Raw genomic sequence first — 56,914 nt, forward strand, 5'->3', positions numbered from 1 at the left:
TACAATACGTTTAAATTCCCTCAAAGTATACCGCCTTTAAAGAAGTGGGTCTGAAAAAGCTTGGATGCACCAAAAACATTCGTTATTAAAAGGCCTATTCCTCAATTGGGATAGGCCAGTTTTATTTTCATTTTCCCAAAATCATTCCGCTTGCTGAGCTTGTACTGCACTGTAAACCTGATTTACGGAAGACTGGGCTTGCGCGATTTCTTGAGCAGCTTGTTTAATGGCTTCTTGTGCCAAGGTTGGATCAGAGGAAGATTTTTCAATTGCTTGTGAAAGTAAGGTTTGTGTTAGGGTAACGTTTGCTTTTGCTTGGTTTAATTGATTGATATCAATTTGTTGTTGAGGCATGTAGCTTCTCTCCTTATGTCATTATTGGAATTACTCCATTAGGATGACCTTTCTTTTCTTTTTTATAAGGAGAAAAATATATGATGTAGACAGGATGGGTAAATTGGAAAAATTATGAAATTAGCAAAAAAGTCCATTTAAATACGATGCAAAATTTATGGACAATCCAAATTCGTGTAAAAGGTACACCCTTAAGATTGAAAAACGGGCAGAAAAAGAAAGGAATCATTAGGGTTATTTACTTTAGAATCCTTAAATTTTCAGCATAAATAGTATTACGTTCCTTGAATACAATGTAATATCTGTGATCTTTCTTCACGAAGTCCCTACAAAGTATAGAAGGAACCGGATGAGCTCTGCTCTTCCGGTTCTTTGTATATCAGTTAGCTGCTGGAATCAATCCTTTATGAATGGAGACTTCCTTAATGGCACGGTAGGCGGTTTCGACCATGAAATCGAGTTCCTTTTCTGACATGGAAAGGATCGGCATCATCGTGATGACTGGACCAAGTTCCCGAATGATCAGGCCATTTTCCCGTGCTGTATGGATGATTCCGGAAACGACATTCTCTTGGAGGGTGAACGTTTCTTTTGTTTGGCGGTCTTTGACGATTTCCACTCCAATCATGAAGCCGCGCTGGCGGATATCGCCGACTATCGGGAGTTCGTATAGCGCTTGCAGTCTTTGTGATAGATATTTAGATTTTTTCTGGATGTCTTTAATTAAATTGCGGCTTTCCATCAGCTCGATATTCTTCAGTGCCAGTGCACAGGCAAGCTGATTTCCTGTATAGGTGTGACCGTGATAGAAGGTTTTATGTTCTTCCCGTTCCCCCAGGAAGGATTGAAAGATCTGCTCGTTCATGATAGTGGCGGCGAGTGGCATATATCCCCCAGTGATCCCTTTGCCCATACACATGATATCGGGTACGGCATCTTCCTGTTCGCAGGCAAACATTGTACCGGTTCGACCGAATCCTACAGCCACTTCGTCACAAATTAAGAGGATATTGTACTTTTTGCATAATTGCTCGACCTCTTTCAAAAAGCCATGGGGATGGGTTATGATGCCTGCTGCTCCCTGCACAAGCGGCTCGATGATCAATCCTGCAATTTCCTCTGATTGTTTCTGCAGTAACTTCTCCAGTTCCTTCAAGCAATGGTTTTTCACGGCTTCTTGATCTCCATACTCAGTCATGTGATAGGCATATGGTGAAGGGGCGGAAATCCGTTGAAATAAGAGGGGCTTAAAGATTCTATGGTATAGATCCATTCCGCCCACACTTACAGCTCCGACAGTATCGCCGTGATATGCCTCGTCAAGTGAGACAAATTTGTTTTTATTCTGATGCTTGACGGGATCGATATTCTGCCAATATTGATAAGCAACTTTAAGGGCGATTTCCACTGCGGCTGATCCCGTGTCGGAGTAGAAGACTTTCGATAAAGAACCAGGAGTGATCTCGGCTAGTTTTTTTGCCAGTAAGATCGATGGTACATTCGCAGATCCCAGCAGTGTGGAGTGTGCGACTTTATTCACTTGTTCAATTAGGGCGCCGTTTAATTCCGGCTCGTTATGTCCGTGCACGTTCACCCATAATGAAGCATAGCCGTCGAGGTAGCGTTTACCCTCCACATCAATCAGGTAGCTGCCTTCGCCGCGTTCGATGATCAGCGGTTTGCTTTCCCGATACGTTTTCATTTGTGTGAACGGATGCCATACATATTCCTTATCCCATTGTTCTAAATCCTGACTGTTCATGCCTTGAACACCTCTTTCAGTTGTTGGGTATAATCTTGATCACTAAGTAAATCAAGGATGCAGATCCTCAAGTCTTTTCTAACATCGGCCAGTGTTGGGATGCAGGCGAGGCCATTCAGCCCAGTCAGCTTTTCAATGGTTTCGATATTGTCTTGATGAATCCGATCTTCCGGCCGGTAATGATTATACAAAATGGTTTTCACGTTTATATCGTGGACTTGGGCATAAGAATGGGTCGTCACGACATCATGAATCGCCCCTAAACCGCTTGTGGATACGAAGAGGACAGGCATGCCGCAATCCTTTATGAAATCCGCCGTCATATAGAAACCTTCCGTTCGTTCAATAAGCGGCACAGCCAATCCGCCAGCGCCCTCGACTAATACGATGTCATACATTTCCTCAAGTTCATGAACCCTTTCCACGACTTTCTTCTCATCGATAAGACTGCCGGTTAATTTAATCGCCAAATGTGGGGAGGTTTCCGGTTTCAGTGTGTAAAACCCTGAATCCTTTACACCGAGTTCCTGCTCAAACCAAGATATATCCGGGTATGTATGATTTTCCTCATTGATTCCAGTTTGGAATGGCTTGAATATCGTGACGCTTTTTCCCAATGTTTGAAGAGACAGATAGAGTGCACTCGTGACGATGGTCTTTCCAATATCCGTGCCAGTTCCAGTTATAAAGTAGGCTTGGCCCATGGATGATTCAGCTCCTTTACGTTTATATATCTTGCAATGCGCGGACGTACTTGTTGAATGATGACAGCACATAGAATGCATAGCATTAAATCACCGGGTACAGGTAACAAGAAGCCGTAAAGAACCGTCTGGTTGATGGAAAACGGCGTTTCAACAATCCACTTCATCGCACCATACAGCCAGATGCAGCCGAAAAGGTAAACTGTCAGCAAAGAGGCGGCATTAGCAAAGAATATGGAACGAATCGTGGAGAGGGAAAACCGGTTGATCAGCCATCCATTTACATAGGCTCCCAGTATATATCCGAGCAAATAGCCGAATGTAGGTTTGAATATATAGCCGAATCCCCCGCCTTCAGCAAACACGGGCACCCCGATAAGTCCGATCAAGACGTAGCATAACTGACTGAGCATCCCAAGCCGGGGCCCCAATAATGCGCCTGCCAAATAGACTGCCAGAATTTGCAGTGTGAATGGTATGTAAGGGATAGGTATCTTAATAAAGGCGCCAATGGCAGTTAACGCGGTAAAAAGGGCCACATAGGAAATCGTCCTTGCTTTCAAGTTTTTAACCTCCTTTTTCAAAAGTGCTGGCAAAATGCCCACTATTAGTTTGCCTGATTCTTATTTTATATGTCAACTAATTTATTATTTAGTTAACATATAAAAGGCCAGCTTTATCGGGATTTAAAGGACAGACTAGGAAAATATTGAAAAAAGACCATTGAATAATAATTTGTTAGTATGTTATTATTCTATCGATATGTTAACTTAAAATATTATAGGTTAACAAATTTATTTACATTGCAGGCAGTATTGATACTGCTAAATGTTAAGTGCTCCCCAATGTGGTTGATGGTGCACATGCGGTTGGAAGAGAAAGTGGATTGGAGATGGAGACACTCGCGGTTGGAGCATCAGGTGGATATATTGCAGACAGCTGGTCTTTATTTACCAGACCGGGTTATGCTCCTTTTCTAGGAATTGCATAGTCAAGGAATCCATAAACCAGCGATTCGGCACACAATAAAGAAAAGAGGGATAGTTTTGGAAACATTGGTAAGGGATTGGAAGATGTTAGCGGAGAACGTTATCAAAGGATATAAAGTGACGGAGGAAGAGGCATTATCCATCGTACAAGCCCCAGACGAAGAGGTTTTGGAAATTTTGAATGCAGCCTACTTGATACGCAAGCATCATTATGGGAACAAAGTTAAATTGAATATGATCATCAATACGAAATCAGGATTATGTCCCGAAGATTGCGGCTACTGCTCGCAGTCGATCGTGTCGGAAGCCCCGATCGATAAATATGCTTGGCTGACGAAAGAAAAGATTGTCGAGGGAGCGCAGGAATCAATTCGTCGCAAAGCGGGTACTTATTGCATCGTTGCGTCTGGCCGTCGTCCGACCAACAGAGAAATAGATCATGTCATTGAAGCGGTAAAAGAAATCCGCGAAACGACGGATCTTAAAATCTGCTGCTGTTTAGGTTTCCTGAATGAGGAACATGCGGGCAAGCTAGCGGAAGCAGGCGTTCATCGCTACAACCACAATTTGAATACATCACAGGAAAACTACAGTAAAATTACATCGACGCATACATATGAAGACCGGGTAGATACAGTCGAAGCTGTGAAAGATGCCGGAATGTCCCCATGTTCTGGTGCCATTTTCGGTATGGGGGAATCTGAGGCGGAAGCGGTGGAAATCGCCCTATCCTTACGCAGCCTTGATGCAGATTCCATTCCTTGTAATTTTCTCAATGCAATTGACGGAACGCCGCTTGAGGGAACTTCCGAGTTGACCCCCACTAAATGCCTGAAATTGATATCGATGATGAGGTTCGTTAATCCGAGTAAAGAAATCCGTCTGGCCGGCGGTCGTGAGGTCAATCTCCGTTCCATGCAGCCCATGGCACTTTATGCAGCCAATTCCATCTTCGTCGGCGATTATTTAACGACAGCTGGTCAAGAACCCACAGCGGATTGGGGGATCATCGAAGACCTGGGATTCGAAATTGAAGAGTGTGCCCTTTGATAAAGAAGATAATGGAAAACAATATGAATTTAAAAAAACACCCTTAGGGTGTTTTTTTTTCAGTTTGTCGAAAAAAGTGCATGGAGGGTCGAAAAAAGTGCGTTTTAGGTCGAATAAAGAGTATGGAAGGTCAACATCATGTTTTTTTACAGTAATCCATATTGGATTGAAGAAATTGGCGACACTCCTGCCGAATAACTGGCTAGCCAAGACCCCGCAGCCGCTTGCGGTGAGGAGGCTTGGCAGACAGTCGGCGGAAAGGGAGCGGATTTCTGAAATCAACTCAAACGGTTTTAAAAGAAAAAAACTGCAGGCAAACTCGATTCTTCTTGGAATTTGTCTAAAAACAAGACTAGAGTACCCTTCATGTTTTTTTACAGTAACCCTTATTGGATTGAAGAAATTGGCGACACTCCTGCCGAATAACTGGCTAGTCAAGACCCCACAGCCGCTTGCGGTGAGGAGGCTTGGCAGACAGTCGGCGGAAAGGGAGCGGATTTCTGAAATCAACTTAAACGGTTTTTTTAAAAAAACTGCAGGCAAACCGCTCTAGTTCAAATATGTCTTCTGGGTGTTTTATTAATTTGCTGTAATAGAACTAATGTCCTTCAACCTTTACAAAAATAAAAAAATGATAGATAAGTGAAAATAATGAAAAAAAAATGCTAAATTGTAAGAAGAGGTTTTATAATGAATTACCTGAATACAATAAAATTTGCTGCATTGTGGTAAATGAATATGATATAGGGAAAGAATCAGTATTGGTAATATCAATAATGAGAGGATAGTTTTGTGTGATGCATATATGGCTGATTAGTTTTATTATTTTATTATTGCTATTAATATTTTATACTATTATCCCAACGGTGCTTATTCGTGTATGCAGTCTGGGAATAACCAAAAAAATCAATTCGAATAATGGGATAGCGCTAACTTTCGATGATGGCCCAAACCCTGAATATACAATAAAATTGCTTGATCTTTTAAAAGAGTATGAGATAAAGGCCACATTTTTTGTTGTTGGCAGTAAAGTGAAAAGTAATCCTGAGATTATTAAAAGAATGCATGAAGAGGGACATACTATAGGGATCCACCATTATCATCATGTTTCAAGCTGGGTCCTATCACCCATCCATTTACGGAAACAGTTGGAAATGACTGAAAAGGCGATAAATGAAGTTACGAATGAAAAGGTTGTTTTTTATAGACCGCCATGGGGCCATTTCAATATGTTCACCCCACTTTTCAGTAAGAAATATAGAGTGGTGATGTGGTCAGGCATCTTCGGGGATTGGAAAGTTGAAAATTGCAAAAATACTTTGCTTGATCAACTGCGAAGCACTTCGACAGAAGGTTCCATCCTGTTGCTTCATGACTGTGGTGAAACATGGGGAGCGGATAAAGAAGCACCAGGCTATATGATTGAAATGTTGAAAATTTACCTACAGGAAAGTAAGGAAAAAGGAATACACTTTATTACTTTAAAAGACTTATAACTAATTCTGGGGGTATTATGAATATAGATACGCTTTTACATTTTATTGATTCATATGGATACCTGATCATTTTTCTTTTTTTATTCTTCGGCATTGTGGGAGTGCCTGCTCCAGAAGAATCACTTCTATTTCTGATTGGGGTATTGGTAGCACAAGGTAAGCTCTCACTGGGTTTGGCCATGCTGTGTGCAATTCTCGGCGCCTTTATCGGAATGCTTGCAGCTTATGCATGCGGAAAATATGTAGGGTATCCATTTATAAATAAATTTGGAAGATTCATTGGGATTACGACTGAACGCTGGGAGAAAGCGAAGAAAAACTATACGGATAATGCACAAAAAACCTTAGTATTAGGATTTTATATTCCGGGAATAAGACAAATTAGTCCATATTTCGCAGGAATCTCATCTATACCCTTTCGGAAATACTTCCTATTTTCCCTAATAGGCACTATACTTTGGACCGTCCCTTTTATAGTGGCTGGTTATTATGTCGGGGATGCTTTTAATGTTAATCCCAAATATGTTCCATATTTAGGGCTTGTATTTTTAGTTATTTTTGTACTATATGTTACTATCAAATACATTAAAAAGAGAAAACAAATGTCCAAAAGTTGAGTCTGCTCCTTTTTATAAAAGTTGGAAATTTATTGTAAGAGGAAGATATCAGAACTATATATTTTGTATTTTCAGAATGATTTCTTAGGAGATGACACATATATGAAGAAGATTTTGTTTTTACCTCTCTTTCGAATGCAGTCGGGACATCATCAAGTTGCAGAGGCATTGATGGATATGTTAAAAAAGCATTCAAAAGGGATTACTTATAAAAAAATCGATCTAATCAGTTATACCAATACTTCTCTAGAAAAATTCATCGCAAATAGTTATCTGACATGGATCCGTTATGCGCCGGAAACCTATAATCTTGCCTATAAGAATCTGTTTTATGTTCACTCGCCAAAGGAAAGTGTATGTAAATGGTATCAGCAATTATTCATGAATAAGATGGAACGATTGATAGCAGAAGAGAAGCCTGATTTAATTGTGTGTACACACGGTTTCCCTTCATATCTTTTGAGTCAGTTAAAGATGAAAGGGAAGTGCAGCACACCGGTAATAAACGTGTACACGGACTTTTTTATTAATAATGTGTGGGGAAGCGAAGGGATAGATGCCCATTTTCTTCCTAGTCAAGAAGTGAAAGAAAAGCTGATGAGTAAGCGTCAAATACCAAAACAAACGATGATGGTCACTGGCATTCCTGTGCACGAGGAAATCACAAAAAATGCCCGTGTCCAAAGAAACACAGCACGGCCAAAAGTTTTGATATCCGGAGGAAATAGCGGTCTGGGAGGGATTTTGAACTTAGGTGATGAGTTAAAGAATTCAACCGACTTTGATTATTTAGTTCTTTGCGGAAATAACAACAAGCTTTATGAAGAAATCGATACATGGAACTTACCTCATATCAAACCATTGCCTTATATCTCATCAAGGTCTGAAATGAATAAGCTTTATGAAGAAGTTGACGCAATCGTTACGAAACCGGGCGGTGTCACGATCAGTGAATCATTACGAAAAAGGCTTCCGATTTTTGTTCATTCCAGGCTTCCGGGGCAGGAGGAAATTAATCTGCAGTATCTAAAACAACAAGGCCTTGTATTTAAACTTAATCAGAAAACGCCTTTTGAAAAACAATTGCTGAGTATATTGAAGGATCAGAAAAAAATGAAAAAATGGAACACATCCATAGAGTCTTATCATAAGGAAATAGAGTTGGAGAAACCTGAGGGAATAGTGGAGGTCATGAAATTGATCCTTAATCTTAATCAAAATGGTACACCTTCCTATCTAGCCCGACAGCCCAAACTTCTTTATAGCTGAGATGCATGGTGTTCTCACTGGTGAACCTAAATGAAAGAATGAATACGGAAGGCTGCTGAATTAGCAGCCATCTAAAATGAAAGGTCGGAAGAAGAGTGACTTTGAAAAAAACATACCTTATGATTTTTTCGATTATGCTGCTTGCGGCAGCGGTCGCAGGGTGTTCAAGTGATGAAACGGAAAAAACGGAAATGAAGGCGCAAGCCGGAGGTAAAGTGGAATTGACGGTTTCCGCAGCTGTAAGTTTGCAAGATGCCTTAAATGATATAAAGAAGTCTTTTGAAAAAGAGAATGCAAATGTGGAAGTTCATTATAACTTTGGAGCCTCTGGAGCTCTTCAGCAGCAGATATCCCAAGGCGCACCTGTTGACCTGTTTTTCTCAGCTGCAGAAGATAAATTTGATAAATTAGTAGAGGAAGATCTAATTGAAGAGAAAAACGGAATCGATTTAGTCGGCAATGACCTGGTGCTGGTGGTGCAAAAGGATTCCAAAAAGGAAATCGGATCGTTGGAAGACCTCACGAAGGCCGAAAAAATTTCGATTGGCACTCCAGAGTCTGTACCGGCTGGGCAATATGCGAAACAAACCTTGGAAAACATGAACCTCTTTAAAGAGGTTGAAGATCGATTGGTATATGCAAAGGATGTCCGGCAAGTTCTTACATATGTGGAAACGGGAAACGTGGACGCAGGCCTCGTCTATAAAACGGATGCGCTCAACTCATCGAAAGTTGAAATCATTGCAGCAGCCGAGGCGGATTTACACGATCCGATCATATATCCCGTCGGAATGATCAATGACCTGGATCATGCTAAGGAAGCCAAGCTATTCTATGACTATCTCCAAACGGAAGACTCCATGAAAATTTTTGAAAAATACGGATTTAAAAATTTGAAATAACCACCAATCTGGTGGTCTTTTTTTATACATCTACAGTAATATTAGGTATATTTTCCTTTATATTGAAACCTTATCTCACTTTTATACGTAAGAATAAGAACATGCATGTATTCATCTTTCAACATAAGTGGATAATTCGACCCACACGCGAATTAATTCGACCTAAAGCAAGAATAATCGACCCACACGCAAATAATTCGACCCCCAAGCGAATAATTCGGCCGCTTGAGTAAAAAGAACCTTGTGACAAAGGAAGGACAGCAAATTACTGTCCTTTGGCTTGACGTGAATGGTTCCATTCTTTTTGAAAACTGTGTAAAACAGCTTAATCGGCAGGTATCCTATAATCCCACCTAGAGTATTCAGGATCATATCATCGGTATCAAAACTTCCTAATTCAAATAAAAGCTGAATAACCTCATAGGTGAAGCTAATACAGAATGTTGCAATCAAGATCGATCTGGGTAGGGAAAACCTTGTTGATAATAATGGAAGCATGAAGCCAAATGGTACAAAACCGATGATATTCCCCACTATATTTTCGATCCGGATGGATGTATTTACATCCGCTAAGAAGAGGTAATGGAAAATGGTTTTAAAAGGGATGAAGTTATGGGAACCCCAATAGCGGTCATTGAAGGAAAAACTAATATGATCATTCATTTCGGTTATCGAGAAGGTTTTAAATAAAATGAGCTTTGTAAGGATTAATAGATAAAGAACCATAAATAACGATAATACAATTTTCACAAAAATTTTCATGATACAACACCAATATTAAAGTAGGAAATATTTATTATTTTATTATAAATGGTATATGATGAGTTTAATGTAATATTTTACAAGTTTTTTAGGGCAAGGAGGGGTAAAAGTGGAGGAAGCAATAATTGATTTTCTCATTGCAGTTATGTTAATTATTGGTTTCACATACGGCCTCATTAGGCAATTTAGACATTGTGTCAGTATCAGGAACGGAAATAAGTCGGAGTATGTACATTACAAGAGGGTATTGATTGGAAACTACCTGATTTGCCTGTCCTATTCGGGTTTTCTTTTTTCTTATATTTTGAATTCATTACTATCATCTCGTATTATACCGGCTTCATTTATTACTAGTGATAATACTAGTTTTTGCTGTTTTGGTTTTCTTGCCATTCTATTAATCGCTAAATTTGGGATTATTCCAAAGGAAAATGAACAAGTTGAATTACAAGAATACATAGTTGAGAAAGAGGAAATATGAAGAAAATTTCGCTTACCTTATTAATCGTATGTATATCGATCACCTTTCTATTGAATTTTGCCATGCCTGAATTTGCTGGCAAAATGAAAGACAATATAAGTTCCATGAATATCCTGTATTCATACAGTGTCACAAAATCATTCTCGGAACAAGTCCAAGAAACGAACGAAATGGCATCCGTGCCTTCAGGGAAAACTGAGACCAGGAGCGCCGATTTCCGAAGTGATGTTAAGCTTGAGGGAACTCCGCTGAATATTAGAAGTGTAGTGAAAGAGAGCTTGAACAAGCCACAGGCGTATAAAACTAAAGAGAAATTAACCGGTCCTGAAAAAGGGTTTTCATACCGGAAATATTATCTTACCAATAATTATGATAAAGGAAGATATACAGTCATCCGAACGAATAAAATAACCGGAAAAGAAAAGGTGTATGTCGGAACTTATTATGAGCCGAGTACGCAAGACCCAATCGTCAAATGGTCACGTGATGAGAATTAATGGCTGATAATATCTTCTACATGAAAAGTTGAGTGAATATATGGAAAAAATAGTGAAGATCGAGGGTTATAACCCTGATTGGGTTTATGAATTTCAACAGGAAAAAGCGAGGATAATGGGGGTTTTAAAGAACTATTCCCTTTGTGTTGAGCATATTGGAAGTACATCCGTCATAGGGTTGGGGGCAAAGCCGATTTTGGACATAATGGCTGGCGTACAGCATTTAGATGAAGCTGACACGTTCATTGAACCATTGAAATCGATTGGGTATGAATTTGTCCTGCATAAGGAGTTTCCCGAAAGGCGTTTTTTTAGAAAAGGCCAATGGAGAGCGGGGACACATCATTTGCATATCTATAGATTCGGAAGTGAACAATGGAAGAATCAACTTTCATTCAGGGACTATCTAAGAAGCCATCCTGACGTACGTAAACAATATCAGGAATTAAAATTATCCTTAGCTCAAAAGCATCCTGGGGATATAGTGGAGTACACGAAAGCGAAAGCTCCATTTATATTAAATGTCATGAAGAAAGCGAAATGTCTAAAGGAAGGTACATGAAAGGGATGCTTATATGAGAAAGGTCGAGGTCGTACCATATAAGAAAGAATGGTCCAAGCTATTCCATGATGAATGCCATAAATTAAGGGATATTTTCGGGCCTGAAATGATGAATTTATATCATATTGGCAGTACGGCCATCCCGGCCATCCATGCCAAGCCAGTAATAGATATTTTGGCAGTGGTTAAAGATCTGGAATGTGTCGCTGATTTTAATAAAGAGATGGAAGAGATAGGGTATGATGCCATGGGCGAGAACGGAATCGGCGGACGACGTTTTTTTCGTAAAGGCGGGGATGAGAGGACGCACCATATTCACATGTTTCAAAAAGGACATGAGGAAATAGCCAGACACATCGCTTTTCGGGATTATTTGCTATCACACCGTGATGAAGCACAAAAATATAGTAGGCTGAAGCAGCGCTTGGCAGCGGAATTCCCAGATGATATTAAAGGATATGTTAACGGGAAAAATGATTTTATCAAAAAGGTTGATGAAAAAGCGAAACATTGGGCGAAGCGTGGTGATCATCATGTTAATGAAGTGGATTAAATGCCAAGTGAATGAGGAAAACAAGCGTTCATTTTCAAAAGCACAAGAGGGATGGGGAGAATTGCGCAAGTGTGCTGGTTTCATGGGTCAAATCGGAGGGTGGAATAGATATGAACCCTTTGAAGCAGGCGTTCTCTCCGTTTGGAAAGATCTCCATGCCTATCAAAGTTTCATGCAGCATCCGCATGATGAAATATTCGCCAAGAGTGACCAGGGAAGTACTTATACAAATATTTCTGTCGATATATTCGAGAGTATATTCAATATAGGAACAACAGACATTACAGCTTTTTTTTGCAAGGGGAAATTACTGCGAGTGGCTGACTGTTTTGTTGAAGAGGATAAACATGCCCGTTTTGAGCAGGTGCTAAAAGAAGCAGGGAGCAAGGGCATGCTGTCTGGCGCATTCTGTAGTAAAAGGCAAAACGGCAGATACCTTGTCGCCTCAATATGGGACAGTAAACATTTACATCAAAGGTATGCGGATAAGGAATTGCCTGCCCTAATAAACGAATCGGGAGTGAACGTTTCAACCCATCGCATTACAGGAAGTTTAATTGAATTGCATCCAAAGTGGGTGGTCATTTAGAATCGAACATTATCAATCTATCAATTGGAGCTATGGCGTCTTTGATTGGAATGTTAAGGACATATCAGAGCTCTAAATATATTCTACAGAAGGTGATTACAAATGAAACTAGATTATGATTCACAGTACATCAGGGGCATCTACCTGAATAGAGATCGAATATCTTCATATGATCATTTCCCTCTTGGTCTGCCGGTTATCAGGCATCTTCAAGAAGTTGCTTTTCATCCCAGTGTTACCTATGTTATCGGGGAAAATGGAATGGGGAAGTCCACCTTGCTTGAAGGTATTGCGATTGCGTATGGCTTCAATCCGGAAGGAGGAACGTTGAATTTCAATTTTTCCAATTATGATTCACATTCCAATTTGGACGAATACCTCCGTTTGAAAAAAGGTGTGTACAAACCGACGGATAATTTTTTCTTTAGGGCGGAAACCTTTTATAATTTAGCTACGAATATAGAGGAATTGGACAGGGAGGCATCGTTTGGGTCGAAAATCATTGATTCCTTCGGTGGAAAATCACTTCACCAGCAATCTCATGGTGAATCGTTTTTTTCTGCTTTTGTAGAACGATTTCAAGGCAATGGATTGTATATCCTCGATGAGCCTGAAGCCGCTTTGTCGCCATTGAGACAAATATCGATGCTGGCCAGGATAAATGAGCTTGCCAAACAAGGTTCCCAATTCATCATTTCCACCCATTCCCCGATCATCATGGCCTACCCTGATGCTAAAATCCTCCAAATTTCAGATGAGGGAATGAGTGAGGTGACTTTAGAGGAGTCCAATCACTATTTGTTAATGAAACAGTTTTTTGAAGATAAAGATCGTCTGCTTCATCATCTATTTCAGTAATTTTCATGACGCTATTTACAGATACTAATATTCATCTTCAGTATTGGGAAGGGTGTAAATCATGATATTAATTACTGGTGCGACAGGCAACGTAGGAAGGGAAGTCGTGAGGCAATTAAAAAACGAAGGGGTTTTGTTTGAAACAGCAAGCCACCGGAAAGGCCAAGGTGACCGTTATTTGAACTTTGAGGATGTTTCATCTATTTCCGGAGCTTTAGAAGGGGTGGACTCCATCTTTTTAATGAGGCCTCCGCAGCTTGCTGATGCAAATAAGTATTTTCGTCCGTTCATTGAAGAAGCGATAAAGCAAAAGGTGAATCATATCGTTTTTCTTTCCGTACTGGGGGCGGATAAAAACAAGATCGTCCCTCATGCCAAAATTGAAAAACTTATTATCGAATCGAACATTCCTTATACGTTTCTGCGCCCCAGTTTCTTTATGCAAAACCTACTTACACAGCATGGTGAAGAATTAAGGAAGAAACATGATATATATGTCCCGGCAGGTAAAGGAAAAACAAGCTTCATCGATGTGCGTGATATTGGTGTCGCTGCAATGAAGACCTTGTTAAATAAACAGCATATATGGAAAGCTTATGACTTAACAGGAAATGAAGCATTGTCTTATCAAGAGGTAGCTGAAATCTTCAGTAATAAAACAGGGGAAACCTTCACCTATTCCAATCCAAGCATTTATGAATTTTGGAAAACATATAGAAAAAAGGGGATAAGTACAGACAAAATAGTCGTAATGATCGGGATTTACACGACTGCAAAAATCGGCTTGGCGAAACGGGTAACAAGTGACTTACATGATATTTTGGGCCGTGCCCCCATTTCCTTTGCCCAATTTGTACAGGATAGTATGAGCTTATTGAAAAATTAAAGAAAACCCCCGACTGCACCGCACATTCGGGGTTTTCATTTTTCTGGAATTCATTGTTGACAGCTAAGGTGTATTACGGGTATAGTACATCTATAAGGTGTATGAACCACTTAGTACATACACGCATATCAGACTTTTTTAAATAAATAGGGGGTGGTTTTAATGAACGTAAATACCCGGGAACCGGTATATCTGCAAGTCGTTAGGCATTTTAAAGAACAAATAGCCATAGGCAAATTCGTAGCTGGACAGGAAATTCCCTCGCGAAGGGAACTGGCGGCTTCACTCAATATAAATCCCAATACCGCTCAAAAAGCGTATAAAGAAATGGAGGAACAGGGCTTGATTCATACTGAACGAAATTTCCCAAGTCAAATCACGACGAATGAAACGATTTTACAGGCTGTAAGGCAGGAATTGATTCTGGCAGCCGTTGATTCGTTTGTCGATGCGATTCGTCCGATTAATGTACCAGTTGATGAACTGCTTCGTGTGGTTAAAGAAAAATATTCGGAAGAAATAAGGGAGGAGGAAGAAAAATGATAGAAGTAAAACGGATTTCCAAGAATTACGGCCGGAAAAAAATCTTGGATAGTGTTTCTTTTACAGCTAATAAAGGGGAAGTCACGTGTCTGATCGGGATAAATGGTGTCGGTAAAACAACTACACTCAAAGCGATCATGGGATTGACGCCATATAAAGGTGAAATCCTGATCGATGATCAAAAGATGACAAAGGACAGTTATGAAAAAATCACCTTCATACCGGACGCACCGACCATGCTTCCGCAAATGACCGTTAAACAGGCAATGGTTTTCATGGAGGATTTCTATACCTCCTGGAATCCGGAAAGAGCTAACCAACTAATGGGGTTTTTCAAGCTTAAAGAGGAGAATCGCATTTCGGAATTGTCAAAAGGGAATACAGCTAAGCTCAACCTGATGCTTGGTTTGTCCCTTGACGTGGATTATGTATTGATGGACGAACCATTTTCAGGCATCGATATGTTTAGCCGCGAGCAAATCGCCGATGTCTTTGCGAGCCACCTTATTGAAGATAGGGGAGTCATCATCACGACCCATGAAATCGGTGATATTGAACATATAATCGATAAGGTCATTTTATTGGATAACGGTACAGTGCTTAAAGAGTTCAATACCGAAGAAATGCGTGAAGAGGAAGGAAAATCGGTAGTCGATGTAATGAGAGAGGTGTATCAATCATGATGCGATATATAAAACTAGTGAACTTTGAAATCAACCGTTTCAGTAAAATCTATATTAGCTTATTGTTGATAACCTTGGTTTCGCAATTTGCTGGAGTGATCATGGGAATAAAGAGTTATCTTAATCAAGCACATGAAATCATGTCGGAAGAAAAAATATCAGAAGCTGTCTATGTTACTAACTATAATGGAATTGATTTTACCCATATCGCCAATACCCTCTGGTTTCAAGGACCAATCGCGTTGAGTGCAGTTGCCCTGATTTTTTACATTTTTCTTATTTGGTACCGTGATTGGTTTGGAAAGAATACATTCATTTACCGCCTATTGATGTTACCGACATCCAGATTATCGATCTACCTTTCCAAAGCCACGGCCATCTTCCTGATGGTGTTAGGATTGATTGCTTTCCAGATCATCATTTTACCAATGGAAAATGCCCTATTTAATTCAAACGTGCCCGAAGCGTTCTTGAACATGGAAATGTCTTCTTCAACTATCACGAAAACCAGTCCGATTCTGGCATTGGTCATGCCAAGCACGTTCACGCAATTCCTGCTTTCCTATGGCATCGGTCTTATGATCATGTCGATATTATTCACGGCGATCATGTTTGAAAGGAGTTTCCGCATAAAAGGAATCATTTTGGGCTTGATCTATTGCGGAATCGCTGCAGCGTTATTTTTAGCTCCCGTTTTCGTAATGGGGCTTGGTAATATCTATTTTTACCCAAATGAATTACTTGGTCTACAGCTCGCATTCGGAATCATCGTGACAGGACTATCGATTTGGCTTGGTTCTTGGTTATTGAAAAACCGTGTTACCGTATAACAACTATTAAAGGAGAGTGAACAAGGTGAAACGTTATTTATGCAGCATCATTATTGGAGTGGTTGTCATCTTAAGCATCGGGACCTATTATGTCAAAGTAGCTTCCTCTGCCTCCAGCCTTCCAAAGTATACGTTCAAGACACTGGAAGGCAGTGATAAAGAGCTTGATCCGGTAATCATAAATGCTTCGCTTGATAATGGTCCTTATTATGAATCATTAACATTTGAATCCAATACAACAACATATGATATTGAAAAGTCTTACTTGGAGAGCTTTTCTGGAAGACAAGATTATCGAATTGAAAGATTAATAAAAGAACATCGTTCGTTTATGCGTGGCAAGGATTCCATCAGTTCTTTATATGAAGACGATGATTTTCTGGCTTACGCTTGGGTGAATAGCGAAATTACGAATAACGGGAAAACGGAAGCGGAATTTGATATCGGTTTACTGGAGAAGAAGGACGAAGAAGAAACTTCATTCCAAATTGAACTTCCGAATCAAGAGAGAATCATGAATGCTGATGTCAGGGATGTGCAGTTGGTCCATTCAAAACTACAGGTTTTAACGATGAATGATGTGAAATCAAACAATGAGAAACAAACGAAAGAGGTTCATCTGTATACGATCGATTTAGCCAATAAAAAAGTTTTGAGCGATAAAACCCTTGTATCTGAAACCTTTACTTACCCTAATCAAGTTGATTTTGAGATGCCGACGGATGTTGCTCCCATCCAGCCAAACAACATGGTTTTAATTTCGTTAATTAAAGGGGTAAATCATGAGGACGGTTCCTATAAGGAAAAGCCAAGCAAACTGTTATCATATAATTATGAAACGGAAAAAATAGAAACGGTTAAATTGACCAAAAATGAATCGCTTAGCCTGGGCATGGCAAGATCAGGATATACGGACGGAAAAACACTTTACCTAATTGATAAGAAATCCGATAATTATCGCATTAAAACGTTTGACCTAAGCAGTCGAACGTTAACGAATGACAAGGAACTGGATGTAGCTGTTAATAAAGAGGAACAATACTTCGCTGCGATTAAGAACGGGCGTGTGTACTTTCTGATAGGCAACGGAGTGGATCAAATGGGCTCATTAACATACAAGCCTGCCCAACTTCTAATTGCTGATTTAAAGACTGGAAAGACTTTATATAAAGGTGAAACGGTCATGCAAGCAACAAATAAAAAGAACGGCAAAAAATCTGGCTTTATTATCGAAGAATTGGAAGTAAAATAAGGATCACTATAATAGAAGCTGTTTCAAAAAGTATAAACTTTTTTGGCAGCTTCTTTTGGTGTAGGTTGAATTATCGGTTGCTAAGGTCGAATTATTTCTATGTAGGTCGAATTATCGGTCGCTAAGGTCGAATAATTACATTGTAGGTCGAATTATCGGTCGTAAAGGCCGAATTATTTGCATGAAAGCTGAATTATCCCCATTGACGGAAGAATTTCAGTAGGCAAGAGGGGTCTATCTAAATTAAAACATAGTTGATTGGAGCGGGTGTGCGAGACTCCTGCTTAGAAAAGCGCGTCCAGGGCGGACCGCCCGCGGAAATCGAGTGCCTGGATCGGAAATCAACGCTAAATTGTACTAGCAAAAAAAACTGCAGGCAAACTTGATGAAAATCGAGTTTTCCTACAGTTTGGGGATATCCGCCAATGGGATATCCCTTTTTATTTAAATGGAAGCCAAGTTCGTTCTGGCTGTACGTTCCTTCTTGCCGTGCAAGAAGTAGTAAAGGACGGAGGTTGCGATGACCAAAACGCCCAAGATTACATAAAGTGTGCTGTAACCTGTTACCGGAATGATGAATCCCAGAATATAAGGGCCAAAGCCAAGTCCTGCATCAAGCATGATAAAGAAGGTGGACGTTGCCATCCCCATCCGGTGAGGCGGTGTCAGTTTAACGGCAATCGCCTGCGAGCTTGATTGCATATTACCGAATCCAAGGCCAATAAGGAAACCTGCTGCCAGTAAAGTGAAACTATTTGTTGTCATACTTAGAAGGAGCAAACCGATTCCGAAAATCATGAAAGCCGGATACATAATGAAGTTCGATCCTTTCCGGTCCATCAATGGTCCTGAGAAAGGACGTGATAACAATACGGCTACTGCGTAAACTACAAAGAAGAAGCTTGCCGTATTGACCAGATCGATTTCAATGGCATAGAAACTGATGAAAGAAAGGACACTGGAATAACAGAATGCCAATAACAGGGTGATGATTGAGATGGGCAGTGCCTTAGGTTCAATGAAATTGGAAAGCTTGAATCCTTTGCTTTCCGTAACTTTGGCCGTCACTAACAATGCCGGGACATACAAGAAGAATGCTGTAATCAGGCTGATTACCCCTAAAGCCAGGCAGAAACTGAAAATGACTTGGAAGCTTGTATGTTGAGCCATATATAGACCGATAAAAGGACCGATTGCCGTCGCAAGTGTTGCGCTCATGCTGTAATAGCCGATGCCTTCTCCCTTTCGTGTTGGCGGGATGATCTGGGCGACGATCGTTCCTGTCGCAGTACTCGCCATCCCCATCGCCATCCCGTGGATCAGGCGGTTAACAAGCAGGAAGCCGATCCCAAGGTCCACAAAATATAGAAGAGTTGTCAAAGTGAAAAAGATCAAACCTATGAATAATGTTTTCTTACGGCCGATTGAATCAATGAAACGGCCAATGAACAGACGTCCGATCAACGTCCCGATAATAAAAATACCAGATATGAGTCCGGCTTCACTTGTAGAAGCATCCAATTCATTAACAGCATAGATGGCAAGTGTCACCATCAGTAAATAAAAGATTAATGTTATGAAAAAATTGATGGACGAAACGATGACAAAGTCCTTCGTCCACAGTCTGGTTCTGGATTGGTCCATGTTTATTATCTCCTTACTTTATAATGTTATTTCTTATTTCGCCCATGATGCGTATGGCTGCGAGTTGTTCCTCTTCAGTGATCCCTTTCAAGATCTCCTGTTCGTATTGATCGATTGTCACACGGACTTCACTGTAGATTTTTTTGCCAAGCTCCGTAAGCCGCATTCTTTTCTCGCGTCTATCTTTGCTTGGCACATGCTCGACATACCCCAGCTCTTCCAAGCGGGCAATGGTCCTCGTAATCGTTGGTTTTTCCACACTTTGATAATTGGCAAGCTCTACAAGCGTCGCCGAACCATAATTGATTAAGTAATACAAAATGGACCACTGCGCCCTGTGTAAATCATGCTTGTTCAGCTGGATATTAAGATTATTTTCAAACGGCCGGTACAGCAATAATAATTGCTGAAAGAACTTTTGGTAAGTCTCTATCAGAATCACCCCTTATATCAATATATAGTTACCGTGAGTAATTGTTACCCTGAGTAACTATAATAACAAAACAAATCCATTCTGTCTACTCGGATTTGTTTTGTTTAGTTAAATCAGGTTTTTAGTTAATATGAATGGGAATATAGGAATAGGAGATGATGTGAAGCATGTATAAATCTATGATCGCGTTGATTGCCGCAGCAGCAATGCTAACTGCTTGCAATAATGACATAGCGGATGAAAACGGGGAAAAATCTGTGCAAACAACAGATGAAAATGAAACCCAAACTGAAAATGGACAACAAAAACAACCCTCGCAAACAAAAACTCAAACAAGTCCTAAACATGAGAAGTGGTCTTCTTTGCCCGAATATGACAAAATCATCGAGCAAATCGGCAACGAAGACTATACCTTCAATAAGGAAACGGATAACGATGGTAAGCGAGTATTCCTTATTGAACTGAACGGTGAAAAACAATATAAAACCGTCTTCGTCAAAAATACCAATCGCCTGAAAATTATCAATATAAATGGCGGCGGTGAGGTTTATGACAAGATCTTAAAATAAGTGGACCTGCGTAAGTGTTGTATAGAATGTTTTTGATAAAGGGGCTGGGGAGAAAAGGGCTGTAATGCAACCGCCCTTTTTTGTTTTGTAAACCTTGACTAAGGTTATCGCAATAATATTTTGTAATGGTATAATATCCCTGATTAAGATGTTCGGTAAATGCCGATGCCCCCAGAGCACTTGAAAAAATTTGAATAGCGGGGACATTTATGAGGAGAGGATGATAAGTTGTCAAAAGGATATCTTCATCATATTGAGCTGAATGTTACAAATTTAAAGAGGAGCATTGATTTTTGGGCCTGGTTTTTGGACGAGATGGGCTATGAGCCATTTCAGGAGTGGGTAAGCGGGAAGAGTTGGAGATTGGGTGATATGTACATTGTTTTTGTACAAGCGGAAACAAGGTTTCTTGACATTCCCTATCATAGGGGACGAGTGGGTCTTAACCATTTAGCCTTTCACGCCACTTGCCGGCAACAGGTTGATGAGATCGCAAGAAAGTTAAGGGGCAGAGGAGTTACCATCCTTTATGCCGACAAGCATCCATTTGCCGGCGGGAAGGATCATTATGCCGTATATTTCGAAGATCCCGATCGGATGAAGGTCGAACTCGTGGCCCCTTAATCTACGTAATAGTTGGCATAGCTATAATGTCCTTTCTCAGGTTGTTCGGGTTCTGGTCCAAGTGAAAAGGCCTCGATCAATATAATTGCACCGAAAACTTGGGTCCAGCTGCCTAGTAAAAGAATTTGTTCTCCCATCCGTACTTTTTCATTTAAAATGAATATATTTCCGACCGATTCCAAAAAAGAACCGGCTGCAATGAGTCCATTTCCCTTGACTTCAAAAGAGCGTGAAATGGACTCCTCCGTCAATGATGCCCCGAAGGCTTCAAAAGCGGCACCAAGGCCTTGGATTCCACTGCCGATTGCATCGGTTCTGGTGCCCTCCTCCACTGAACCACTCAACTGCATATCTATTCCAACTGCATTTGCAATATTGCCAATAGCCTCAAGCCAAGCACCGAATATGAAATAGGTTTCCGAACGTTCATTTTCCGGGTTCAGCATTTTCGAACGGCCGATTGCTTGCAGCGAATTTCCAACGGCTTCAATACCATTCCCTTTGAGGACGAGATCTTTTCCAAGATTAGTGCTCGTTAAAGTTTGCCGGGTTTGCCCGATTGCACCTACAAGTGTGCCGATGCCGAGTAACCATGCTCCTGAAATAAGGAGGTCATCTCCATGAGTGATCATATCTCAAACGCTCCTTAAAAGTGGTTAGATTATATTATTCAGGAAACAGTGTTTGTTTACATATTGCTTTATCACTTTGGGCTCCGGTTGAAAATTACCCACTTATTGGTATAATGACAGCTGGAGGAGATGATATTGACTTTTAATAATTTTTTACAAATGATTATCACTGCACTTTTCTTTATGGTTTTTACGTTTTGTACCTGGTATGAAGGCAGTGAAATTCTGGATAGACCTTCGGAATGGAAGTATTCCACGCCTTTCACACAAGTAAATGATGATCAGGCAATGGATGCAGATGATATTTCGAATTTTGATTATTTCGTGTATGCCGCAAAATTCAAACCGTTATTTCCATTTCTTATGGTCCTAGCCTCATCGTACTTAATCATACTTACGGGATATATCCTGTTCAAAAGAAGGATTAAAAAAATGGCTCTATTCTTGTTGGGATTTGGTGTCCTTTTTCTGTTTTCAAGTGGTTTTGTATCCAATTCCCCGACTGTTGGAGGAAATATCTTTACAGCATTTTTTCTGATAGGCGGAATGATAGCGATAATAGGTGCAGCTCTATATTATTTCCGGATGCCAACAGGATTCAATACGATCATGAAGTAAGCAAGGCTGCCGATGAGGCAGCTTTTTTTGTGCAAAATGTTGACACAAAATAACGAAAAATAATAGTCATTTTCGCAAAATTCTTAGATTGAACTTCACTGAAATGTAGTTTATAGTTAAGTCGAAATTTAGTGGACCAGTTGCTATATTACCGGCGATGAACCCTATCGATTGGATAAATCAGTGATTGAAGAATAAAGCGAAAAGGTGATAATATGTCAGGCAAAATCAAAATTGAACAGCCAAAGATCCCTCAAGACTTAACACAAGCGAACTTTCAGGAAATATATTATCAGGATGAGCCTTATCTTGAGTCCTGTATCATAACCAATTGCACGATCGATAGAGAAAAGATGGATAAAATCGTATTATCACAGGTTGTTTTTAAAAATGTGACATTCAGCGATGTATCATTCAGGAATATCGAGCTGACGGATGTCATTTTTGATCATTGCGATTTAACGAATGCCGATTTCATGGGCGGCTCGATTCATCGTGTGGAATTCAAAGAGTCCAAACTTTTAGGCATTAACCTGTCTGACGCAAGTTTAGGGAATGTCTTCTTTGAGAATTGCAACTTGAATTTAAGTGCCTTTGGTTATTCCAGTTTAAAGCAAGTGAGGTTCGATCATTGCTCATTGGAAAGTGCTGATTATTATGAGTGTAAATTCATTAAAGTGAAGTTCGAAACATGTAGATTAAATGAAGTGAACTTTTCCCGGACACCGCTCAAAGGAATTGATATTAGCAGTTCTACATTTCAAAGGATTACCGTATCCCCGGAAGATCTGAAAGGATGCGAAGTTTCCCCGGACCAAGCGATAGTTTTTGCAGCCATGCTTGGACTGAAAATTAAAGAGTGAACCTTTCAATAAGGCTGAAACGAGGGACCACCGAATTCGGCGGTCCTTTTTGAGTTGGCCTGTCGTTAATTCATTGGATATTTGTGGTAAAAATAGAAAGGGTGAATAGAATTATATAGTTTTTGAATAGTACGGAATGTTTGCATAAATGGAGGATATCTTTACAATATTTGTTAAGCGGAAGGGGGATTGGATGTTGATTATCAATAAGGTCACTTTGTATAGTCATGCCTGGAATGAAATGCGGAGTTTTTATGTTGATGTATTAGGATTTGAGTTACTATCGCAAACTGATGATGGTTTTGAAATTAAGGCTGGGGAAAGTGTACTTGAAATTAAAAAATATCATCACAAGGAAAAGCCTTTTTACCATTTTGCCATGAACATACCGACCAATTTATTTACTTCGGCAAAAGCATGGGCGAAATCAAAAGTGGAATTGACTAGAGAAGATGATGATGACGAAGTTTATTTCAGCTTTTCAGACGCACATTCTTTTTATTTTTTAGACCCTTCAGGCAACATTGTCGAATTCATATCGAGATATTCCGTATCACCCGAATCCGAGGCTGAGTCTTTTTCAACTCAAAACGTCCTGTGCATCAGTGAAATAAACATTACGACAGATGAAGTCAGGGCTTTGGGAAATCAGTTAATAAGTAATGGTGTACCTGTAAGGAAGGGTGAAGCGATAAGTGAAGATGGGTTGAATTTCATGGGGGAACATGAAGCAGGTTCGTTTTTACTTTTAGGTCCAAGGAAACGGCGTTGGATTTTCTCGGATAAAGAGTCGGAAATCTTTCCGCTTTCGCTAGTCATAAATCAGCAACTGGATATTTCATTGGATGGCGAAGGATTTATGGAACTGAAAAAGGTGGAATGATGTAGATTTATATTTTGGTAATAAACTTCAAGCGACCGATTGGAATCATGAAAGCTAGCACAGAAGCAGGGCTTCCTGCCATTGATATATCTCCAAACCACCATTTAATCTCATTACTGATGCGAGTCTTACGATTATAAGCTTGTTACTCCTAATATATAATTAGGAGTTTCACTTTTTTTAAATAAGGCTATGTTAAAATTTTGAATAAATCGTAATCATTTATGGTAATCTGATTTATTTTTGAAAACAAAAGGTACAATTCGGATACTATGGCAACGATATTAGCTGAGCTTGTTAACTCACCCTTTACTCCTTCTGCTCACAAACGTCGGTTAGCTGTATATATTTATATTTTTACTTAATAAATTCTCTAAACTCATCAATATAGAAAGCTACATAACCACAATTTGGGCATACAGATGCTTTAGGGTTTGCAGAAACACTACTGAAAAGTCCTTTCTTTTGACTAATCTTTATCCCATACATTCCGCCCTGAACATTTACTTTGCAATTATCTATCATTTCAGTTTGGCACTGATTACAAATTCGATTCATGAAAACACTCCTTTTTCATTTAAAAAACTACTTAAGTAGAAACACTCAGAATCCAATGTTAATTTTAACATAAATATCCAAAAGAGCTTGTGACATTTTGGAATTACATAAGAAAAGTCATGTTTAATAGAGGAAAAGTTGATAACATATGACAAGTTTAGCAGTCTAAAAGAATTTAACAACACCATTGAAATGTTCCTTGCCGAACATAAAAATGAAGTGAATACTGCACCATAACCGAAGGAGCAAAGCCATGAAAAAAAGAAGTTTATTGATAGCGATGGGCGTGATCATTTTCGGGATCATTGCCTCGATAGCATTGGTATCTCAAATCAAAAAGAAAGAGATCGCCGGTAAAAGGGCATTTCCACAGCATACAGTCTATCAAGCGGGTACGATAAAACCTGACAATCTGTCACAGGAGGAAATGGATGCTGCCGTAGCGAATTTTTATGAAACCTGGAGAAAGGAATATCTTAAGCAGCCTATCGATAAAAATGATCAATATTATATTTTTTACAATGATAAAGGTTATGCAGAGCCCAAGAATGCAGTGACCGTTTCTGAAGCCCATGGTTACGGGATGATGATAACGGCGATCATGGCAGGCAGCCAGGACAAGCAGTACTTCGATGGGCTTTATCGTTTTTATAAAGCGCATGGAAGTGATAATGACCCTTCATTAATGGCGTGGCAGCAAGTAAAGGATAAATCGGGTAAAATCATCACTACGCCAGGGGATGCCGATTCAGCAACTGATGGCGATATGGATATCGCCTATTCGTTATTACTGGCACATCGCCAGTGGGGAAGTGAAGGGGAAATTGACTATCTTGCCAGTGCAAAGGACATCTTGGATGCGATCATGTCGAATGAGATAAATCGGTCGCAGTACCTTGTTAAACTAGGGGACTGGGCGGAAGATGAAGATGACGTATATGGACAATCGACTCGTTCATCTGACCTTCTTCTCAATCATTTTAAGTCATTTGAGGCGGCAACTGGGAATGATGAATGGAAAGGTGTAACGGATAAGGCCTATAGGATCATTCATTCGATTTTTAAGGAGGAAAGCGGCAATACTGGCCTCATGCCGGACTTCATTATACAATCCAAGGAAGAATATCAGCCGGCAGAAGCGGGCTTTTTAGAAGGGGAGAATGACGGCAATTATAGCTGGAACAGCAGCAGGACCCCTTGGCGCTATACGCTCGATTACTTACTGACTGGTGATGAAAGAGCCCTGCCGCAATTAAAGAAGATGAATGATTGGATTAAAGCGGAAACGGATGGCAACCCAGAAAATATCCAATCCGGTTATACGCTAAGCGGAAAAACCGTGGAAGAAGGGAATAGTACAAGCTTCGTTGCTCCATTCATGGTGAGTGCCATGGTTGATTCCTCCAATCAGCAATGGATTAACATGTTATGGAATCGGACGGTACAGGACCAAGATGATGATGATTATTTTGCCAATACGATAAAATTACAGACAATGATCGTGGTTTCAGGTAACTGGTGGGCGCCATGATTCAATGCAAGAAACTAATTAAAGATGAAAAGGAGTTTGATGAGAATGATGAAGGTCACACCTTTCTTGATGTTCGAAGGTAATGCGGAGGAAGCGATGAATTATTACACATCTTTAATCGAAGGATCGAAAATAACGAGCATTGTTCGGTATGGTGCAAATGAATCAGGTACAGAGGGAAGCGTCATGCAGGCTACCTTTACCTTGAAAGATCAGGAATTTATGTGCATCGATAGCAATGTTAAGCATCAATTTACGTTTACACCATCGTTTTCAATATTCCTTACATGTGATAGTGAAGAGGAAATTGACAGCCTTTATTCGAGTTTAACTGATGGCGGACAAGTGATGATGCCATTGGGTGACTATTTCTTTAGTAAGAAGTTCGGCTGGGTATCTGATAAGTTTGGTGTTTCCTGGCAGCTTACTCTACCAATATGAATGAAGTGAAAACGCCACTGGATAGTGGCTTTTTTCAGTTTGGTGGCCAAAGGGGTTCGTAAGTGTCTCACCCCGAACCATGATTTTAAAAGAAGACTTTGTGAGGCTTTTTCCCGAAGCATAGAAAAGGTACATAAACGGATCAAGGATAAACCGTTTGTGCTGTGAAGGAATTAATTATATATTAATCCTTGAGTACATTAATTCATGGATTAAAGTATGATGATAAGAAAAGCCCGGAGGAGACAATCATGAAAAATATCAATACAGAACAAGAATATCGTGAACAAATCAACCAAGAGGGACTGACAGTCGGGATTTTTACGACTACATGGTGTCCGGACTGCAAACGTTTAGACATGTTCATCGATGAGATCACTCAAGAACATCAAGACAAACAGTGGTTTACGATCGATCGTGACGAGTTCCCTGAGATTTCTGAAGAGCAAACGGTAATGGGAATTCCATCACTATTAGTATTTAAAAATGGGGAAAAGGTTGCGCACCTCCACAGTGCAAATGCTAAAACTCCAGAAGCGGTCAATGAATTTCTAAATGACCTATAAAAGATCTTGAAAAGGTGAACCCCTTATTGTGCTGTAATGAGGGGTTCATCTTTTTTTAGAAATTTTTTCTAGAAATGACTTGATTTCTAAGGTGAAACGGGTTTTAATTATAGATACCGAATATCCATTATGGATATATGATATCTACATACATATTAAAAGAGGTGAACTGATTTGCAATTAACAAAAGGGGTCGAGCAAGCCATATGCATCATCGTTATACTCTCTACCCAGGATAAAAATGTCCCGCTTTCGTCTAATGAGATCAGCAGGCGATTAGAGGTGTCTCCTTCTTATTTGAAAAAAATCATAAGGAAATTGGTCGTAAAGCAGATAATCACTTCCGTTCCTGGTAATAACGGCGGCCTTACTCTTGCCAAAAGTGTAGATAAGATTAAAAACCTTGAAATTATTGAGGCGATGGAAGGTCCCATTTCGATGTTTCCGGATACAGGACTTATAGAAAAAGCGTTTAAAGATGGAGAGTATGCAGAGAAGGGAATGGACGTCCTTCGTCGGATGTTTTCTCGGGCGGATCAACTTTTAATAGAGTTCTTTTCCAGCCAAACAGTGGTAGATTTGCTTAAAGAAAGCTTTGGCACCACGGACATACCGACTCTTAATTGGAATACCGCGTCATTGAGTGATGTACTGCGTGAAAAGAAAGGTGAAAAGAAGTGAACATGCTTAAACAAGAATGGAAGCTTTTCCTTACAAATCGAAAACTGGTCGGTGTCGCAATCGTTTTACTGTTCGTCCCGATTATTTATGGGGGGTTATTCCTTAGTTCTGCTTGGAATCCATACGGAAATACAGGCAAATTGCCTGTTGCAGTCGTGAATAAGGATGTGAAGGCGGAATATGAGGGAAAAACCTTAACAGTCGGTAATGAGCTAGTCGAGCAATTAAAGGACAATGATGATTTAGAATGGCATTTCGTAACGGAAAAAGCGGCGAAAAAAGGGTTTGATGATGGTACATATTATATGGTCGTTACCATTCCGGAGGATTTTTCAAAAAATGCATCTACCGTCATGGATGATAAGCCCAAAAAAATGAATCTGACGTATGATGTGAATCCAGGACGCAGTTTCGTTTCTGAAACGGTCGGGAAACAGGCAACGAATAATTTGAAAACGGAAATTGCCGAAAGTGTCACAAAAGAATATGCGGAAGCGATCTTCTCCCAACTGGATGAAATCGGAGAAGGATTCGGCGATGCGGCAGATGGGGCATCAAAATTGGATGACGGTGCAAAAAAACTGCATGATGGAAACAAAGAAGTGACGGAAAATCTGAATAAGTTAGCTTCGAGCACATTAACTTTTAAAGATGGAGCGAATAAACTTCAAATTGGCGTTGGCGAGTTTTTGGAAGGAGCCAACAAGCTTGAAAGTGGCGCATCGGATCTAAATAAGGGAATTTCACAATATACTTCCGGTGTCGGTCAGTTGCAAAAGGGTGCGGATGAACTAGCATCAGGCACAGGGGAATTAGCTAGTAATAGTGAAGCACTTATACAAGGTTCTTCCCAACTTTCCACTGGTTTGGCCAAAGTGGTTCCAGGAGCGCAAACTTTAAATACTGGATTGGCACAAGCGCAAACAGGCAGTGCGAATTTGAATGATGGGTTGAATCAATTATCACAAAATGCAAGCCAGCTGACGGACCAATCGACAGGAATTCCAAAATTGGCAGCAGGTCAGCAGAGTTTAAATCAGGGAATCAATAAACTGGCAGAAGGTAGCCAGGCATTAAATGACGGCCTGAAAAAAATGGATGGCCAATTGCCCGCAGAAGAACAGCTGAATCAGCTTAAGCAAGGACTGACAAGCATTCAAAGCGGTGTAAATCAATTGCAAGAAGCGGTTCCAGCAGGAAGCAGCACGTCCGGTACCGTATCCGGCATTACCGAAGATCTCAATAACAGTCAAGCGGCTTTAACGGAACTTCAATCAACGATTGCGAATAATGGTCAGAGCACGATCAATGCCGTTCAAAACACGGAAGCCTTCAAAAGCATGACCAGTGAACAGCAATCCGAATTAATCGGAGCGGTTCAAAATGAACTTCAAAGCCAGGCGGAAGCACAAAAACGAATCGCATCGACTCTTGCTGCAAGTGTATCCGACTTATCAACGCAATTAACGGATAAAGTAATGCCTGTATTGAATGGATTAGGCCAGCTTCCGGAACAAGTGGCCAATTTAAATAATGCGGTGAATAAAGTCAATCCAAACGCTGTTTCAGCGTTAAACGGATATACGGCAATAAGGAACGCACTGGAAGAACAATTAATTCCTGGTGCGACCCAATTAAATGGCGGCTTGAATGAAGCTGTCGAAGGAAGCAATCAATTAACGGCGGCAACACAAAGTTTAAATGAACGGACACCAGAATTAGTGAAGGGGATCAACCAGTTAGCACAAGGCGGTTCCTCGTTAAATAATGGCCTTTCAAAACTAACTGAGGGATCTGGTCAGTTGGTTGATGGAGTTTCACAACTGCAATCAGGGTCATCCTCCTTTGGGAATGGTCTTGAGAAGTACGCATTTGGTGTTAGCCAAGTCGGCGAAGGGGCAAGCAAACTGGCTAATGGGGCCAATCAACTGAATGCCAACTCAGCGGCCTTGAATGAGGGCTCATCAGCACTTGTTAAAGGCACTGAACAATTGGCAAGCAATCTGCCTACTTTGAGCAATGGAGTCATCCAGCTTGCTGATGGCGCAGGTAAGATCAATGAAGGTTCATCAGCACTTGCTGAAGGTTCCGGTAAATTGGGTGATGGAATCACCTCACTTGAAGATGGAACTGTCGAGCTTTCGGAAAAACTCAGTGATGGTGCAGAAGAAATAAGTGAAAATAAAACAAACGATGATAATTACAGCATGATTGCTGAACCGACACAGGTCAAAGAACAAAAAAGCAGTGACGTGCCGAATTATGGTCATGCACTGGCTCCTTATGTATTGTCTCTAGGGTTATTTGTTGGAGCTATTGCCTTCAATATGGGATTCCCGACAGGATTGCCTTCTACAAGGCCTACATCAGGAGTGGCATGGTGGTTCAGTAAATTTACGGTCCTATTTATCCAAGCGACGCTTTCTGCATTAGTGTTGGATGCGATCATGGTTTGGGGAATGGATTTACAGGTCGAGAACATGGGGCAATTCATTGGGGTTTCCATACTGACTTCACTTACGTTCATGTTCATCGTTACTTTCTTGACCGTAGGGTTTGGAAATCCAGGTCGTTTATTGGCGATGATATTCCTTGTATTACAGTTAGGTGCAAGCGGAGGAATGTTCCCTGTGGAGCTGACCAATAACTTCTTCAGTCATGTTCACCCGTTCATACCGATGACATACTCTGTCATGGGCTTCCGTCAGGCGATGAGTACGAGCCTTGGAGCGGATGCATTGACAACGAGTATAGTGTTCCTTACTGGATGCATCATTGTCTTTAATCTGCTGCTATTGCTAACGATGGTCATCAAGAAGCGCAAAGCACACAATATTGAGATGGATGCATAAACTAATGAAGAAAAACCCCGGTGCAATGCGCCGGGGTTTTTCTTCATTATGATGGTTCATTCGTGTCCTTTTCTTTTTCGATGACTTTCAATCCATTTTCCCCTGAATTTTCAATCGCATGTTTAAGGATGGATAATTTGTTATCCCAGAATCGATCGTAAAAAGAAAGCCACTGTTTCAATTCAGCTAAAGGTTCCGGCTGAAGCCGAAAGCGTTTCTCTCTTCCTACCTTCCGGCCACTGACCAATTCAGCTTCAGAAAGGATATGAAGGTGCTTGGCAATCGCTGTACGGCTCATGGAAAAGTGAGAAGTAATTTCTGAAATGGGTAAATCCCCTTCAGCAAGCAATTGCAGGACCTTTCGGCGGGTCGGGTCGGCGATAGCCTGAAATACATCATGTTTTTCTGCTGCAGACACTTAGCCCTCAACAGCCTTTTTAAGACCTTGATTAACGATTTGTTCCCAGCCATGATTCATTCTATCGCGAATCACTGAGCTTTTTTCGTTCGGTTTCGGAAGAATCGTATCAGGCTCTTTCCAACCGCCATGAATAAGGGTGAACTCCGTTTTGCCATCCACTTCTTTTAAAATGAAGGAAATGAACCAACCGTCCGTATCCCAACTGAATGAAAGGCGATGAGGAGCATCTAACTCCATTACCTTACAAGGAGATGGACCGAAGGGGGATTGCACATGGAACTCATGTCCCACTTTCGGTTGAAAATCATTTGGCATGAACCATGAAGCTATGCCCTCTGCAGTGGAAACTGTATCCCAAACTTTTTGGATAGGTGCTTCAAGAATAACCGTCTTCTTGATATCCTGTAATGTATTTTCCATAATGATTCTCCTTTTTAAGTGAAAATGTGAAACCAATTGGTTTTGCTTTGTTGATTATATAAAACCTTTTGGTTTCATGTCAATAATTTGTTTCAGGCGAATCCTTTTTATTCATTGCATGATGCTTAATTTCCCAACTCTTCAATTTGTTTTGCCAATCCCGTTATATTATCGATTGATTTCATTATCTCTGAATCTTCCAATGCCTTAGGATCAATTTGGCCCTTTTCAATATTATTCAGATATAATTCAATTCCATCTGAAAGCTGTTGATTTGAGCTGACGATCTTCTCATGGATGCCTTCAGCGATTTGGGGTGGTTCAGTTGCATTGAATTCTTCAATTTCCGTTTTAATCAATTCCAGTTCCTTTTCAAGATTTGCTCTTACTTCGGCATTCGTGACGGCGTCCTGTGACATTGCGGGAACCTCATTGGAAAAATCCTTAACGGTATTTACATACTCCGTCGCATTATCTGCATACTCCAATGATGAATTGACTTCTTCTAAAGCTGAGCATCCGCTTAATGTAAGGATGGACAGCAGAGCAATGGTCATTATTTTTTTCATATGTGCCTCCAATGTGATTTTTTTATAGTAAGGATCAGATGGGCAGAAATCTCTTTTTATAAATCGCTGCAATGGAATTCAGTATGAAGCTTGGAATCTTCTTTGGAAAAAATGACTTCGAATAGAAAAGGTGAAAGGCACTTTTCAAGTCGTGCCACTGATTGCAGGATTTCACTTGCTTAAACCTTGCAACGTCAATGATCTTCACCTTTTTTTCGGAAGTGATGAAGATGTTTCGTAAATGGATATCCGAAGGGTTCAATCCCTCTTTCCTTGCCAATTGCAGGGCATGGTCTATCTCCGCAATGTTTTCTTCCGTTATCGGGATTCCCAATGTTAAACATTCAAAAAGAGTGTTGCCTTCAATGTGATCTATAACCAGGTAATTTACCCCCGCATCATATAGGGTTGGATAGTAATCGATGGATTGGACGGTTTTGTATATTTCAGCTTCAACTTTAGCTGTGTGTGTATGATCCGGGAAAAACACTTTTAGTGCCTTATTGGTGGAATGTATCCGGAATACATATGCGCTGCGGCCTTTTCCGATTAGTGATAAAGATGGGTCGGCATCAAGCAATATATGCTTTTTATCATCGGAAATCTTAACGCTTTTAGCTAATTCATTATAGTTCTGCATACTTTTCACCTCTATTGTGCAATTTTTCGAATCAAAAAAGACGGTATAACCGATTATTGGTTATACCGTCTTTTAAAAATTAAAAGACCTCACCAAATAATCGGCAAGGTCTTGCAAACAACTAAAATCAGTTGCCAATAAAGCCGAGGATTCAATCCTGTACTGACGACTTTATTGTATAGCTACTCCCCTTAACAGAAGGATTCTTATAAGTTATATACAGTAATTATATAGGTTATTGCCTCTATCCGTCAAATATAAGGATTGGTGCTTACCCTATATATATATTCGATTTAGGCAGAAAGATGCTCGTCTCATCCTTATTAATTTGAGTGGTAAGTAATTATATCAATATACTTTATATTCATCATTTGTTTGTCGCACAAGCTTCATTGCTAATATTTCTATTTAATTACTTAAATGTCTATTAGTTTACTATTATGTTACAATCTGCTTCATCTCCATATAGATCTAATGGAATATGATATATTTTAGATGAATAAGTATATTTACCTATATTATTATACTGATTTTAACCGATATTTAAATAAATGTTAAAAATATAATTCTTTAGTAGGGAGAATGAGATGAAGAAATTAATTATACCAACTTTCTGTTTTGCGGTGTTGTCGACAGTTGCTTTCGAAGAAAAAATATCTGCAGCTCCACTACATGCGGAACAGGCCAAAACTGAAGACGTCATGTTTGTACAGGTAAATTCCGGATCGCTCAATATGAGAAAAACCGGGGCGGAAGGTGCAAGCATAGTTGCAAAGCTGGCAAATGGCACACAGGTAACGGTGTATTCGGAATCCAAAGGCTGGGCGAAAATCAAAGCCAATGGGAAAGAAGGATATGTCAGTACCAAGTATTTATCGGCAACAAAGCCAGGGACTTTAACGAAAACTGCAGTAACCATTAAAACGACAACAAAATATGTGAATGTCAGTACAGGTTCACTTAATATGCGAAAAAGCGGCAGTGATAGTGCCAGCATTGTCACGAAACTGACAAGGGGCACACAGGTGACTGTGTATTCGGAATCCAAAGGCTGGGCGAAGATCAAAGCCAATGGAAAAGAAGGATATGTCAGTTCCAAGTATCTCTCGGCAACGAAGCCTGGAGAGGTAAATAAAGCTGCGGCGACCGTTAAAACGACAACAAAATATGTGAATGTGAGCACAGGTTCACTAAATATGCGGAAAAATGGGACAGATAGTGCCAGCATAGTCTCGAAGCTGACAAGAGGTGCACAGGTAACGGTGTATTCGGAATCCAAAGGCTGGGCGAAAATCAAGGCCAATGGAAAAGAAGGATACGTCAATACTAAATATCTCTCGGCAACGAAGCCTGGAACGGTAACCAAAGCTGCGGCAACGGTTAAAACGACAACGAAATATGTGAATGTGAGTACGGGTTCACTTAATATGCGAAAAAGTGGAAAAGCTACCGCAAGCATTGTTGCCATACTTTCAAAAGGGACTAAAGTGACGGTATATTCGGAATCCAATGGATGGGCGAAAATCAAGGCCAATGGAAAAGAAGGATATGTGAGTACCAAATATCTGTCTGCTTCAAAGCCGGGATCGGGATCAACGGTAGCCACACCTGCAAAAACGACGACGAAATATGTGAATGTAAGCACGGGTTCACTCAATATGCGAAAAAGTGGAAAAGCTACCGCAAGCATAGTCGCCATACTTTCAAAAGGAACGAAAGTGACGGTGTATTCGGAATCCAATGGATGGGCGAAAGTCAAAGCCAATGGAAAGGACGGATATGTCAACACCAAATATCTATCTGTTTCAAAGCCAGGATCGGGATCTTCGGCCGTAACGCCTGAAAAAACGACGACGAAATATGTAAACGTAAGCTCTGGAACTCTCAATATGAGAAAAAGCGGATCGGAAAGCGCGAGCATAGTCGCGAAGCTTTCAAAAGGAACGAAAGTGACGGTCTATTCGGAATCCAAAGGTTGGGCCAAGATCAAAGCAAATGGAAAAGACGGGCATGTCAGTGCGAAATATCTATCGACAACAAAACCATCAACGGCCGTAACGCCTGAAAAAACGACGACGAAATATGTAAACGTAAGCTCTGGAACACTCTATATGAGAAAAAGCGGGTCGGAAAGTGCGAGCATAGTCGCAAAGCTGTCAAGAGGAACTGAAGTGACGGTGTATTCGGAATCAAAGGGTTGGGCGAAAATCAAGGTAAATGGGAAGGATGGGTATGTTAGTACTGACTATCTTTCGACGACAAAGCCTGGAATGGAATCCAAACCATCCATACCTGAAAAAACGACAACGAAATATGTAAATGTCAGCACGGGTTCACTGAATATGCGGAATAAGCCGTCAGAAAGTGCTTCCGTCATTGTGAAATTGGCAAGGGGTGTAGAGGTAGAAGTCATCTCGGAATCAAATGGCTGGTCAAAAGTTAAAGCGTATGGCGGAGAGGGTTATGTCAATACGCAATATCTATCAGCAACGAAGCCTGGTCCTTTACCGGGGCTGAATCCAGACGAAGGAAACACGTCAGTTAAATATGTAAATGTAAATGATGGATCCAGTCTGAATATGCGATCTGCTGCATCAGCTTCCGCTTCAATTATAGCCAAGCTTGTAAACAATACGGCCGTAACGGTTTATTCAGAGTCTAATGGTTGGTCAAGAGTCACGGCCAATGGAAAAACCGGATATGTCAGTACGCAATATTTAACGGCCAAAGCACCGGAAGGTCCGGGTAGTTCAAATGGATCGATAATCAGGATTGATAAAGAGTATAATCTTACGATGGAAAAGATGGTTGAAATTCAAATGGCCGTAAATGGTCAAACGGATAAAAAGTATAAAACCTACATACGTGAAGATGGATTAACTTTGATCAATTCAACAAAAGGTACGGTTAAAGGAACCGGATGGCGTGTCAGGGGCGGAGCTGGTTCTAATTATTGGGTAGTCGGTCCTGTCAGCAATAACCAATCATTGAATATTAAATCGAAAGTAAAGGGCTCTGATGGATACTATTGGTATGAGGTGGACTATAACAAGACATGGGTAAATGCCAGTCCGGAAGATATAAAATATAATCTTAACCCAAATAATTTTGTGAATGATCCAGTCAATTCATTCCAATTCGTCAAGCTTTCCCAAGTCACCAACATGAACGTTTCAGAAGTTAATAATAGAATCCTTTCAGGAAAAGGGATTTTACAAGGCCAAGCTGCAACCTTCACTGCGGCAGGGGAAAAATATGGGGTCAATGAAATCTACCTGATATCACATGCTTTGCTGGAGACCGGGAATGGCACATCACCGTTAGCGACTGGCGTAAAGGTAAACGGGAAAACGGTCTATAATATGTATGGAGTGGGAGCATTTGACGGAACGGCGCTAAGCAGCGGCGCTCAATACGCCTATAATGCAGGCTGGTTCACTCCGGAAGCGGCCATCATAGGCGGTGCAGAATTCATCGCCAAAGGATATATATCCTCTGGACAGGACACGCTTTACAAAATGAGATGGAATCCTACAGCTGCAGAGAAATATGGATATGCTTCACACCAGTATGCCACTGATATTGGCTGGGCAACAAAACAAGTGAAACAGATTTATAATTTGTATAGTTTACTAGATTCCTATAAATTGACAATTGAAGTTCCTAAGTATAAATAAGAAAACAGGAAAAAACACATGAGTCGGACTCATGTGTTTTTTTGCTAATTAGTTTTTATCCTTTTCCAGAATACCTCTGACGACATCCTCGATCGTCACCACTCCCAATGCCTTTTCCAAGGCAAGTTCAGCAACTGAAAAGATGGGCTCTATTGTATCTTGTATATTTCTTCCAACAGTGCATGCTGGATTAGGATTTTCATGGATTCCAAATAATTCTTTATCGGAGACAACGTTGACAGCCTGATAAACATCGAGCAAAGTGATATCCGATAATTCCTTGGCCAATGTTGCTCCTGCGATACCCGGCCGAACATTCACTAAACCAGCATTCTTCAGCATGCCGGTGATTTTTCTGATTAAGGCTGGGTTGGTGTTTACACTTTTTGCAATGAAATCAGAAGTGTTAACACCTTCTTTATTTATTTCTAAAAGAGATAATATATGGATTCCTACGGAAAAGCGGGTACTGATGGACATCTCTTTTTTCTCTCCTTTAAAATCTCTATTCTTATATAGTATAAATTATTTAACATGTAATTCAAGTGGTTACAAGTTATAATGGCCTGCAAGAATAATATTTATCCATGATCCGTTTCCTTGTCAAGTCACGCCGTTTCTGCAAAGGCGAAAATAAAAGGTATGTGTAATTGACAAACCAGATGGTGAATCTTATATTATAACGTGTAAATAAATCAGTTACAGGTGAAAGGTGCAGGAAGGGGGAACTGAAATCGGCCGCTATGGCTGGATAAGAAATATCGGCACAACAACAAGTGATGGAGGTATATGATGGCTAATAAAAAAAAGGGTAATCAAAAGCAATCTTCTGCATTCACGTTTTGGATCATCGGGTTAATCGCTGTAATCATTATTGGCTTTATATTTTTAGCAAATGGGAAAGACGAAGATACAGCCGTTAATGAAATCGATTATAAATCACAGCCTTATTTGGGAGAAAAATCAGCTCCTGTCCAAATAGTGGAATTTGGGGATTATAAATGTCCAGTCTGTAAGACATTCGAGGAGCAATTCTTCCCTTCTATACAAAGTGAATTGATTGATACAGGAAAAGCGCAATTTTATTTCATGAATTATTCGTTCATTAACGTCGATTCAACCAGATCTGCTAAATTCGCGGAAAGTGTTTATCAGGAATTAGGAAATGAGACCTTTTGGAAATTTCATGAGCTTTTGTTCGAAAAGCAGCCAGCTGACCTGAAATATGAAAAGGAAGATGTCTTTACAGACAAATTCTTAGAAGAAACATTGAAAGAAATCGCAAATGACAAAGATGTGAAAAAAGTCGTTACCTCCTTTAAAGCCAAAAAGTCCGAGGACCAATGGAACAAGGATATGGAGCTGGCCGACGAATTGGGCGTTACTGGAACTCCTTCCTTATTTGTCAATGGCAAGAAGTTTGAAGGAAATACAATCGATGATTTAGTGAAAATGGTTGATGATGCAGCGAAGGAGAAATAGTGATGAACAAGCCACTATTATTTTCTTGGATCCTGTCCATCATCGCCACTGCTGGAAGTCTCTACTTTAGTGAGATTCTCCATTATGTACCCTGTACCTTTTGTTGGTATCAAAGGATCCTGATGTACCCGCTCGTTATCTTATTGGGCCGGGCCTTTTATGAACAGGACCTGAAAATCTATCGATACATTCTCCCATTATCGATTTTGGGCATGTTGGTGTCAGGGTATCACTATAGTCTGCAAAAAATTCCAGCACTACAGCATTTCGAAATGTGCCAAAGCGGTGTTCCCTGCTCAGGTGAGTATATAAATTGGCTAGGATTCATCACGATCCCGTTTTTGGCCTTTATCGCTTTTACGCTCATCACAATCTGCATGGCACTGCTAATGAAAAAGAGAAAAAGCATGTAATTAAGCGGCGCACCATTCTAATAGGAATGGTGCTTTTTTATATATATCAGATGAAAAATCCGGATATATCTCCGAAATCTGCAATATATCTGCGAAATTCCGTATATATCTTCGAAAATTGCAATATATCGACGAAAACTCCAATATATCTACAAAACTCCTCAAAATAAAAAATGTTGACAAGATAAAACCTGTAACTTATATTATTACATGTAATAAATTTAGTTACAATTGAAGTTTCTAAAACAATATATAGGAGGAATTTAATATGAAAATCGGTATTATTGGTGCGAGCGGGAAAGCTGGAAGTCTGATTTTAAAGGAAGCATTGACTAGGGGACATGAAGTTACGGCCATTGTCAGGGATGAAGCTAAAGTCCAAATTCAAGGAGCATCCGTACTGGAAAAAGACGTATTCGATCTGAAAGCAGAGGACATTAAAGAATTCGATGTGGTAGTGAATGCCTTTGGCGCTGCTCCGGGGAAAGAACATCTGCATGTCGATGCAGGTAAAATCCTGATTGACGCAATGAAAGGGGCGCCTCAAACTAGACTGATCGTTGTTGGCGGAGCTGGAAGCCTTTTCGTTGACGAGGCAAAAACGGTCCGTGTACTGGATACGCCTGAGTTCCCTAAAGAATACTTTGCAACAGCCTTTAATCAATCAAAGAACCTTGGAGATCTGCAAAATGCGACTGGCATCCAATGGACGTTCATCAGTCCTTCCGCCTTCTTTGATCCGCAAGGAAATAGAACAGGCGGGTATAAACTGGGTAAAGATAACCTTCTTGTAAACTCAAAGGGTGAAAGCTATGTAAGTTATGCCGATTTTGCCCTTGCCGCACTTGATGAAATTGAAATTCCAAAGCACATCAACCAACGCTTTACCGTTGTTGCCGAAGCTGAATAATTAAGTGGACGTCGCTCCTTGTGGTGACGTCCATTTTTTCGACCTATTATGTATAACGAATTTAATATTGACTGATGTCCATTTATTGCAGATAATATAGCGAGAAAGTCCTATAGAGGCTTTTTTTTTATTAATTTGTATTGTTAGTTTTTAGTAGAAAAATCTAGATTTCCCAACAAAGAAAGAAGGACTATGCGAAGATGAATTGGAAATGTTCTTACGACTCATGGGTGAATTTCGAAGCCCTTGATAATGAAATGAAATCATTACTTAACGAGATGCAAGATGATGAAAAAAATATAGAAGATGCGTTTTATAAAAACCTGGAATTCGGCACAGGCGGTATGCGCGGGGAAATTGGGGCAGGTACGAATCGGATGAATCTATATACAGTCCGTAAAGCAACTTTGGGATTAGCCCATTATCTGCAATCGATGGGTGATGAAGCAAAACGCAGAGGTGTCGCGATTGCTTACGATTCACGTTTTAAATCGCCTGAATTTGCCTTGGAAGCAGCCAAGACCCTTGCTACAGAAGGAATCAAGGCTTATCTATTTGATGAGTTAAGACCAACGCCGGAGTTATCCTTTGCCGTTCGTGAACTGAATGCATATGCTGGGATCGTTATTACAGCAAGTCATAATCCCCCTGAATATAATGGCTATAAAGTGTACGGGCCAGATGGCGCACAGCTTCCACCGGCAACGGCTGATGTAGTGATAGAATTCGTGAATGCGATTGAAAACGAACTTGCCATTTCGGTTAAAGATGAAGAGACATTGAAAGCGCAAGGCCTAATTGAGATTATCGGAGAGGAAATCGATACCGCATATAATGAAAAATTGCTTACTGTGCCCGAAAACAAAGATTTAAGTGAAGAAGTGGATGTGACAGTAGTATTCACACCGCTTCATGGCACGGCAAATAAGTCTGTCAGACGTGCTTTACAAGATCTGGGATACGACAAGGTACACGTTGTAAAAGAGCAGGAATTGCCTGATCCCAATTTTTCGACAGTTCAATCCCCGAACCCGGAAGAGCATGCAGCTTTTGAAATGGCCATTGAATTAGGAAATGAAGTATCGGCAGACCTTTTGATCGCAACAGATCCGGATGCAGATCGACTCGGTATTGCCGTTAAAAATAAAGATGGCGAATATGTGGTGCTTACAGGTAATCAGACAGGTGCACTAATATTGGATTATCTTTTAAAAGAAAAGAAAGCGAAAGGCACTTTACCTCCCAATGGAGTTGTCTTAAAAACGATAGTAACTTCTGAAATCGGGCGCAGAATCGCTAAGGAATACGGTTTAGGGACCGTTGATGTATTAACGGGTTTTAAATTCATCGCTGAAAAGATCAATGAATATGAGGATAGCGGCAAGCACACGTTCTTATTCGGATATGAAGAAAGTTATGGCTATTTAATCAAGGATTTTGCCCGTGACAAAGATGCGATCCAAGCGGCCGTTCTTGCGGTGGAGGTTTGTGCCCACTATAAAAAACAGGGCATGGATCTATATGAAGGATTGCTTAGCATCTTTGAAAAGTACGGATATTATCTGGAGGGACTTCAGTCATTGACCTTAAAGGGGATTGAAGGCGCCGGGCAGATTCAAGGGATACTGAATCAGTTCCGTGAGGCTCCTCCAAAGCAAATTGCCGGTAATGCTGTAATGGTGCAGGAGGATTATCAAAGCGGTGTGAGACTGACGGTGGGCACCAATAAGGAAGAAGTCATCGATTTACCTAAATCAAATGTAATCAAGTACTTCCTTGAGGACGGCACATGGGTATGCTTGCGGCCATCTGGTACTGAACCTAAAATCAAATTCTATTTCGGGATCCAAGGTGAAACGATGGAAGAAGCCGAGCTGAAATTGAAGCAGGTCATGAATGATTTCATGGAAAAAATAAATGGAATGATCAATAGTGCTAAATAAATAAGTCTTAGGACCTGCCAATCATATAAGTAAGAAAAATAAGGCCTTTCCCTGAAATATCGGGGAAAGGCATTTACTTTAATCCATTAAGCGATCAAGAGGATGACGGTCAGCCAGTTGGAATCCTGTCTTTAAAGTTGTGGATGGTCAAATTTCCAGCCAATAAAGTAAAAAATTGACTTAATAAGTTTTGAATCTTGAAGAAATTGGTATATAATAAATGCATATGAAAGTATTGAATATACTAACATTTTAACAAAAAACCAGACTATGTTACTATGAATATGGTGATTAAGAAAACTTGTAATTATTAGGATTTTAATTATTAAGTTGATATGGAGGAGTTACAAGAGAATGAAAAAAGTAAAAAAGGCCATTATACCTGCAGCGGGATTGGGAACCAGATTTTTGCCTGCTACGAAGGCAATGCCAAAAGAAATGCTGCCAATAGTGGACAAACCAACTATTCAATATATTATAGAAGAGGCCGTTAAGTCGGGAATCGAAGATATAATCATTGTCACAGGAAAGAATAAACGAGCGATAGAAGATCATTTTGATAATGCGTACGAGCTTGAGAACAACTTGAGGGAAAAAGGGAAATTCGATTTATTGGAGAAGGTGCAATACCCATCCAATTTAGCTAATATCCACTACATTAGGCAAAAAGAGCCAAAAGGCCTTGGACATGCCGTTTGGTGTGCACGTAACTTTATTGGTGATGAGCCATTTGCCGTCCTTTTAGGCGATGATATCGTAGAAAGCGATGTGCCTTCCCTACGTCAATTAATGAATGAGTATGATGCGACAGGTTCGTCTATCATTGGAGTGCAGCCAGTCAATGAGAACGAAACACATAGATATGGCATAATTGACCCGCTTACGCAAGAGGGCAGAAGATACGAAGTGAATAGTTTCGTTGAAAAACCGAAACAAGGAACGGCCCCATCCAATTTAGCCATCATGGGTAGATATATATTAACCCCGGAAATATTCGATTTCCTAGCCAAGCAGGAAACAGGGGCTGGCGGTGAAATCCAGTTGACGGATGCCATCCAGAATTTGAATGAAATCCAAAAAGTCTTCGCTTACGATTTTGAAGGGAAACGCTATGATGTCGGAGTTGTCGATGGCTTTGTGAAAACGACAATTGAATTTGCCCTGCAACGTCCTGATTTAAGAGACGACATTATAGAAGTAATGGAAAATATCATCAAAGAGCATAAGGCTGGTATCAAATAACCCATTTTAAATAGGGTCCTTATGATATTATTCCCTTTAGGTAGAAAGTGTACTAAAATCACCAACAATTGTGGGTGGTACATGACTATTTAGAGGGGATTATTATGCCTGAAAAAGGACTGAATTCCGATCCAAGGATACGTCCAAAGCTTTTAGGAGCCGGACGTTGGTTGGGGAACCTTATAACGTGATGAAGATAGGGGAAATTCTATATGATTTTGGTCGTTGGCGGTGCAGGATATATTGGAAGTCATCTTGTAAAAGAGTTAGTGAATACTGAAGAGGTTGTCATTCTGGATAATCTCTCAACCGGTTTTCGTTCGCTGGTCGATTCGAAGGCCGTCTTGGTGGAAGGAAACTTAGGGGACGAAGCGGTTTTGAATGAAATATTCCTTAAGTATCCCATTAAAGCTGTTATGCACTTTGCCGCTAATAGCTTGGTGGGGGAGTCTGTTCAAGATCCTTATAAATACTATGATAATAATGTTGGTGCAACTCTTACATTATTGAATACCATGCTCAAGCATGATGTTAAGAATTTCATTTTCTCATCAACGGCAGCTACGTATGGGATACCAAATGTTGATATGATTGATGAAGATCAGCCAACCAATCCGATTAATCCATATGGCCGCTCGAAATTGATGGTTGAACAGATCTTAGGGGACTTTGCAAATGCGTATGGACTTCATTATGTCGTCTTGCGTTACTTTAATGCAGCTGGAGCGCATGCGTCGGCAGAAATCGGTGAAAGTCATGAACCGGAAACACACCTGATTCCTATTATTTTACAGCATTTATTAGGACAACGTGAGAAAATATCAGTGTTTGGAACGGACTACGACACAGAAGATGGCACATGCATTCGTGACTATATCCATGTAACGGATTTAGCCCAAGCTCATATAATCGCCCTTCAAGCCCTATTATCCGGGAAGAAGGATACGGCCACCTACAATCTTGGGAATGGAAAAGGATTTTCGGTTAAGGATGTAATCGACACTTGTGAAAAAGTCACAGGAGTGAAACCGACCATAGAGTATGCAGACCGTCGCCCTGGAGATCCAGCCCGTCTGGTTGCTTCGGCAAATAAGATATATGAAGAGCTTGGATGGAAAGCATCGATAGATTTGGAAGAAATCATTGAAAGTGCATGGAAATGGCATAAATCTCAAATGAATTAGTGGTCCCTTGGGACTCGGTAGACTGTAGACAAACTCGAAGAAAAGCGAGTTTGCCTGCAGTTTTTTTATTTAAAGGAAGTTACAGTAAAAAAACATGTAGTATAACCAAGTCTTGTTTTAAAATCCTGGTACGCACTTTATTCGACCGTTCCCGCCAGTTATTCGACCTACCGCGCACTTTATTCGACCGTTCCCGCAGTTATTCGACCTACCGCGCACTTTATTCGACCGTTCGCGCAGTTATTCGACCTACCGCGCACTTTATTCGACCGTTCCCGCAGTTATTCGACCTACCGCGCACTTTATTCGACCGTTCGCGCACTTTATTCAACCTACACCAAACTTTATTCTGCCGTCCACGAATTCTAAGCTTGCAGAGCTTTTTGGATTGATTTTTTCATGGCTTCTACAAAATTGTGACGTGTTTCATTCGTTAATTCCAGCAGGGACAGATAAGGGTTTAAATCCTCCAGTTCTACTAATAAAAGTTCACCTTGCTCATTCCGGCAGGCATCAACTCGTTGGATGCCCCAATCAAGATTGTTCCATTCAACAAATCGTTTAGCAAAAGCCAGGTCTGCTTCAGTAGGGGCATATTCTTTTAATTCCCATCTTTTCTCTTTATCAGGCGCATAAAGGGCGTACTGAAATTCCTTATCGATAAAATAAAAAGAGACTTCATACTCAAAGTTGATAAATGGCTGTACCAATGTGTTCTTTGATTCCAAATCCAATTTATCTCCCAGTTCTTCTTTCGTGGCAAATTCCAAACCGATGGAATCCGCGCCATCTTTCGGCTTCACTATATACGTTTCCACATTAGGAAGTTTATTTAAAGATTCAAGTGTATCGATGGTCGGAATGACAGGGAATTGGGCATTCGTCAGTTCGATTAAGTATTCCTTTCCGTTCATATCAGCCTTTCCAACAAATGAATTGTACGTTTTCAAACAACCGGCAGCCACTCTATTACGGAATGCTAGATACTTATCTTTAAAATTGGCTACTGGACCGGCATTTCGAAAGACGATCAAGTCAAAATCCTTTTCAAACGTTTCAATGTCTTCAGGATGGCAAAGTACTAACTGAAAATCTTCTCTAAGCTTCGAAGGAAGGAACAAATCCTCCTCATAATAATTTCTTCCTTTTGCTTCATAGTATAAATCCGTTACGAATAATAGTGTCTGCATGACTCCTGCACCTGCTTTCCCGTTATTTTCATTGAATAGGTTAAAAACAAAAAATCCCGTCTCATTAAGAGACGAGATTTGAACTCGCGGCACCACTCTTGTTTAATGACAAACGCACATTAATGCGTTGTCCCATTTAACGGGGGAAACCGGAAAAGCCTACTGAGGCTTCGGCTTTACTTCTCGGGGATGATCTTCGGTTATATTCTGGACACTGGCTTTCAGCAAAGCACCAGCTCTCTTTGGAACAGAACGACAACGTACTCCTTCCCTTCATGGAATTTTACATTTGATGAATTTGAGTAATTGTATAATATTCAGAAAATAAAATCAATGGTTGTTTCACTTAATATAGGACGAAAAAGGGATATTGAAAGAGATATAGAATTACTATTCAAGAGAAGCGCCATCATTTAATAGGAGATGTTAGATTTGAAAATGGTAAGGGTTTTTCATTACGATGCGTTTAGCAGTAAACCGAATAAAGGAAATCCGGCAGGTGTGGTTTTAGATGCGGATGGACTGACAGAAAAGGAAATGCAGGAAATAGCGGAGAAGGTGGGGTTCAATGAAACCTCTTTTCCGATGGATTCCGATATTGCCGATCTTAGAATCCGTTATTTTACACCGGGACATGAAATGAATCTTTGCGGACACGCGACAATGGCTACCATCCATGCACTGAAGACCAGGGGATTATTGGATAAAGATGAGCTGATGATTGAAACAGGAGCGGGAATATTGCCAATCAAGATCCATACAACGGCGGATCAAGATATATATATTACGATGAAGCAGGCCGCGCCTCAGTTTGAAGCGTTTAACGGAGATAAGGGTGGCTTAGCCAGTTCCCTTGGCCTGGATATAGAAGATCTTGAAAGTGAATTACCTATTGTTTATGGAAGTACAGGTTTATGGACTTTACTGGTTCCTGTAAAAGAAAGAAGTTCATTTAAAAGGATGAAGGCGAACAATAGCATGTTTCCGCAATTATTAAAGGAAATGCCAAGAGCATCCGTTCATCCCTTTTGCCTGGAAACGTACGATAGTGACGCCCATATGCATGCCCGGCATTTTTCCTCGCCATTTTCAGGTACGCTTGAAGACCCGGTTACAGGAACGGCTTCAGGTGTAATGGGTGCTTATTTTGCAAAATACATAAAGGATGGTCTTGAAGATGAAGTGCACCTGTTAATCGAACAAGGACATGAAATCGGAAAGGATGGCAGAGTTCGCGTTTCGGCTACCAAAAACGATGACACATATGATATTGAAATCACGGGGAATGCTGTCTACGTTAAAGAATTTGAAGTGGAAGTTTAAAGGTCAGGCTGGGAGGATGGGCGGTTGAATGGTAAGTAAATCTGAGAAAGGTATATGAATATATAAAAACCCTGTGCTAAGACGTTGTATGTCTTAGCACAGGGTTCGTGTAGATCATTCTCCCATTTCATTCCTTTTTAAACGACTGCAGTCAGAAACACGGTCTCGCAAATGATTGAGGTGGATGCGACAATCGTTGTCCTTTAGATGAGGGTCACGTTTTTTTATAAATGCTGTTCTTGAAATAAATTTGCACTTTTAAATAAGGTCCAGTTAAATTGGCGTTTTCAAAGATGCGATTATCTAAGTTACTGCTTTTAAATGTGCTGTTCGTCAGGTCGGAATGGCTGAAGTCAGAACGGCTTAAATCGCAGGAATTAAACTTCCCATCATGCACCGAAACCGAGCGGAAGTCGGAATCCAATAAGCGATGCCTGGAATAGTCCATGTTTATCGCCTGCTCAAGCACATTGTATTGTAGGTTGAGTGATTCCATTAGCTCTGATACCTCCCCAATCGAATCAACAGTCTAATTTACCAGATATAATATCCGCTTGGAATGGATTTATCATGCTTCATGGAAGTAGTATGTAAGGGGGTGGGGATGTTGAATAATTCGTGGAATAAAGTGATTTATAAATTTTGGTCGCCAATTTATGACAAAATCTTCAACTCTCATCTCTTTTTAGATGCCAGGAAAAGAATGTTTGAAGAGATGGATTTTCATGATGATGCAAAGGTTCTGTTTGTGGGCGTAGGTACGGGGGCCGATTTGGAGCTGATCAAGAACCTTGACCTTGAGATAACGGCGATAGACCTGTCAGCCGATATGCTAAAAAAAGCGATGGGGAAATTTGATGATGCATCGATCAATTTCCTCGAGATGGATGCACAGCATATGGAATTCGATAACGAAGCGTTTGACTATATAGTGGGAAGTTTGGTTCTTTCCGTCGTACCTGATGCCAATGAATGCCTTCGGGAAATGATCAGAGTTTTAAAAGGGGATGGAAAAATAATACTATTCGACAAGTTTATTTCTAAAGATGAAGTGCCTTCACTACCCAAAAAGCTTCTGAGGCCCATCATTCGATTTTTAGGAACGGATATTGGCTTGAGGTTTGAAGACTTGTTAAGTAGACATGTTAAGAATATGAAAATTGAAGAAGATCGACCGATCATGCTGAATGGAATGTATAGAAAGATAATCATCAGTAAACGGATGTGACAGGAAGGTGGCGGAGGGATGTTTCAGAAGTGGATTGGAAGTCGGATTCAAAGACATCAGGTACTACATAGAGCTGAGTTTTGTTTTGGAAGCTAAACCGGATCCGCTGTAAAGAAGCATGTAATATTTGACATGCATGTATAAAACCCATGTCTTCCCTAACATGGTTAATGAGCTGATCATCGGGTTATTGAGTAAGAATGTATCATAACCATCAGAAGGCAGTTTGCATGCATCATTGATACCTTTAAATTCCAGTGACCAACACATAAACAACAGGGTCCAATAGTGTCTGAACGTCCTATGTCACGCATTTTTGATGCAGCTGTTACATAGGCAAAGGCCGAAATCAGTATAATTAAATAGTGGGATACAATGGGAAGAGGTGATGGTTTTGTCCGAGACGATAACAACCTATGAAGATCTATTGAATATGCTCGACTCGTTATTGCGTGAACCAACTGGATTCTGGAATGGTTTTTATGAAGACCGCTCAAAAGGGGTTCCCTTTTTCGGAAATTTTCCGGATGAGAATTTGGTTTCATATTTTGATGGTGGGTTAATTGGGCCAGGGAAGGTTCTTGAGCTTGGATGCGGACCTGGCAGAAATGCCATTTACCTTGCTGAAAAGGGCTGTTCCGTTGATGCGGTGGACCTTTCGAAGGAAGCCCTTGAATGGGGAAAAGAACGGGCAGGAGATAAAAATGTCCAAGTGAACTTCATTCAAAGGAATATATTTGATTTGGACATTGAGGAAGGGCAATATGACTTCGTCTTTGATTCAGGTTGTTTTCACCATATTGCTCCACATAGAAGGATCAATTATTTGGAGATGGTGAAAAAGGCGTTAAGGCCTAAGGGATTGTATTCGATTACTTGTTTTGTCGAGGGCGGCATATTGGGTGGTGCCGATATTTCGGATTGGGAAGTATATAGGCAAAGAAGCCTTAAAGGCGGATTAGGTTTTACGGAAGAAAAACTCAGAATGATCTTCAAGGAATTCGAAGTGGTGGAAATACGGAAAATGAGGAAAATGGAACAATCGAATGAAACCTTTGGGGTGCAAGGTTTATGGACGGCTTTATTTATGAAATGAGAAGGCGAAATGGTTTTAAACGGAGGATCTGGGATCAGGTCCTTTTTTTGCGTGGAAATTGTTAACAAAAAATAAAAATGGTAAACTATAACAACACTATAAAGTTTTAGGAACGCAGATTTACCAGAATGATAGATGAAGGCTTTTGCTGATCTTTTTTTTAAAAACATGGTTTCAAAAACAGCTGGGAAGGTATATGGAAAGAGGGGCAATTGGGCATCAGAGCATAAGATTTTAAGTGTGGAAGAGGTTATCTTCGATGCTTACTTTGTTGATAATATTTCAATACCCTGACAATGCCGTTTTCAGCGTTAGATTTATCGATTGCTTTTTATAAAAAACTAAATAGGAGGAGTTTATGCACGTAAATAAAGAATTATATTCCTTTTTATTGGGTGTGGCAGCACAACTGACTGAGGATTGGTACGCATCATTGAATAAAAGTGATAAGGCGGGTGTTTATAGTTCATCCGATCCCAAAGTGATTAAAAAACTTAAGCAGCAAAATAATGAATTCCATTTACGTTTCTTTCAGGTCTTTGATACAGAGGAGAGGGAATTCTTTAAGCAGCTTGGTGATTGGATTGAAGATATCGGTCAGGATGAGCAGCATTTAAACACACCCATCTATTTTATATTGAGGGAGTTTTTCCGAACGCAAGAGCAATACCTGGATTATATTGACCGGTTTGTGAAATTGCATGGAGATCAATATACACAGGAGGAAATAAACTCCTGGTATCGGATAGTGGTGAAGGTGTTCAGTGAAGTAATGGAGAGGTTTACGGAAGCCAATCATAGATATGCCAATAAAATTATGAAAGCCCAACAGGCAACGATCGATGAATTGAGCACGCCCATCATTTCGCTAAAAGATAACACGGCATTGCTTCCCCTGATAGGCGATATTGACACGGCGAGGGGCATGTCCTTGCTTGAAATCACATTACAAAAGTGCGCTGAAAAAAATGTCACCAGACTTTTCATTGACCTATCTGGCGTTCATGCGATAGACAGCGGATCCGCACACCAGCTGTCTCAATTGATTGAATCCTTACATTTGATCGGAATTCAAACAACCCTTTCAGGACTTCGGCCGGAAATCGCCATGACTGCCGTTAAGCTTCAACTGCCTTTTGATAAAGTGACGATAAAGTCCACTCTTGCCCAAGCGATCAGTACGATAAAATAATACATACATATCCAGGGCACGGGGATGCTCGTTATGAATTTCATCGAGAAGACTTCCATATGGCGGTCTTCTCGTAGTATTAGCATTCAAAATAGGTATCGGGCTACATAAAGCAAGAGCCGGAACCTGCCGGATTATTCAATATTGGCAAAGACGGCCAGATCTTCTTTATTGCCAACCACTAAAAGCATATCTTTTTCATGGATATCCTGATCCGGTGAGGGTGCAATGATAATTTCTCCATTACTTACGATGGCAATGACGCTGATATTATATTTTGCCCGTAAATCAAGCTCCCTGAGGCTTTTTCCCTTCATGCTCATGGGGAGGATGATTTCCTCGATATTGTATTCTTTAGAGAGCTCTATATAGTTCAGCATGTTAGGGGAAAGGAGCTGATTCGCGACCCGTTCCCCCATATCCCTCTCAGGATAGATGACCCAGTCGGCACCGACTTTTGTGAGCACCTGACCGTGATTTTTATTAAGTGCTTTGGCAATGACCTTTTTGATCCCAAGCTCTTTTAAAAGCAAGGTAGTTAAAATGCTCGATTGCATGTCATTTCCGATGGCTACGATGACACAATCGAAATTACGGATTCCGATTGCTTTCAATGTCTCTTCTTCAGTCGTGTCCGCCATGACCGCATGGGTAACGTTCAGTTCCGCATTCTCGACTCTTTCCTCGTTGACATCAATACCCAAAACCTCTTGACCGGCCGTATATAATCTATGGGCCACACTGGTTCCAAATCTGCCTAAACCTATCACGGCGTATTGTCGTTTTCCCATCTTTTACACTCCTCCATTCATTATTAACCAATCATGATTTTCCCTTTTGGCCGGCGGAACGGATCTGGCTTGCGCCTCATGGCGATAGCAAAGGCCAAAGTCAAAGGACCCACCCGGCCTGCAAACATCGTGAAAATGATGAGCATCCGGCCAACCGGTGATAATTCTGGGGTCAAACCCATTGAAAGTCCCACGGTGGCGAAAGCTGAAGTGGCTTCGAACAAAATCATCAAGAAGTCAGTTCCGCTTTCAGTGATGGTCAGCAGAATGGAGATGATTGAAACCACGAATACACCAATGAATGTGACGGATAATGCTTTAAAAATCGTTTCACTCACGATGCGGTGGCGGAACAATACCACATCACCCTTACCTTTAATCTGTGACCAAACCGTTCCGACAAGCGTCGCCAATGTAGTCGTTTTAATCCCGCCGCCAGTCGATCCGGGTGATGCCCCAACGAACATCAAGAAAATGATGAGCAGTAATGTAGGCTGAGTTAAATCAGGGATATTCAGCGTGTTGGAGCCTGCCGTCCGTGGTGATACCGATTGAAATAAAGACGACAGCGTTTTACCCATGAAAGATAAAGGCTGCAATGTCTTTGGGTTACCAAACTCGAATAAAAAGATTAAAATCGCGCCGGCAATCGTAAGGGTCAAGCTAGTCGTCAGAACTATCTTCGTATGTACGGATAAACGATGTGTATTCCGATATTCGTATATTTCATTCATCACGATAAAGCCTATCCCGCCAAACGTGATGAGGAAGGCGACGGTAAGAGTTACGAATGGATCCGATACATAAGGGGTCAAACTCCTGAATTCCCCCATTAAATCAAAGCCGGCATTATTGAAATTCGAGATGGAATGAAAAACACCGTAATAGATCGCCTTGCCGATTGGCATGTCAAAAGAAAAGCGAATCGATAAAATAAGGGCACCCATGCCCTCAATGATGGCCGTGAAAATTAAAAGCCGTTTCACTAACCTGACTACACCTGCCATGGATAGATTATTTAAGGACTCCTGCAAGAGTAACCTGCCTTTTAAAGAAATCTTTTTGCCTAATAATAAAAAGAAAAACGTCGCAAATGTCATGAACCCTAAGCCGCCTACCTGAATCAATGTTAGGATGACCAACTCACCAAAAGTGGTGAAGGTCGATCCCGTATCCACTACGACCAGTCCTGTTACACATGTAGCTGAAGTCGAGGTGAATAAAGCATCCAGAAAAGAAAGACCATTTCCATTTTCTGTGGAAATCGGCAGGGTCAATAAATAGGCCCCAATAAGTATCAGGATGGCAAAGCCGAGTACAAGTATTTTTGGCGGATCCAATTTTGTCATTCTCAAATGATCATCCCTACCCATAAAAAAATTGTGTAAAACTGTATGACATTTCAATCATCAATCTGCTTTTCGAATCTTTTTAAAGGCATAATAAAAAGACCTGCGAAAAACCTCGAACTGCTGTTTTGTCACAAAAAGCGTGCAAAATAAGCTCCCGAAATAGGCGGTCTTATGACCTCCTTCGCTTTAGCCGACGAAGTTAGCTGACGGGTAGGATGGCGAAAGAGCTGATCTCATCCCTTCTGCAAGGCAGAATTAACCCCAAATGATTGGGTCCTCCGTACTCATTTTCCATGAGTTTTGGCCGAAATGCATTAAATTGATAAACGTATTCTACTCCCATCATTTAGCAGTTGTAAACCCCTAAATCGTAAAAAAATATTTCTTTAACAAAACTGAAAATTTACGTTTTATTTACATTTAGAAAACGTATTGACAAATATTAGTTAGCACATTATGATAGGTTCGATTAATCCAATTATGATAACCGGCATCGATGTACTTTATTCAATAGTTTCAAACAAAACATGCTATTGCGAATCAAAATTTGTAACATATATATTATGTTTCTTTTGTAAAAGATAAAGGTAAAAGCAGTACATTATTATTTAAATTCAATACATTTTATTAAAAAGGCGGGCAATTATGGAGAAGACGTTCAATAGATATGTTATTAATGCTACAGGCAAGGGTGGCCAAACATATTTAACACAATGCCAGGATAAAGATGCACTTAGGAAATGGATAGCCGATCATGAGGATCAAATCATCATGAATGAGTTAAGGATAACGGATAAGAAAAAGAATCCGTTTTTAAAATTGTTTTCCCTAAGGTAAATCAACTGAATCCAACATTCATTAGCGGTATTCAATTATGTATTCCTGTGTTCTATCCGGAACGCTGAGCGAAAAATCCATATCTTGTTTTGCTTTTAAACTCATTTATTTTGAATGAGTTTTTTTGCGTTATTTACATTATAAAAACATTAATGTTAAAATTTAGTAATTAAGTAGGCGTAAAGAGGAGAAAAGTAAATGAAATGACCACTTTCCAAAAGAGCCTTGAACGGCAGCCGAGGATAGTTAGGGGGGGGCACCGCAAATTGATCTCGTCCCGAGACGCATTGCTGGGGGACCGGGTTTTTTATTATTCGGTCAAAGGGGGAGAAGCGATGAAATTAAGAAATACATTAGTATCTTGGAAATACCCTTCCATTCTTTTGTGTGGAATAGGAATCTCCAACTTTGGTTCTTGGGTTTATTTCATTGCCCTTAATTTAATCGTTCTGGATATGACTGATTCAGCCTTGGCGGTAGCTGGTCTTTATATCGTTAAACTGATGGCTGCCATATTAACGAATGTGTGGGCAGGCAGCGTGATTGACCGGATAAATAAGCGGAATCTTATGATGGCACTTGACCTATTTCGCACGGTATTCATAGCCTTGCTGCCATTGACTTCTTCTATTTGGGTCATCTATTCCCTTGTCTTCGTGATCAATATGGCAGGGGCCATGTTCGTAACAACATCAAGGTCGTATATTACAAAATTAATTCCCGTTGAACAGAGGAAACCATTTAACTCATTACGTAGCTTAATGGATTCTGGAGCTTTTTTGATTGGACCGGCGCTAGCGGGGATCCTTTTCATGATCGGTACGCCCGTTTTAGCGATTTATATTAACGCGGCTGCCTTATTACTATCCGGTATCATCACCCTATTCATGCCTAATCTTGAAAAGGATCATCCCCTTGAACAATCCAGTCATTACCTGTCTTGGACCATCATGAAAAAGGATTGGGGCATCGTCCTGGACTTCAGCCGGAAATCTTCCTACATCATGCTCATTTATTTCTTATTCAGCTGCATGGTGGTGATGGAAACGGCTATCGATTCCCAAGAAGCGGCGTTTGCCAAGGCCGTGCTCTTTTTGTCGGACAGCGATTACGGATTCCTTGTAAGCATCGCCGGGGCAGGCATCATTGCTGGGGCCATAGTCAATGTCGTATTCATCAGTAAAGTGAAAATCTCGCACATGATCGGTCTTGGATCTTTATTTGTCTCGATAGGTTATATGATCTTTGCCTATTCGAATTCCTTTTCAATGGCCGCCATCGGATTTTTCATCATTGCCTTTTCATTGGCTTTTGCCAACACCGGCTTTCAGACCTTTTATCAAAATAATATTCCGGTGGAAATCATGGGCAGGGTCGGAAGTGTTTTTGGTTTGTTAGAAGCATTATTGATCATCATGTCTACCGCAATTGTTGGTGTTTCAGCTCATTTCATTTCGATTCGGTTCGTGGTGATTTCAGGTTCCATGATCATGTTCGCTTTATCAATTTTATTGTCGATGCTTAGTATGAATACCTCCAAAAGGAGGTATTATTCCGTTGGTGATGTAGAGGTAGAAGCTAAGGAAAAGATGTAATCCGATTTAAAGGCATGTTGATGGAACATGCCTTTAATGAATCGTTCATTGGATGAATGTGCGCAATTGGCTGATGAAGTTCAAGATTTGAAAATGGATTTTCGCCATTTCTTCCGCCGTTTGTTCTTCACAGTTCTCTAGCCACTCCTGTATCACCCCTAAAATCGCCGATGTAAGGAAGGCGTGCATATACATGCGGAATGCTTCTTCTTTAGCTGCTGGATGCAGGCTGATCAAACGCTCCAACAGTACTTCACCGAAAACTCGCTTTATTTTTTTCGCAAAAGAAGGATCGCCCTGATCACCAAGAATGGCCCTTAATGCGTGAGCATGTTCACTGATGAATTGAAAAATCGCTATGAAAGGCGGGTAAAGTTGTTGTTGATGAAGAGCCAAAAAAGCCTCTTTCGGCAAAATGGCAGTAATGCGGGTTTGAAGTTCATGTAACAATTCTTGCTGTAAGTGATCCATCAATTCATACTTATCTGTGTAATGCAAATAGAATGTGCCCCGATTAATGTTGGCTCGCTCTGCAATTTTCTTCACTGATACATGTGAGAACCCCTCTGCTTCAATGAGTGCAATAAAATGATGTTGTATCTGCTTTTTCGTCTTTTGTACCATATCCTCATGAATCGATGCCATGGAATGTCTCCTTCACTAAACATTTTTCCAAATGTGTTGATTGTATTAGACCGAATGCTACCTTAGAATGATGATACACTCAACACCGTGTTAATTAAAGAGGGAGGATGTGTGTGCAATGAAAAATGCGATTTCCATTGAAGGAATTGCCAAAGGTTTTCAGCAGAAGAAGGTCATTCAGCCATTGAGCCTGAATATTGAAAAAAGCGGAATTTTTGGCTTATTAGGTCCATCCGGATGCGGAAAGACGACTTTGATTAAAATGATTGTCGGATTGATTAAGCCCGATGCGGGTAAAGTCACGGTTCTGGATCATGAAGTGCCGAATGAAGCACTGTTAAAGGATGTCGGCTATATGGCACAGTCCGATGCTTTATATACAGAACTGACGGGAGCTGAAAACCTCGAATTTTTTGCGAAGCTATACCGTTTTTCGAAAAAGGAACGAAGGGAACGCATTCAATATGCAGCTGAAATCGTACAGTTGACGAATGATTTGAACGTTCGAGTTGTCCATTATTCAGGGGGAATGAAACGCCGTCTGTCACTTGCGGTTGCACTCATCCAAAATCCGGAGATTCTCATTTTGGATGAACCGACAGTAGGAATAGACCCTTTGCTGAAACAATCGATTTGGCAGGAACTTGAGCGTTTAAGAAATGACGATGATAAGACGATCATCATCACGACGCATGTGATGGATGAAGCGGAACGATGCGATAAACTGGCGATGCTGCGTGAAGGTGAAATCATCGCGGCAGGAACCCCTGCAGCTTTAAAAGCAAAATTTGCCGTAGAAACGCTAGATGATGTTTTTTTAAGGATTGGAGGCAGCATGAAATGAGAATTGCCTCTCTTGTTACTCGAATTACACAGCAGATGCGCCGGGATCGAAGGACGCTCGCTTTATTTTTCCTGGCTCCATTGCTCATTTTAACGCTCATGTATTTTATTTTCGATACAGAAGCAAGTGATTTGAAAATCGTTGTTACAGGCAGTGATGAAACGATCGTTAAAGCAATGAAACAAGCGGATTTTCAAGTAACGGCTGCTGAGGAATTCTCACAGGAAAAGATGATTGAAAAGGATACGGATGGCTGGCTGCATGTTGAAAATGGCAAAATGAAACTCACACTTCTGAATGACGAACCGACCCGTGCAAAGGCCGTTCAAATGCAAATGATGCAAGGCTTGCAAGGGAATGAAAAAAACACACCTTCCATTGAGGAGCAATATGTTTACGGAGATGCCAACACGAAGGGTTTTGATACCTTCAGTCCGATGCTCGTCAGCTTTTTTGTTTTCTTCTTTGTATTTTTAATAGCGGGGATTGCGCTTTTGAAAGAACGTACAAGTGGTACGTTGGAACGGCTGCTTGCCACCCCGATTAAAAGATACGAAATCGTAGCGGGCTATGTGATCGGATATGGCTTATTTGCTCTCGTTCAAACCATAATTGTCGTACTATATGCTGTCAATGTGTTGGACATCGTCCTTGTTGGCTCCATTTGGCTCGTTTTATTGACGAATATACTGGTCGCGCTCGTTGCATTATCGCTCGGTACATTACTATCGAGTTTCGCGACATCTGAATTCCAAATGGTACAATTCATTCCGCTGGTCATCGTGCCGCAAGTCTTCTTTACAGGGATTTTCCCATTGGATGGCATGTCAGACTGGCTCCAAAAAATCGGCAAGTTCATGCCTCTCTATTACGCATCGGATGCCATGAACGGCATTATGTACAAAGGCTTCACGTTCAATGAGATTTCACTGGATCTGCTCATTCTCCTGACCTTTGCCATCGTTTTTATCACCATCAATATCATTAGTTTAAAAAAATACCGTGCACTATAACTCTTTAAAAAAAGCCGGATTCCTGGAACATGAGGAACAGGCTTTTTTGTTTTCCTGGACATACTTTTGAGTTGAAAAGGATATAGATACTTATAACTTTTTGATCATGACCTTTTCATTGTTATAATCTGATTCGCCATTGAATGCAAAGCCGAATTTCCTATACAAATTAAAGGCAGCCTGATTATCTTCGACTATGCTTAAATAGATTTCAGGACAATCATATTCTTCTATTATTCTTTTTATTAAAGTCTCCAACATGATGCTTCCAAGCCCGAAACCCTGATGTGCAGCGTCAATGAAAAAGCGGTCTAACCACACTCTGCCATTTTCGCCTTCCCCAGGGAAAAATCCATACATCGCAAAGCCGACC

The 56,914-nt window shown here is 40.5% G+C and carries 64 protein-coding genes, 1 riboswitch and 1 other annotated feature (2 of these 66 running past the window's edge); of the genes, 44 read left to right on the forward strand and 20 right to left on the reverse strand.

The features are described from left to right. Positions 1–54, forward strand: partial view of an FAD-binding oxidoreductase gene (locus tag ABOA58_RS03300; RefSeq protein WP_350301190.1) — the final stretch only. Its footprint begins 1,296 nt before the window's first position; only the last 54 of its 1,350 coding nucleotides appear in the window; its start codon lies beyond the left edge, outside the window; its stop codon occupies positions 52–54. Positions 55–141: 87 nt separating this feature from the next. Here ABOA58_RS03300 and ABOA58_RS03305 read toward each other — a convergent pair whose 3' ends face one another. From ABOA58_RS03305 to ABOA58_RS03320, 4 genes are all read right to left on the reverse strand, one after another. Beyond that, entirely contained in the window at positions 142–354 is a 213-nt protein-coding gene (locus ABOA58_RS03305) for a hypothetical protein (RefSeq protein WP_101224840.1), read from the reverse strand. Between the two features lie 379 nt (positions 355–733). Further along, positions 734–2,116 carry an adenosylmethionine--8-amino-7-oxononanoate transaminase gene (bioA, locus tag ABOA58_RS03310; protein ID WP_350301191.1) on the reverse strand — a complete coding sequence of 461 codons (1,383 nt, stop codon included), beginning with the start codon at positions 2,114–2,116 and terminating at the stop codon, positions 734–736. Next, complete coding sequence (gene bioD, locus ABOA58_RS03315) at positions 2,113–2,820, reverse strand: dethiobiotin synthase (RefSeq protein ID WP_350301192.1); 708 nt, start codon at positions 2,818–2,820, stop codon at positions 2,113–2,115. Before bioD ends, bioA begins: the two co-directional genes overlap by 4 nt. After that, positions 2,799–3,383, reverse strand: coding sequence for a biotin transporter BioY (locus tag ABOA58_RS03320; RefSeq protein ID WP_350301193.1), 585 nt, complete (start codon positions 3,381–3,383; stop codon positions 2,799–2,801). Before ABOA58_RS03320 ends, bioD begins: the two co-directional genes overlap by 22 nt. A gap of 284 nt (positions 3,384–3,667) precedes the next feature. On the opposite strand from ABOA58_RS03320, the gene ABOA58_RS03325 reads away from it, so the two are divergent. From ABOA58_RS03325 to modA, 7 genes are all read left to right on the forward strand, one after another. Then, positions 3,668–3,811 (forward strand): hypothetical protein, encoded by a 144-nt coding sequence (locus ABOA58_RS03325; RefSeq protein WP_350301194.1) that lies wholly within the window; start codon positions 3,668–3,670, stop codon positions 3,809–3,811. Positions 3,812–3,893: 82 nt separating this feature from the next. Continuing rightward, positions 3,894–4,859, forward strand: a complete 966-nt coding sequence (gene bioB / locus ABOA58_RS03330; RefSeq protein WP_350302776.1) for a biotin synthase BioB — start codon at positions 3,894–3,896, stop codon at positions 4,857–4,859. 97 nt (positions 4,860–4,956) lie between these two features. Further along, positions 4,957–5,412, forward strand: coding sequence for a hypothetical protein (locus tag ABOA58_RS03335; protein WP_350301195.1), 456 nt, complete (start codon positions 4,957–4,959; stop codon positions 5,410–5,412). A 244-nt stretch (positions 5,413–5,656) separates the two neighbouring features. Beyond that, positions 5,657–6,355: a polysaccharide deacetylase family protein gene (locus ABOA58_RS03340; RefSeq protein ID WP_350302777.1), complete on the forward strand. Its 699-nt coding sequence runs from the start codon at positions 5,657–5,659 to the stop codon at positions 6,353–6,355. 17 nt (positions 6,356–6,372) lie between these two features. Continuing rightward, a complete protein-coding gene (locus ABOA58_RS03345; RefSeq protein WP_350301196.1) occupies positions 6,373–6,972 on the forward strand; it encodes a DedA family protein in 600 nt (199 codons plus the stop codon). Positions 6,973–7,074: 102 nt separating this feature from the next. Further along, positions 7,075–8,241 carry an MGDG synthase family glycosyltransferase gene (locus ABOA58_RS03350; RefSeq protein ID WP_350301197.1) on the forward strand — a complete coding sequence of 389 codons (1,167 nt, stop codon included), beginning with the start codon at positions 7,075–7,077 and terminating at the stop codon, positions 8,239–8,241. Positions 8,242–8,342: 101 nt separating this feature from the next. Then, positions 8,343–9,143, forward strand: a complete 801-nt coding sequence (modA, locus tag ABOA58_RS03355; RefSeq protein WP_350301198.1) for a molybdate ABC transporter substrate-binding protein — start codon at positions 8,343–8,345, stop codon at positions 9,141–9,143. Between the two features lie 162 nt (positions 9,144–9,305). On the opposite strand, the gene ABOA58_RS03360 is transcribed toward modA, so the two are convergent. Continuing rightward, positions 9,306–9,905, reverse strand: a complete 600-nt coding sequence (locus tag ABOA58_RS03360) for a VanZ family protein (protein ID WP_350301199.1) — start codon at positions 9,903–9,905, stop codon at positions 9,306–9,308. A 109-nt stretch (positions 9,906–10,014) separates the two neighbouring features. On the opposite strand from ABOA58_RS03360, the gene ABOA58_RS03365 reads away from it, so the two are divergent. From ABOA58_RS03365 to ABOA58_RS03415, 11 genes are all read left to right on the forward strand, one after another. Next, positions 10,015–10,386 carry a hypothetical protein gene (locus tag ABOA58_RS03365; protein WP_350301200.1) on the forward strand — a complete coding sequence of 124 codons (372 nt, stop codon included), beginning with the start codon at positions 10,015–10,017 and terminating at the stop codon, positions 10,384–10,386. Further along, entirely contained in the window at positions 10,383–10,883 is a 501-nt protein-coding gene (locus ABOA58_RS03370; RefSeq protein WP_350301201.1) for a hypothetical protein, read from the forward strand. The genes ABOA58_RS03365 and ABOA58_RS03370 overlap by 4 nt, the downstream gene beginning before the upstream one ends. A 40-nt stretch (positions 10,884–10,923) precedes the next feature. After that, the gene (locus ABOA58_RS03375) at positions 10,924–11,445 is read left to right on the forward strand and encodes a GrpB family protein (RefSeq protein WP_350301202.1); all 522 of its coding nucleotides are present in this window, start codon (positions 10,924–10,926) and stop codon (positions 11,443–11,445) included. A 13-nt stretch (positions 11,446–11,458) separates the two neighbouring features. Then, on the forward strand, positions 11,459–11,998 hold the full coding sequence (locus tag ABOA58_RS03380) for a GrpB family protein (protein WP_350301203.1): 540 nt from the start codon (positions 11,459–11,461) through the stop codon (positions 11,996–11,998). Then, positions 11,985–12,587 (forward strand): YdbC family protein, encoded by a 603-nt coding sequence (locus tag ABOA58_RS03385; protein WP_350301204.1) that lies wholly within the window; start codon positions 11,985–11,987, stop codon positions 12,585–12,587. The genes ABOA58_RS03380 and ABOA58_RS03385 overlap by 14 nt, the downstream gene beginning before the upstream one ends. A 102-nt stretch (positions 12,588–12,689) precedes the next feature. After that, positions 12,690–13,445, forward strand: coding sequence for an AAA family ATPase (locus tag ABOA58_RS03390; RefSeq protein ID WP_350301205.1), 756 nt, complete (start codon positions 12,690–12,692; stop codon positions 13,443–13,445). 61 nt (positions 13,446–13,506) lie between these two features. Beyond that, entirely contained in the window at positions 13,507–14,331 is an 825-nt protein-coding gene (locus tag ABOA58_RS03395) for an SDR family oxidoreductase (RefSeq protein WP_350301206.1), read from the forward strand. Between the two features lie 162 nt (positions 14,332–14,493). Continuing rightward, positions 14,494–14,874, forward strand: coding sequence for a GntR family transcriptional regulator (locus ABOA58_RS03400; protein ID WP_289314719.1), 381 nt, complete (start codon positions 14,494–14,496; stop codon positions 14,872–14,874). Then, entirely contained in the window at positions 14,871–15,557 is a 687-nt protein-coding gene (locus tag ABOA58_RS03405; RefSeq protein WP_350301207.1) for an ABC transporter ATP-binding protein, read from the forward strand. The genes ABOA58_RS03400 and ABOA58_RS03405 overlap by 4 nt, the downstream gene beginning before the upstream one ends. Continuing rightward, the gene (locus ABOA58_RS03410) at positions 15,554–16,387 is read left to right on the forward strand and encodes a hypothetical protein (protein WP_350301208.1); all 834 of its coding nucleotides are present in this window, start codon (positions 15,554–15,556) and stop codon (positions 16,385–16,387) included. Before ABOA58_RS03405 ends, ABOA58_RS03410 begins: the two co-directional genes overlap by 4 nt. Positions 16,388–16,412: 25 nt before the next feature. Then, a complete protein-coding gene (locus ABOA58_RS03415) occupies positions 16,413–17,639 on the forward strand; it encodes a hypothetical protein (protein ID WP_350301209.1) in 1,227 nt (408 codons plus the stop codon). 444 nt (positions 17,640–18,083) lie between these two features. Here ABOA58_RS03415 and ABOA58_RS03420 read toward each other — a convergent pair whose 3' ends face one another. Further along, positions 18,084–19,283, reverse strand: coding sequence for an MFS transporter (locus ABOA58_RS03420; RefSeq protein ID WP_350301210.1), 1,200 nt, complete (start codon positions 19,281–19,283; stop codon positions 18,084–18,086). Positions 19,284–19,296: 13 nt separating this feature from the next. After that, positions 19,297–19,716: a MarR family winged helix-turn-helix transcriptional regulator gene (locus ABOA58_RS03425; protein WP_350302778.1), complete on the reverse strand. Its 420-nt coding sequence runs from the start codon at positions 19,714–19,716 to the stop codon at positions 19,297–19,299. A gap of 167 nt (positions 19,717–19,883) precedes the next feature. On the opposite strand from ABOA58_RS03425, the gene ABOA58_RS03430 reads away from it, so the two are divergent. Beyond that, positions 19,884–20,285, forward strand: a complete 402-nt coding sequence (locus tag ABOA58_RS03430; protein ID WP_350301211.1) for a hypothetical protein — start codon at positions 19,884–19,886, stop codon at positions 20,283–20,285. Between the two features lie 228 nt (positions 20,286–20,513). Then, positions 20,514–20,909 carry a VOC family protein gene (locus tag ABOA58_RS03435; RefSeq protein WP_350301212.1) on the forward strand — a complete coding sequence of 132 codons (396 nt, stop codon included), beginning with the start codon at positions 20,514–20,516 and terminating at the stop codon, positions 20,907–20,909. Here ABOA58_RS03435 and ABOA58_RS03440 read toward each other — a convergent pair. Then, positions 20,906–21,541 (reverse strand): DUF6944 family repetitive protein, encoded by a 636-nt coding sequence (locus ABOA58_RS03440; protein WP_350301213.1) that lies wholly within the window; start codon positions 21,539–21,541, stop codon positions 20,906–20,908. The two genes, ABOA58_RS03435 and ABOA58_RS03440, sit on opposite strands and share 4 nt — an antisense overlap. A gap of 135 nt (positions 21,542–21,676) precedes the next feature. Between ABOA58_RS03440 and ABOA58_RS03445 the strand changes: the two genes are divergently transcribed. From ABOA58_RS03445 to ABOA58_RS03455, 3 genes are all read left to right on the forward strand, one after another. Continuing rightward, complete coding sequence (locus tag ABOA58_RS03445; protein ID WP_350301214.1) at positions 21,677–22,159, forward strand: DUF4306 domain-containing protein; 483 nt, start codon at positions 21,677–21,679, stop codon at positions 22,157–22,159. A gap of 215 nt (positions 22,160–22,374) precedes the next feature. Next, complete coding sequence (locus tag ABOA58_RS03450) at positions 22,375–23,022, forward strand: pentapeptide repeat-containing protein (protein WP_258832223.1); 648 nt, start codon at positions 22,375–22,377, stop codon at positions 23,020–23,022. Positions 23,023–23,215: 193 nt separating this feature from the next. Further along, complete coding sequence (locus tag ABOA58_RS03455) at positions 23,216–23,905, forward strand: VOC family protein (RefSeq protein ID WP_350301215.1); 690 nt, start codon at positions 23,216–23,218, stop codon at positions 23,903–23,905. Positions 23,906–24,262: 357 nt separating this feature from the next. On the opposite strand, the gene ABOA58_RS03460 is transcribed toward ABOA58_RS03455, so the two are convergent. Next, on the reverse strand, positions 24,263–24,463 hold the full coding sequence (locus tag ABOA58_RS03460) for a nucleic acid-binding protein (RefSeq protein WP_350301216.1): 201 nt from the start codon (positions 24,461–24,463) through the stop codon (positions 24,263–24,265). 253 nt (positions 24,464–24,716) lie between these two features. Between ABOA58_RS03460 and ABOA58_RS03465 the strand changes: the two genes are divergently transcribed. From ABOA58_RS03465 to ABOA58_RS03485, 5 genes are all read left to right on the forward strand, one after another. Next, positions 24,717–25,994, forward strand: a complete 1,278-nt coding sequence (locus ABOA58_RS03465; protein WP_350301217.1) for a glycosyl hydrolase family 8 — start codon at positions 24,717–24,719, stop codon at positions 25,992–25,994. A 45-nt stretch (positions 25,995–26,039) separates the two neighbouring features. After that, entirely contained in the window at positions 26,040–26,435 is a 396-nt protein-coding gene (locus ABOA58_RS03470; RefSeq protein WP_350301218.1) for a VOC family protein, read from the forward strand. 203 nt (positions 26,436–26,638) lie between these two features. Continuing rightward, a complete protein-coding gene (locus tag ABOA58_RS03475) occupies positions 26,639–27,001 on the forward strand; it encodes a thioredoxin family protein (RefSeq protein WP_373689809.1) in 363 nt (120 codons plus the stop codon). Between the two features lie 174 nt (positions 27,002–27,175). Next, a complete protein-coding gene (locus ABOA58_RS03480; protein ID WP_350301219.1) occupies positions 27,176–27,682 on the forward strand; it encodes an Rrf2 family transcriptional regulator in 507 nt (168 codons plus the stop codon). Between the two features lie 2 nt (positions 27,683–27,684). Next, on the forward strand, positions 27,685–30,534 hold the full coding sequence (locus ABOA58_RS03485) for a YhgE/Pip domain-containing protein (RefSeq protein ID WP_350302779.1): 2,850 nt from the start codon (positions 27,685–27,687) through the stop codon (positions 30,532–30,534). A 46-nt stretch (positions 30,535–30,580) separates the two neighbouring features. Here ABOA58_RS03485 and ABOA58_RS03490 read toward each other — a convergent pair whose 3' ends face one another. From ABOA58_RS03490 to ABOA58_RS03505, 4 genes are all read right to left on the reverse strand, one after another. Continuing rightward, positions 30,581–30,952 carry an ArsR/SmtB family transcription factor gene (locus ABOA58_RS03490; protein WP_350301220.1) on the reverse strand — a complete coding sequence of 124 codons (372 nt, stop codon included), beginning with the start codon at positions 30,950–30,952 and terminating at the stop codon, positions 30,581–30,583. Beyond that, positions 30,953–31,381: an SRPBCC family protein gene (locus tag ABOA58_RS03495; RefSeq protein WP_350302780.1), complete on the reverse strand. Its 429-nt coding sequence runs from the start codon at positions 31,379–31,381 to the stop codon at positions 30,953–30,955. Between the two features lie 119 nt (positions 31,382–31,500). Further along, complete coding sequence (locus ABOA58_RS03500; protein WP_350301221.1) at positions 31,501–31,944, reverse strand: DUF6376 family protein; 444 nt, start codon at positions 31,942–31,944, stop codon at positions 31,501–31,503. A 34-nt stretch (positions 31,945–31,978) separates the two neighbouring features. Further along, positions 31,979–32,584, reverse strand: a complete 606-nt coding sequence (locus ABOA58_RS03505) for a protein kinase family protein (protein WP_350301222.1) — start codon at positions 32,582–32,584, stop codon at positions 31,979–31,981. Positions 32,585–33,171: 587 nt separating this feature from the next. On the opposite strand from ABOA58_RS03505, the gene ABOA58_RS03510 reads away from it, so the two are divergent. Then, positions 33,172–36,261, forward strand: coding sequence for an SH3 domain-containing protein (locus ABOA58_RS03510; protein ID WP_350301223.1), 3,090 nt, complete (start codon positions 33,172–33,174; stop codon positions 36,259–36,261). Between the two features lie 48 nt (positions 36,262–36,309). On the opposite strand, the gene ABOA58_RS03515 is transcribed toward ABOA58_RS03510, so the two are convergent. Then, positions 36,310–36,741: an Rrf2 family transcriptional regulator gene (locus ABOA58_RS03515; RefSeq protein WP_350301224.1), complete on the reverse strand. Its 432-nt coding sequence runs from the start codon at positions 36,739–36,741 to the stop codon at positions 36,310–36,312. A 312-nt stretch (positions 36,742–37,053) separates the two neighbouring features. On the opposite strand from ABOA58_RS03515, the gene ABOA58_RS03520 reads away from it, so the two are divergent. The 6 genes from ABOA58_RS03520 (at position 37,054) to galE (ending at position 43,435) form a co-directional block, all read left to right on the forward strand. After that, positions 37,054–37,743, forward strand: a complete 690-nt coding sequence (locus ABOA58_RS03520; RefSeq protein ID WP_350301225.1) for a DsbA family protein — start codon at positions 37,054–37,056, stop codon at positions 37,741–37,743. A 2-nt stretch (positions 37,744–37,745) separates the two neighbouring features. Then, positions 37,746–38,156: a disulfide oxidoreductase gene (locus ABOA58_RS03525; RefSeq protein ID WP_350301226.1), complete on the forward strand. Its 411-nt coding sequence runs from the start codon at positions 37,746–37,748 to the stop codon at positions 38,154–38,156. A 268-nt stretch (positions 38,157–38,424) separates the two neighbouring features. Continuing rightward, positions 38,425–39,066 carry an NAD(P)-dependent oxidoreductase gene (locus tag ABOA58_RS03530; RefSeq protein ID WP_350301227.1) on the forward strand — a complete coding sequence of 214 codons (642 nt, stop codon included), beginning with the start codon at positions 38,425–38,427 and terminating at the stop codon, positions 39,064–39,066. A 200-nt stretch (positions 39,067–39,266) separates the two neighbouring features. Further along, positions 39,267–41,009 carry a phospho-sugar mutase gene (locus ABOA58_RS03535; protein ID WP_350301228.1) on the forward strand — a complete coding sequence of 581 codons (1,743 nt, stop codon included), beginning with the start codon at positions 39,267–39,269 and terminating at the stop codon, positions 41,007–41,009. A 354-nt stretch (positions 41,010–41,363) separates the two neighbouring features. Then, positions 41,364–42,251 carry a UTP--glucose-1-phosphate uridylyltransferase GalU gene (galU, locus tag ABOA58_RS03540; protein ID WP_350301229.1) on the forward strand — a complete coding sequence of 296 codons (888 nt, stop codon included), beginning with the start codon at positions 41,364–41,366 and terminating at the stop codon, positions 42,249–42,251. A gap of 212 nt (positions 42,252–42,463) precedes the next feature. Next, a complete protein-coding gene (gene galE / locus ABOA58_RS03545; protein WP_350301230.1) occupies positions 42,464–43,435 on the forward strand; it encodes a UDP-glucose 4-epimerase GalE in 972 nt (323 codons plus the stop codon). Between the two features lie 365 nt (positions 43,436–43,800). On the opposite strand, the gene ABOA58_RS03550 is transcribed toward galE, so the two are convergent. Next, complete coding sequence (locus tag ABOA58_RS03550; RefSeq protein ID WP_350301231.1) at positions 43,801–44,625, reverse strand: hypothetical protein; 825 nt, start codon at positions 44,623–44,625, stop codon at positions 43,801–43,803. 64 nt (positions 44,626–44,689) lie between these two features. After that, positions 44,690–44,911 (reverse strand) — a binding site (T-box leader). A 146-nt stretch (positions 44,912–45,057) separates the two neighbouring features. Here ABOA58_RS03550 and ABOA58_RS03555 point away from each other — a divergent pair. After that, positions 45,058–45,948, forward strand: coding sequence for a PhzF family phenazine biosynthesis protein (locus ABOA58_RS03555; protein WP_350301232.1), 891 nt, complete (start codon positions 45,058–45,060; stop codon positions 45,946–45,948). A gap of 214 nt (positions 45,949–46,162) precedes the next feature. Here the strand turns inward: ABOA58_RS03555 and ABOA58_RS03560 are convergent, their stop codons facing one another. Continuing rightward, positions 46,163–46,444, reverse strand: coding sequence for a pentapeptide repeat-containing protein (locus tag ABOA58_RS03560; RefSeq protein ID WP_350301233.1), 282 nt, complete (start codon positions 46,442–46,444; stop codon positions 46,163–46,165). A 111-nt stretch (positions 46,445–46,555) separates the two neighbouring features. On the opposite strand from ABOA58_RS03560, the gene ABOA58_RS03565 reads away from it, so the two are divergent. The 3 genes from ABOA58_RS03565 to ABOA58_RS03575 all read left to right on the forward strand — a co-directional run bounded on the left by ABOA58_RS03565 (position 46,556) and on the right by ABOA58_RS03575 (position 49,464). Beyond that, positions 46,556–47,176: a class I SAM-dependent methyltransferase gene (locus ABOA58_RS03565; RefSeq protein ID WP_350302781.1), complete on the forward strand. Its 621-nt coding sequence runs from the start codon at positions 46,556–46,558 to the stop codon at positions 47,174–47,176. Positions 47,177–47,570: 394 nt separating this feature from the next. Continuing rightward, positions 47,571–48,272: a class I SAM-dependent methyltransferase gene (locus tag ABOA58_RS03570; RefSeq protein ID WP_350301234.1), complete on the forward strand. Its 702-nt coding sequence runs from the start codon at positions 47,571–47,573 to the stop codon at positions 48,270–48,272. A 358-nt stretch (positions 48,273–48,630) separates the two neighbouring features. Next, positions 48,631–49,464 carry an STAS domain-containing protein gene (locus ABOA58_RS03575; RefSeq protein WP_350301235.1) on the forward strand — a complete coding sequence of 278 codons (834 nt, stop codon included), beginning with the start codon at positions 48,631–48,633 and terminating at the stop codon, positions 49,462–49,464. Between the two features lie 134 nt (positions 49,465–49,598). On the opposite strand, the gene ABOA58_RS03580 is transcribed toward ABOA58_RS03575, so the two are convergent. Further along, positions 49,599–50,255: a potassium channel family protein gene (locus tag ABOA58_RS03580; RefSeq protein ID WP_034310793.1), complete on the reverse strand. Its 657-nt coding sequence runs from the start codon at positions 50,253–50,255 to the stop codon at positions 49,599–49,601. A 23-nt stretch (positions 50,256–50,278) separates the two neighbouring features. Further along, positions 50,279–51,604: a TrkH family potassium uptake protein gene (locus ABOA58_RS03585; RefSeq protein ID WP_350301236.1), complete on the reverse strand. Its 1,326-nt coding sequence runs from the start codon at positions 51,602–51,604 to the stop codon at positions 50,279–50,281. Between the two features lie 176 nt (positions 51,605–51,780). Beyond that, a riboswitch (cyclic di-AMP (ydaO/yuaA leader) is annotated at positions 51,781–51,923 on the reverse strand. 329 nt (positions 51,924–52,252) lie between these two features. Between ABOA58_RS03585 and ABOA58_RS03590 the strand changes: the two genes are divergently transcribed. Both ABOA58_RS03590 and ABOA58_RS03595 read left to right on the forward strand, forming a co-directional pair. Continuing rightward, a complete protein-coding gene (locus tag ABOA58_RS03590) occupies positions 52,253–52,444 on the forward strand; it encodes a hypothetical protein (protein WP_063236327.1) in 192 nt (63 codons plus the stop codon). A 335-nt stretch (positions 52,445–52,779) separates the two neighbouring features. Beyond that, complete coding sequence (locus tag ABOA58_RS03595) at positions 52,780–54,039, forward strand: MFS transporter (RefSeq protein ID WP_350301237.1); 1,260 nt, start codon at positions 52,780–52,782, stop codon at positions 54,037–54,039. A 45-nt stretch (positions 54,040–54,084) separates the two neighbouring features. Here ABOA58_RS03595 and ABOA58_RS03600 read toward each other — a convergent pair whose 3' ends face one another. Continuing rightward, on the reverse strand, positions 54,085–54,684 hold the full coding sequence (locus tag ABOA58_RS03600; RefSeq protein ID WP_350301238.1) for a TetR/AcrR family transcriptional regulator: 600 nt from the start codon (positions 54,682–54,684) through the stop codon (positions 54,085–54,087). A 118-nt stretch (positions 54,685–54,802) separates the two neighbouring features. On the opposite strand from ABOA58_RS03600, the gene ABOA58_RS03605 reads away from it, so the two are divergent. Together ABOA58_RS03605 and ABOA58_RS03610 are read left to right on the forward strand one after the other, a co-directional pair. After that, positions 54,803–55,528 (forward strand): ABC transporter ATP-binding protein, encoded by a 726-nt coding sequence (locus ABOA58_RS03605; RefSeq protein ID WP_350301239.1) that lies wholly within the window; start codon positions 54,803–54,805, stop codon positions 55,526–55,528. Continuing rightward, the gene (locus ABOA58_RS03610) at positions 55,525–56,541 is read left to right on the forward strand and encodes an ABC transporter permease (protein ID WP_350301240.1); all 1,017 of its coding nucleotides are present in this window, start codon (positions 55,525–55,527) and stop codon (positions 56,539–56,541) included. The genes ABOA58_RS03605 and ABOA58_RS03610 overlap by 4 nt, the downstream gene beginning before the upstream one ends. Positions 56,542–56,631: 90 nt before the next feature. Here the strand turns inward: ABOA58_RS03610 and ABOA58_RS03615 are convergent, their stop codons facing one another. Further along, on the reverse strand, positions 56,632–56,914 hold the 3' portion of the coding sequence (locus tag ABOA58_RS03615; protein ID WP_350302782.1) for a GNAT family N-acetyltransferase. It continues 167 nt past the right edge of the window; 283 of the gene's 450 nt are visible here — the last part of the coding sequence; the start codon falls outside the window, past its right edge; its stop codon occupies positions 56,632–56,634.

The organism is Peribacillus frigoritolerans, assembly GCF_040250305.1.
Taxonomy (GTDB): Bacteria; Bacillota; Bacilli; order Bacillales; family DSM-1321; genus Peribacillus.

Excerpts from the sequence above, each read along its gene's own strand:
- ABOA58_RS03305 (WP_101224840.1), bottom strand. The coding sequence starts at position 354 with ATGCCTCAACAACAAATTGATATCAATCAATTAAACCAAGCAAAAGCA.
- bioA (WP_350301191.1), bottom strand. The coding sequence starts at position 2,116 with ATGAACAGTCAGGATTTAGAACAATGGGATAAGGAATATGTATGGCAT.
- bioD (WP_350301192.1), bottom strand. The coding sequence starts at position 2,820 with ATGGGCCAAGCCTACTTTATAACTGGAACTGGCACGGATATTGGAAAG.
- bioB (WP_350302776.1), top strand. The coding sequence starts at position 3,894 with ATGTTAGCGGAGAACGTTATCAAAGGATATAAAGTGACGGAGGAAGAG.
- ABOA58_RS03340 (WP_350302777.1), top strand. The coding sequence starts at position 5,657 with ATGCATATATGGCTGATTAGTTTTATTATTTTATTATTGCTATTAATA.
- ABOA58_RS03345 (WP_350301196.1), top strand. The coding sequence starts at position 6,373 with ATGAATATAGATACGCTTTTACATTTTATTGATTCATATGGATACCTG.
- ABOA58_RS03350 (WP_350301197.1), top strand. The coding sequence starts at position 7,075 with ATGAAGAAGATTTTGTTTTTACCTCTCTTTCGAATGCAGTCGGGACAT.
- ABOA58_RS03360 (WP_350301199.1), bottom strand. The coding sequence starts at position 9,905 with ATGAAAATTTTTGTGAAAATTGTATTATCGTTATTTATGGTTCTTTAT.
- ABOA58_RS03370 (WP_350301201.1), top strand. The coding sequence starts at position 10,383 with ATGAAGAAAATTTCGCTTACCTTATTAATCGTATGTATATCGATCACC.
- ABOA58_RS03375 (WP_350301202.1), top strand. The coding sequence starts at position 10,924 with ATGGAAAAAATAGTGAAGATCGAGGGTTATAACCCTGATTGGGTTTAT.
- ABOA58_RS03380 (WP_350301203.1), top strand. The coding sequence starts at position 11,459 with ATGAGAAAGGTCGAGGTCGTACCATATAAGAAAGAATGGTCCAAGCTA.
- ABOA58_RS03385 (WP_350301204.1), top strand. The coding sequence starts at position 11,985 with ATGAAGTGGATTAAATGCCAAGTGAATGAGGAAAACAAGCGTTCATTT.
- ABOA58_RS03390 (WP_350301205.1), top strand. The coding sequence starts at position 12,690 with ATGAAACTAGATTATGATTCACAGTACATCAGGGGCATCTACCTGAAT.
- ABOA58_RS03395 (WP_350301206.1), top strand. The coding sequence starts at position 13,507 with ATGATATTAATTACTGGTGCGACAGGCAACGTAGGAAGGGAAGTCGTG.
- ABOA58_RS03400 (WP_289314719.1), top strand. The coding sequence starts at position 14,494 with ATGAACGTAAATACCCGGGAACCGGTATATCTGCAAGTCGTTAGGCAT.
- ABOA58_RS03405 (WP_350301207.1), top strand. The coding sequence starts at position 14,871 with ATGATAGAAGTAAAACGGATTTCCAAGAATTACGGCCGGAAAAAAATC.
- ABOA58_RS03410 (WP_350301208.1), top strand. The coding sequence starts at position 15,554 with ATGATGCGATATATAAAACTAGTGAACTTTGAAATCAACCGTTTCAGT.
- ABOA58_RS03420 (WP_350301210.1), bottom strand. The coding sequence starts at position 19,283 with ATGGACCAATCCAGAACCAGACTGTGGACGAAGGACTTTGTCATCGTT.
- ABOA58_RS03430 (WP_350301211.1), top strand. The coding sequence starts at position 19,884 with ATGTATAAATCTATGATCGCGTTGATTGCCGCAGCAGCAATGCTAACT.
- ABOA58_RS03440 (WP_350301213.1), bottom strand. The coding sequence starts at position 21,541 with ATGATCACTCATGGAGATGACCTCCTTATTTCAGGAGCATGGTTACTC.
- ABOA58_RS03450 (WP_258832223.1), top strand. The coding sequence starts at position 22,375 with ATGTCAGGCAAAATCAAAATTGAACAGCCAAAGATCCCTCAAGACTTA.
- ABOA58_RS03455 (WP_350301215.1), top strand. The coding sequence starts at position 23,216 with ATGTTGATTATCAATAAGGTCACTTTGTATAGTCATGCCTGGAATGAA.
- ABOA58_RS03460 (WP_350301216.1), bottom strand. The coding sequence starts at position 24,463 with ATGAATCGAATTTGTAATCAGTGCCAAACTGAAATGATAGATAATTGC.
- ABOA58_RS03465 (WP_350301217.1), top strand. The coding sequence starts at position 24,717 with ATGAAAAAAAGAAGTTTATTGATAGCGATGGGCGTGATCATTTTCGGG.
- ABOA58_RS03470 (WP_350301218.1), top strand. The coding sequence starts at position 26,040 with ATGATGAAGGTCACACCTTTCTTGATGTTCGAAGGTAATGCGGAGGAA.
- ABOA58_RS03485 (WP_350302779.1), top strand. The coding sequence starts at position 27,685 with ATGCTTAAACAAGAATGGAAGCTTTTCCTTACAAATCGAAAACTGGTC.
- ABOA58_RS03500 (WP_350301221.1), bottom strand. The coding sequence starts at position 31,944 with ATGAAAAAAATAATGACCATTGCTCTGCTGTCCATCCTTACATTAAGC.
- ABOA58_RS03505 (WP_350301222.1), bottom strand. The coding sequence starts at position 32,584 with ATGCAGAACTATAATGAATTAGCTAAAAGCGTTAAGATTTCCGATGAT.
- ABOA58_RS03510 (WP_350301223.1), top strand. The coding sequence starts at position 33,172 with ATGAAGAAATTAATTATACCAACTTTCTGTTTTGCGGTGTTGTCGACA.
- ABOA58_RS03515 (WP_350301224.1), bottom strand. The coding sequence starts at position 36,741 with ATGTCCATCAGTACCCGCTTTTCCGTAGGAATCCATATATTATCTCTT.
- ABOA58_RS03520 (WP_350301225.1), top strand. The coding sequence starts at position 37,054 with ATGGCTAATAAAAAAAAGGGTAATCAAAAGCAATCTTCTGCATTCACG.
- ABOA58_RS03525 (WP_350301226.1), top strand. The coding sequence starts at position 37,746 with ATGAACAAGCCACTATTATTTTCTTGGATCCTGTCCATCATCGCCACT.
- ABOA58_RS03530 (WP_350301227.1), top strand. The coding sequence starts at position 38,425 with ATGAAAATCGGTATTATTGGTGCGAGCGGGAAAGCTGGAAGTCTGATT.
- ABOA58_RS03535 (WP_350301228.1), top strand. The coding sequence starts at position 39,267 with ATGAATTGGAAATGTTCTTACGACTCATGGGTGAATTTCGAAGCCCTT.
- galU (WP_350301229.1), top strand. The coding sequence starts at position 41,364 with ATGAAAAAAGTAAAAAAGGCCATTATACCTGCAGCGGGATTGGGAACC.
- galE (WP_350301230.1), top strand. The coding sequence starts at position 42,464 with ATGATTTTGGTCGTTGGCGGTGCAGGATATATTGGAAGTCATCTTGTA.
- ABOA58_RS03550 (WP_350301231.1), bottom strand. The coding sequence starts at position 44,625 with ATGCAGACACTATTATTCGTAACGGATTTATACTATGAAGCAAAAGGA.
- ABOA58_RS03560 (WP_350301233.1), bottom strand. The coding sequence starts at position 46,444 with ATGGAATCACTCAACCTACAATACAATGTGCTTGAGCAGGCGATAAAC.
- ABOA58_RS03575 (WP_350301235.1), top strand. The coding sequence starts at position 48,631 with ATGCACGTAAATAAAGAATTATATTCCTTTTTATTGGGTGTGGCAGCA.
- ABOA58_RS03580 (WP_034310793.1), bottom strand. The coding sequence starts at position 50,255 with ATGGGAAAACGACAATACGCCGTGATAGGTTTAGGCAGATTTGGAACC.
- ABOA58_RS03585 (WP_350301236.1), bottom strand. The coding sequence starts at position 51,604 with ATGACAAAATTGGATCCGCCAAAAATACTTGTACTCGGCTTTGCCATC.
- ABOA58_RS03590 (WP_063236327.1), top strand. The coding sequence starts at position 52,253 with ATGGAGAAGACGTTCAATAGATATGTTATTAATGCTACAGGCAAGGGT.
- ABOA58_RS03595 (WP_350301237.1), top strand. The coding sequence starts at position 52,780 with ATGAAATTAAGAAATACATTAGTATCTTGGAAATACCCTTCCATTCTT.
- ABOA58_RS03600 (WP_350301238.1), bottom strand. The coding sequence starts at position 54,684 with ATGGCATCGATTCATGAGGATATGGTACAAAAGACGAAAAAGCAGATA.
- ABOA58_RS03605 (WP_350301239.1), top strand. The coding sequence starts at position 54,803 with ATGAAAAATGCGATTTCCATTGAAGGAATTGCCAAAGGTTTTCAGCAG.
- ABOA58_RS03610 (WP_350301240.1), top strand. The coding sequence starts at position 55,525 with ATGAGAATTGCCTCTCTTGTTACTCGAATTACACAGCAGATGCGCCGG.